The organism is Candidatus Cryosericum septentrionale, assembly GCF_003570995.1.
Taxonomy (GTDB): Bacteria; Caldisericota; Caldisericia; order Cryosericales; family Cryosericaceae; genus Cryosericum; species Cryosericum septentrionale.
The window spans coordinates 47,367-105,037 of the sequence record NZ_QXIY01000001.1; the positions used below are offsets into that span (position 1 = coordinate 47,367).

47 protein-coding genes and 1 pseudogene (1 of these 48 only partly in view) are annotated in these 57,671 nt (G+C 54.9%); 24 read left to right on the forward strand and 24 right to left on the reverse strand.

Going from position 1 to position 57,671, the window contains the following annotated elements; genetic code table 11:
* Both SMC1_RS10385 and SMC1_RS00260 read right to left on the reverse strand, forming a co-directional pair.
* Positions 1-223 (reverse strand): annotated as a pseudogene (locus SMC1_RS10385) (hypothetical protein); the annotation flags it as partial.
* On the reverse strand, positions 220-1,005 hold the full coding sequence (locus SMC1_RS00260; RefSeq protein ID WP_119084812.1) for a serine hydrolase: 786 nt from the start codon (positions 1,003-1,005) through the stop codon (positions 220-222). The gene SMC1_RS00260 and the pseudogene SMC1_RS10385, both read right to left, overlap by 4 nt.
* 239 nt (positions 1,006-1,244) lie before the next feature.
* Between SMC1_RS00260 and SMC1_RS00265 the strand changes: the two genes are divergently transcribed.
* The gene (locus SMC1_RS00265; protein WP_119084813.1) at positions 1,245-1,637 is read left to right on the forward strand and encodes a hypothetical protein; all 393 of its coding nucleotides are present in this window, start codon (positions 1,245-1,247) and stop codon (positions 1,635-1,637) included.
* 8 nt (positions 1,638-1,645) lie between these two features.
* Here SMC1_RS00265 and SMC1_RS00270 read toward each other — a convergent pair whose 3' ends face one another.
* Genes SMC1_RS00270 through pheS form a run of 4 tightly spaced genes read right to left on the reverse strand, consistent with a single transcriptional unit; the run spans position 1,646 to position 9,980 of the window.
* Positions 1,646-4,156, reverse strand: a complete 2,511-nt coding sequence (locus SMC1_RS00270; RefSeq protein WP_119084814.1) for an exonuclease domain-containing protein — start codon at positions 4,154-4,156, stop codon at positions 1,646-1,648.
* An 11-nt stretch (positions 4,157-4,167) separates the two neighbouring features.
* Positions 4,168-6,540 (reverse strand): endonuclease MutS2, encoded by a 2,373-nt coding sequence (locus SMC1_RS00275; protein ID WP_119084815.1) that lies wholly within the window; start codon positions 6,538-6,540, stop codon positions 4,168-4,170.
* Positions 6,537-8,966 carry a phenylalanine--tRNA ligase subunit beta gene (pheT, locus tag SMC1_RS00280; RefSeq protein ID WP_119084816.1) on the reverse strand — a complete coding sequence of 810 codons (2,430 nt, stop codon included), beginning with the start codon at positions 8,964-8,966 and terminating at the stop codon, positions 6,537-6,539. Before pheT ends, SMC1_RS00275 begins: the two co-directional genes overlap by 4 nt.
* Before the next feature lie 9 nt (positions 8,967-8,975).
* The gene (gene pheS, locus SMC1_RS00285) at positions 8,976-9,980 is read right to left on the reverse strand and encodes a phenylalanine--tRNA ligase subunit alpha (protein ID WP_119084817.1); all 1,005 of its coding nucleotides are present in this window, start codon (positions 9,978-9,980) and stop codon (positions 8,976-8,978) included.
* Positions 9,981-10,207: 227 nt separating this feature from the next.
* On the opposite strand from pheS, the gene SMC1_RS00290 reads away from it, so the two are divergent.
* Both SMC1_RS00290 and SMC1_RS00295 read left to right on the forward strand, forming a co-directional pair.
* On the forward strand, positions 10,208-11,428 hold the full coding sequence (locus SMC1_RS00290; protein ID WP_119084818.1) for an ROK family transcriptional regulator: 1,221 nt from the start codon (positions 10,208-10,210) through the stop codon (positions 11,426-11,428).
* Between the two features lie 93 nt (positions 11,429-11,521).
* Positions 11,522-12,502, forward strand: coding sequence for an ROK family protein (locus SMC1_RS00295; RefSeq protein WP_119084819.1), 981 nt, complete (start codon positions 11,522-11,524; stop codon positions 12,500-12,502).
* A 69-nt stretch (positions 12,503-12,571) separates the two neighbouring features.
* On the opposite strand, the gene SMC1_RS00300 is transcribed toward SMC1_RS00295, so the two are convergent.
* The 7 genes from SMC1_RS00300 to groES all read right to left on the reverse strand — a co-directional run bounded on the left by SMC1_RS00300 (position 12,572) and on the right by groES (position 21,466).
* Complete coding sequence (locus SMC1_RS00300; protein ID WP_165849088.1) at positions 12,572-13,921, reverse strand: glucose-6-phosphate isomerase; 1,350 nt, start codon at positions 13,919-13,921, stop codon at positions 12,572-12,574.
* A 168-nt stretch (positions 13,922-14,089) separates the two neighbouring features.
* The gene (locus SMC1_RS00305) at positions 14,090-15,199 is read right to left on the reverse strand and encodes an ABC transporter permease subunit (RefSeq protein WP_119084821.1); all 1,110 of its coding nucleotides are present in this window, start codon (positions 15,197-15,199) and stop codon (positions 14,090-14,092) included.
* A gap of 4 nt (positions 15,200-15,203) precedes the next feature.
* Positions 15,204-16,247 (reverse strand): ABC transporter permease subunit, encoded by a 1,044-nt coding sequence (locus tag SMC1_RS00310; RefSeq protein ID WP_119084822.1) that lies wholly within the window; start codon positions 16,245-16,247, stop codon positions 15,204-15,206.
* A complete protein-coding gene (locus tag SMC1_RS00315) occupies positions 16,240-17,856 on the reverse strand; it encodes a sugar ABC transporter ATP-binding protein (RefSeq protein ID WP_119084823.1) in 1,617 nt (538 codons plus the stop codon). The genes SMC1_RS00310 and SMC1_RS00315 overlap by 8 nt, the downstream gene beginning before the upstream one ends.
* A gap of 262 nt (positions 17,857-18,118) precedes the next feature.
* Positions 18,119-19,345 (reverse strand): DUF3798 domain-containing protein, encoded by a 1,227-nt coding sequence (locus SMC1_RS00320; RefSeq protein WP_119084824.1) that lies wholly within the window; start codon positions 19,343-19,345, stop codon positions 18,119-18,121.
* A gap of 201 nt (positions 19,346-19,546) precedes the next feature.
* The gene (gene groL, locus SMC1_RS00325; RefSeq protein ID WP_119084825.1) at positions 19,547-21,163 is read right to left on the reverse strand and encodes a chaperonin GroEL; all 1,617 of its coding nucleotides are present in this window, start codon (positions 21,161-21,163) and stop codon (positions 19,547-19,549) included.
* A gap of 12 nt (positions 21,164-21,175) precedes the next feature.
* Positions 21,176-21,466 (reverse strand): co-chaperone GroES, encoded by a 291-nt coding sequence (gene groES / locus SMC1_RS00330; protein WP_119084826.1) that lies wholly within the window; start codon positions 21,464-21,466, stop codon positions 21,176-21,178.
* Between the two features lie 204 nt (positions 21,467-21,670).
* Between groES and tsaE the strand changes: the two genes are divergently transcribed.
* From tsaE to SMC1_RS00385, 12 genes are all read left to right on the forward strand, one after another.
* Positions 21,671-22,195 carry a tRNA (adenosine(37)-N6)-threonylcarbamoyltransferase complex ATPase subunit type 1 TsaE gene (gene tsaE, locus SMC1_RS00335; RefSeq protein WP_119084827.1) on the forward strand — a complete coding sequence of 175 codons (525 nt, stop codon included), beginning with the start codon at positions 21,671-21,673 and terminating at the stop codon, positions 22,193-22,195.
* Entirely contained in the window at positions 22,167-22,868 is a 702-nt protein-coding gene (tsaB, locus tag SMC1_RS00340) for a tRNA (adenosine(37)-N6)-threonylcarbamoyltransferase complex dimerization subunit type 1 TsaB (protein WP_165849089.1), read from the forward strand. The genes tsaE and tsaB overlap by 29 nt, the downstream gene beginning before the upstream one ends.
* Entirely contained in the window at positions 22,865-23,341 is a 477-nt protein-coding gene (gene rimI, locus SMC1_RS00345; protein WP_165849090.1) for a ribosomal protein S18-alanine N-acetyltransferase, read from the forward strand. The genes tsaB and rimI overlap by 4 nt, the downstream gene beginning before the upstream one ends.
* Positions 23,322-24,359 (forward strand): tRNA (adenosine(37)-N6)-threonylcarbamoyltransferase complex transferase subunit TsaD, encoded by a 1,038-nt coding sequence (tsaD, locus tag SMC1_RS00350; RefSeq protein ID WP_119084830.1) that lies wholly within the window; start codon positions 23,322-23,324, stop codon positions 24,357-24,359. The genes rimI and tsaD overlap by 20 nt, the downstream gene beginning before the upstream one ends.
* A gap of 116 nt (positions 24,360-24,475) precedes the next feature.
* Complete coding sequence (locus tag SMC1_RS00355; RefSeq protein ID WP_165849091.1) at positions 24,476-25,222, forward strand: alpha/beta hydrolase; 747 nt, start codon at positions 24,476-24,478, stop codon at positions 25,220-25,222.
* Between the two features lie 403 nt (positions 25,223-25,625).
* The gene (locus SMC1_RS10280) at positions 25,626-25,805 is read left to right on the forward strand and encodes a hypothetical protein (RefSeq protein WP_126855119.1); all 180 of its coding nucleotides are present in this window, start codon (positions 25,626-25,628) and stop codon (positions 25,803-25,805) included.
* 583 nt (positions 25,806-26,388) lie between these two features.
* A complete protein-coding gene (locus SMC1_RS00360) occupies positions 26,389-28,380 on the forward strand; it encodes a hypothetical protein (protein WP_119084832.1) in 1,992 nt (663 codons plus the stop codon).
* 26 nt (positions 28,381-28,406) lie between these two features.
* Positions 28,407-28,994 carry a hypothetical protein gene (locus SMC1_RS00365; protein WP_119084833.1) on the forward strand — a complete coding sequence of 196 codons (588 nt, stop codon included), beginning with the start codon at positions 28,407-28,409 and terminating at the stop codon, positions 28,992-28,994.
* The gene (locus SMC1_RS00370; RefSeq protein WP_165849092.1) at positions 28,991-30,460 is read left to right on the forward strand and encodes an ATP-binding protein; all 1,470 of its coding nucleotides are present in this window, start codon (positions 28,991-28,993) and stop codon (positions 30,458-30,460) included. Before SMC1_RS00365 ends, SMC1_RS00370 begins: the two co-directional genes overlap by 4 nt.
* Before the next feature lie 105 nt (positions 30,461-30,565).
* Positions 30,566-31,813: a sigma-70 family RNA polymerase sigma factor gene (locus tag SMC1_RS00375; RefSeq protein WP_119084835.1), complete on the forward strand. Its 1,248-nt coding sequence runs from the start codon at positions 30,566-30,568 to the stop codon at positions 31,811-31,813.
* A gap of 293 nt (positions 31,814-32,106) precedes the next feature.
* On the forward strand, positions 32,107-32,493 hold the full coding sequence (locus tag SMC1_RS00380; protein WP_119084836.1) for a hypothetical protein: 387 nt from the start codon (positions 32,107-32,109) through the stop codon (positions 32,491-32,493).
* 246 nt (positions 32,494-32,739) lie between these two features.
* Positions 32,740-33,015: a hypothetical protein gene (locus SMC1_RS00385; RefSeq protein ID WP_119084837.1), complete on the forward strand. Its 276-nt coding sequence runs from the start codon at positions 32,740-32,742 to the stop codon at positions 33,013-33,015.
* Positions 33,016-33,053: 38 nt separating this feature from the next.
* Here the strand turns inward: SMC1_RS00385 and SMC1_RS00390 are convergent, their stop codons facing one another.
* From SMC1_RS00390 to SMC1_RS00410, 6 genes are all read right to left on the reverse strand, one after another.
* A complete protein-coding gene (locus SMC1_RS00390) occupies positions 33,054-35,081 on the reverse strand; it encodes an HD domain-containing protein (RefSeq protein ID WP_126855120.1) in 2,028 nt (675 codons plus the stop codon).
* Positions 35,082-35,241: 160 nt separating this feature from the next.
* A complete protein-coding gene (locus SMC1_RS10390) occupies positions 35,242-35,388 on the reverse strand; it encodes a hypothetical protein (RefSeq protein ID WP_165849093.1) in 147 nt (48 codons plus the stop codon).
* A 63-nt stretch (positions 35,389-35,451) separates the two neighbouring features.
* Entirely contained in the window at positions 35,452-36,132 is a 681-nt protein-coding gene (locus SMC1_RS00395; protein ID WP_119084839.1) for a zinc ribbon domain-containing protein, read from the reverse strand.
* The gene (locus SMC1_RS00400; protein ID WP_119084840.1) at positions 36,129-37,001 is read right to left on the reverse strand and encodes a DNA/RNA non-specific endonuclease; all 873 of its coding nucleotides are present in this window, start codon (positions 36,999-37,001) and stop codon (positions 36,129-36,131) included. The genes SMC1_RS00395 and SMC1_RS00400 overlap by 4 nt, the downstream gene beginning before the upstream one ends.
* Positions 37,002-37,133: 132 nt before the next feature.
* Positions 37,134-38,093 carry a hypothetical protein gene (locus SMC1_RS00405; protein WP_126855121.1) on the reverse strand — a complete coding sequence of 320 codons (960 nt, stop codon included), beginning with the start codon at positions 38,091-38,093 and terminating at the stop codon, positions 37,134-37,136.
* Positions 38,094-38,447: 354 nt separating this feature from the next.
* Positions 38,448-38,774 (reverse strand): hypothetical protein, encoded by a 327-nt coding sequence (locus SMC1_RS00410; RefSeq protein ID WP_119084842.1) that lies wholly within the window; start codon positions 38,772-38,774, stop codon positions 38,448-38,450.
* A 960-nt stretch (positions 38,775-39,734) separates the two neighbouring features.
* Here SMC1_RS00410 and SMC1_RS10285 point away from each other — a divergent pair.
* The 3 genes from SMC1_RS10285 to SMC1_RS00425 all read left to right on the forward strand — a co-directional run bounded on the left by SMC1_RS10285 (position 39,735) and on the right by SMC1_RS00425 (position 41,318).
* On the forward strand, positions 39,735-39,938 hold the full coding sequence (locus SMC1_RS10285) for a hypothetical protein (RefSeq protein WP_126855122.1): 204 nt from the start codon (positions 39,735-39,737) through the stop codon (positions 39,936-39,938).
* A 551-nt stretch (positions 39,939-40,489) separates the two neighbouring features.
* Positions 40,490-40,942, forward strand: a complete 453-nt coding sequence (locus tag SMC1_RS00420) for a Panacea domain-containing protein (RefSeq protein ID WP_119084844.1) — start codon at positions 40,490-40,492, stop codon at positions 40,940-40,942.
* Positions 40,943-41,048: 106 nt separating this feature from the next.
* A complete protein-coding gene (locus tag SMC1_RS00425) occupies positions 41,049-41,318 on the forward strand; it encodes a hypothetical protein (protein WP_126855123.1) in 270 nt (89 codons plus the stop codon).
* Between the two features lie 167 nt (positions 41,319-41,485).
* Here the strand turns inward: SMC1_RS00425 and SMC1_RS00430 are convergent, their stop codons facing one another.
* Positions 41,486-42,142 carry a DUF4145 domain-containing protein gene (locus SMC1_RS00430; protein WP_119084846.1) on the reverse strand — a complete coding sequence of 219 codons (657 nt, stop codon included), beginning with the start codon at positions 42,140-42,142 and terminating at the stop codon, positions 41,486-41,488.
* Between the two features lie 789 nt (positions 42,143-42,931).
* Here SMC1_RS00430 and SMC1_RS00435 point away from each other — a divergent pair.
* A complete protein-coding gene (locus SMC1_RS00435) occupies positions 42,932-45,334 on the forward strand; it encodes an NACHT domain-containing protein (RefSeq protein WP_119084847.1) in 2,403 nt (800 codons plus the stop codon).
* A 256-nt stretch (positions 45,335-45,590) separates the two neighbouring features.
* Here the strand turns inward: SMC1_RS00435 and SMC1_RS11160 are convergent, their stop codons facing one another.
* Together SMC1_RS11160 and SMC1_RS00445 are read right to left on the reverse strand one after the other, a co-directional pair.
* Positions 45,591-45,755 (reverse strand): DUF72 domain-containing protein, encoded by a 165-nt coding sequence (locus SMC1_RS11160; protein WP_119084848.1) that lies wholly within the window; start codon positions 45,753-45,755, stop codon positions 45,591-45,593.
* A gap of 568 nt (positions 45,756-46,323) precedes the next feature.
* On the reverse strand, positions 46,324-47,604 hold the full coding sequence (locus tag SMC1_RS00445) for a hypothetical protein (RefSeq protein ID WP_119084849.1): 1,281 nt from the start codon (positions 47,602-47,604) through the stop codon (positions 46,324-46,326).
* Positions 47,605-48,177: 573 nt separating this feature from the next.
* Here SMC1_RS00445 and SMC1_RS11070 point away from each other — a divergent pair.
* From SMC1_RS11070 to SMC1_RS00460, 4 genes are all read left to right on the forward strand, one after another.
* Entirely contained in the window at positions 48,178-48,309 is a 132-nt protein-coding gene (locus SMC1_RS11070) for a hypothetical protein (protein ID WP_279386552.1), read from the forward strand.
* Positions 48,306-49,658, forward strand: a complete 1,353-nt coding sequence (locus SMC1_RS00450; RefSeq protein WP_119084850.1) for a hypothetical protein — start codon at positions 48,306-48,308, stop codon at positions 49,656-49,658. The genes SMC1_RS11070 and SMC1_RS00450 overlap by 4 nt, the downstream gene beginning before the upstream one ends.
* Entirely contained in the window at positions 49,636-50,643 is a 1,008-nt protein-coding gene (locus SMC1_RS00455) for a hypothetical protein (RefSeq protein ID WP_126855124.1), read from the forward strand. The genes SMC1_RS00450 and SMC1_RS00455 overlap by 23 nt, the downstream gene beginning before the upstream one ends.
* A 305-nt stretch (positions 50,644-50,948) precedes the next feature.
* Positions 50,949-51,497 carry a hypothetical protein gene (locus SMC1_RS00460; protein WP_119084852.1) on the forward strand — a complete coding sequence of 183 codons (549 nt, stop codon included), beginning with the start codon at positions 50,949-50,951 and terminating at the stop codon, positions 51,495-51,497.
* A 399-nt stretch (positions 51,498-51,896) separates the two neighbouring features.
* Here SMC1_RS00460 and SMC1_RS00465 read toward each other — a convergent pair whose 3' ends face one another.
* Both SMC1_RS00465 and SMC1_RS00470 read right to left on the reverse strand, forming a co-directional pair.
* The gene (locus tag SMC1_RS00465) at positions 51,897-54,497 is read right to left on the reverse strand and encodes a DEAD/DEAH box helicase family protein (RefSeq protein WP_119084853.1); all 2,601 of its coding nucleotides are present in this window, start codon (positions 54,495-54,497) and stop codon (positions 51,897-51,899) included.
* Positions 54,475-56,430 (reverse strand): DNA methyltransferase, encoded by a 1,956-nt coding sequence (locus SMC1_RS00470; protein WP_119084854.1) that lies wholly within the window; start codon positions 56,428-56,430, stop codon positions 54,475-54,477. Before SMC1_RS00470 ends, SMC1_RS00465 begins: the two co-directional genes overlap by 23 nt.
* Positions 56,431-57,476: 1,046 nt before the next feature.
* Between SMC1_RS00470 and SMC1_RS00475 the strand changes: the two genes are divergently transcribed.
* Positions 57,477-57,671 carry the 5' portion of a hypothetical protein gene (locus tag SMC1_RS00475; protein ID WP_119084855.1) on the forward strand. It continues 72 nt past the right edge of the window, so 195 of the gene's 267 nt are visible here — the first part of the coding sequence; its start codon is at positions 57,477-57,479; its stop codon lies off the right edge, out of view.

Genomic DNA, 57,671 nt, shown 5'->3' on the forward strand with positions numbered 1-57,671 from the left:
CTCGGACGAGGGGAGCCATAGCCCGGAAAGCTTGAGCCGTGCTCTCCATTGTCTCATGGCAGACTTCGAAATTGGGAGCTGCTTCTCCCAGCCCGGTAAGACCGATATCGGTAACAAGTTGCAACAGAATTCCGTTGTAAACTGTTCGCGTCGCATAGGCGACCTTGAGTTCTTTGAGCCGGGGAATGCTCACTGAAAGACATTTTATGGCAACGATTTTCATATAGCGCGTTCCTCCTTTCCAGTTGTATAGGTAATTGCAGCGACTTTCCCAAGAATAACTGCTCCTTCACCGTTATTGGCCAGTTGTGTCGCCATAAGGCACAGGATGAGGGGATCCCTGGCACCATAGACAAGTCCGACATCGAGGACCGATCCGGGAAGCCCGCCAGTTTTGTGTTCAGCACGTATTCCTTCTGGCAAAAATAACATCATGATATCCGCAAATTGCTGGTGGCCGAGAATTGTCTTCATTGTAGCGGACGCCCTGGAACTGACCAATTCATTGCAGGCAAGTAATTTGAAGAAACGTCCCATATCTGCTGGAGACGTTGTATTATCAATGTCTTGCTGAACCGATTCGGTATCCATCATAAAACGGCGTAACCTTGTATTGGTCATACCAATGTCCACTGCCAACTGATTGACGGCATCCATTCCTGTGAGACGGATGAGCACATTTGTAGCCTTATTGTCACTTGAGCAGATCATGAAGTGAAGAAGATCCATAAGGTCAGGGCGATAATCGGAACTCAGGAACTCGAGGATGCCGCATCCACCTGTTGGAGCTGTCGGGAGGACAGGATGTTCGGTAAGGGCGTGAGTTCCTGCTTCAACCTGTCGAAGAAGCTCGGCCATGATGAGCACCTTGATGGTGCTTGCCGACGGAAATACGCTCGAAGTCTGATACTCGAATAAAGGAACTGTCAGTGTTGCGGCATAGACACCAAATTTTCCCTGAGCACCGCCGAGCAGTGCACGTACTTGTTCCTGCCAGTCTTGCATACTTTCTCCTTACATAACAATCTACCATATGCTACAACATCATTTCATCTCTCTTCTTGCCTATGCTATAGCGGGCTGGATTTTTTTGCAAGAGCTCTGTGCTTAGCTTCGGAAAACGAACTCTACTTCGATATGCTTTTGAGTAGTGCGCATTTACCTGTGTAGGTATCAATTGGTTTGCAGCATGCAGAAGTGCTGCTCATACTGACTGCCATATAAATAAAACGGAAGTTGGGCATATGAGTTTGAAGCCGGCAACTCTCCAGTTCTACGACGACATGGATGAGAAAGGTCGATATCGTGTCGAAGTTTGTCTTGGCACTCATTATGGTGTAGTTGATGAATTGGGTACGGCTCCAGTAGAAGAACGTGCAGTGATCTGGATTTTGATAGCAGTACTTTTCATGATGATACAGATTGTCGGTAAGTTAGGCGTAACGAATGCATCTACATCAAGTACGTTCATCGCTGCATTACACGAACACATACAGACGGGACTCACTGTCTGTACGTGGGTGTTCCTCTGGGAGGTTGTATCAGTACTTGCGTTTCGAATTCCTGAGATGCAGGTCACGCTAGCGAAGCTGAGGAAGCTGCCGGACGCCGAGGTGCGGTTCTTCTACGAGGTCTGATGAATGCTTCAGAGAGTCTGGTTGCGTATCCACCGGTCGAGATGCTGCAAGAGGCTCTCCTGGTTTTCCATAGGCAGAAACAGCGATGGCGTCGGCAGGACAGTCCGGATACGATCTGCGTAGGCTGAACTGAAACTCCGGTTGTCCAGCATGAAGACACTTCGCAGGGTGTGCGGATCCATCTGGTGCAATGTGTATTGCAGCAGGGCAAGTGCATAGGGCAGGTCGAACTGCCGGAAGGCATCACCCCGCTTCTCTTTGAGCGCTTGTTTGAGGCGCGTCACCGTTGGAAGGAACGAGTTGGGAAACTGCAGCTTGGTGACAAACAGGAACTTCGCCGATATGATGTCGCCGAAGCTCAGGTAGTCGAACGGGATGAGCAGGATGGCTTTGTTCTGGCCGGCAAACTGTTCCAGGAGCTGCGTACGTGTGTGCCCATTCTTGGGAAGCAGCAGGCTGTATTCGGCCAGTCCAGGCTCGCGTGCAAGAAATGACTGCATGCGGTGCAATGTCTCGAGAGAGTTCGAGGCGACCATCGCTTTTCCGGGGAAGCGTCTCATCGTTTCGGCAATGAGACGGGCGCCGTTCTTTTCGAATCCGGACTCGTTTGGCTTGGGCAGGTGCAGTGTCACAAACGTGGGGATGCGAGGGCCGTCCGGCTCACGGTCGACGACAACGGCGGGGGCCTCGGAACCTGTGAGGCCGAATGTCTCGGGCAGAAATCGCTCGTCGCCGGCAGGACATACGCTCGTCCCGGCGAGGAGGAACTGGACGTGGGCGTTGCACGCTCGGATGCGTGAGGCAAGGACCGTCCTGGTACTCGCCAGCATGATCTCCTGACCCTGACGTTCCATCCATACGGCGTAGGCAGGGTTGTCTGCATTGTTCAGAACAGAAGCAAGGTCACGACACTGCGTCAGGTATGCCATTCGCATCGTAGCGGGCAGTGTCTCCCCTGCGTTCGCGAAGGCCTCCACCATTGCGTCTGCCGTGGATCTGAGCGCTGCGAACTCGCTGGCAGACCAGAGCGTTTCGCCGATTGTAATGCGCCCTCGGACCCCGGCGTTTTCCTGGTGGGTCACATGCACGTAGAGCTCCTCAAGAAGAGTCCCGGCGCGTGTAGCAAGATCGGCCACAATAGCGAGACCTGGAACTTCGCCTCGCTCGCCTGCAACACCGGCGATAATGCGCAACATGATCGAGGTGACCTGTACCTCAGGCACGTCGAGCACGTCACTCATGAGTTTCTCAGTTTCAGGCGAAGAGACCAGAACTGGTGTCGACTCGCCAAGTTCATGGAATACGTGTGGTGCCTCGGCGAGGTCGGTTACATGGAGGTGGGCGACACGCGCATGGGCCAGCGATTCCCGGACGGGACACACATCATGAAACGGACAGCTCGACTCGAGCTGGCAGTGAGCTGCGGATATGTGATTGACAAGGCGGGACTTCTTCAGGAACAACGGCATGCCTGGGATGAAGACTGAGCGTGTCTCCCATTCATAGACGATGAGAGCCGAGAGCTCAAAGCCGAATTCGCGACGCATGGTAGCACTGCGGGTCGCTCCATCGAGCAGCATGAGGCAGACGAGGTTGTTGGGGCTCTCCTGCGATATCCAGAGCGGTCGCGCGTCTCCAGGTCGTGCGTCCTCCAGGAGCGGTTCAATGGCTGCAGGCGCGCGCAGCAGCACGGCGCCGGGGCGTGCGGATGCCTGGATATCCCCAAGGTATCGGGCTCGAAGTGACTGAGGTTCACATTGCAGGAGGACATCGCGGCCGGAAGTCAGCAACGCCATCTCTGGAGAGACTGTGTCGCTGGCAACGCCTGGCTTCAGAGCTTTCAGGTGTGGCAGACGGGAAAGATCGAGGTCCGTCAGAACAGTTTCCAGGCTTGCCATCTCAGACGGCTGAACCGCCGCTCTGGTATCGCCAGTGTCCAGCAGCCCCAGGTCTGCCACGACCGGATAGAGAAGCTGGATTCGCTGCACGATGGCATCGGGGAGTGCGGATTGCGCGATCTTGTCCTTCAGTTTTCGGTAGAAGCGAAACAAGGAGAGACTGTCTCCGAGAGCCCTGTGAGCTTCCTCCTTCTTGATTTCGAGCGAGTCGACCAACGCGACAAGACTATGACTTTGCAGGTCTGGGAAGAAGATGCGTGCGAGTTCCAGGGTGTCAAACACAGGATTCGCGAGCTGACCGTGCAGCGCTCTGCGCAGGAAACCTTCATCAAAGCTGGAGTTGTGCGCCAGCAATGGACTGCCACCCGCAAACTGCAGGAACTGGTCGACAACCTGATCCACGGGTTCTGCTGGTTCGAGGTCAAGAGGGGTTATCCCTGTGAGGGCAGAGATGAATTCGGGCAGACGCGCCCCTTCCTTCAGGCGGCAGAACTGCTCAAATCGTCCGACCTCCTTGCCTCCACGTACCTTCACGGCACCAATCTCGATGATTTGATCGGAAGCCTGATCGAGGCCTGTTGTTTCGAGGTCGAAGAAGACAAGTTCCTGTTCGTTTTTCAAATGGTTCCTTTCTACTTGAAGTAGGCAATTGTCACCCCATCGCCACCCTCTTCGGGGTTCGAAAAGCTGAAGTGATCAATACTTGGCAGGGTCTTGAGGAATTGATGGATCTGCTTTCGCAGGATGCCCGAACCCTTGCCGTGGCAGATGTAGACGAATGAAAGGCCTGACAGGTAAGCGACGTCGATGTACTTGTCGAGTTTCTCGAGCGCCTCGTCGACACGGTTCCCATGCAGGTCGATCTTCATGGGGACGAACGGCAGTGTCGGTTCACGCGCTCCACTGTACTGCATGGCGCGGTTCTGATAGGAGTTGAGCTCGGGTTCGGTCAGCTTGCGCACTTGTGCTTCAGGCACCGTCGTACGCATGGAACCCGACTGGAGAACAAGCTTGCGCTTGTCCTTCATGACATCGATGACGATGGCCTGTTTGTTGACCGAGGTAATGATGACCAGATCACCCGGCACGATTTCTTCGACGGGTGTGAATGGGGGCTTCTCTTCATACGGCTCCGCTTTCTGGACAAGCTCCTCGCGTGTCGCTTCGACCTCCCGCTTGGCATCGCGGGCGGCCTGCGGCTGGTTCTTGAGGCTGTCCTGAAATTGCCTCATCAGATCGTCCATGCGCCTGCTGACATCGTCGACGATGCGTTGAGCCTCCCTATGGGCTGCTTTGAGCTCCTGTTTCTCGTTTGCTTCAAGCAGAGCCAGTTTTCCCTCGTAATCGTCCCGCAGCTTCGCGAGTTCCTGCTGGTTCACGTTCAGGCTTTCCTTGGTGTGGCTGATCTCCTGGGAATCAGTCACGATGCGGCTCATCAACTCGGTGGTTGCCTTGTGCTCTTTGCTCAGCTCATCGTGGGCGAGCGCAAGCACGGCTTCGGGGAGTCCCAGTCTCTCACAGATGATGAACGCATGACTTTCGCCCGGGGAGCCAAGGATGAGCTCGTAGGTCGGCTGAAGCGTTTCGACGTTGAATCCGACGGAAGCGTTTCGTACCTGGTCATACCGGTACGCGAGGAGCTTCAGGCTGCTGTAGTGCGTCGTGATGACCGTCGTGACTCGCTTCTGGTACAGGAAGTCGACGATGCCGGTTGCGATGGCGGAGCCCTCCTCGGGATCGGTGCCAACGCCGAGTTCATCCAGCAGGACAAGTGAGTACCGGGTCGCCTGCCCGAGGATACGGACGATGTTCGATGTATGCGCCGAGAACGTCGACAGACTCTGTTCGATACTCTGTTCGTCGCCGATGTCGACAAAAACCTCGTCATAGAGGCCAACCGTGCATCCGTCCGAAGCAGGGATGAATAGACCCGCTTTGCTGATGAGGACCGTAAGGCCAAGGGTCTTCAGGGCAACGGTCTTGCCTCCCGTGTTCGGGCCGGTGATGACCACCATGAAGTAGTCCTTGCCAATGGAGAAAGAGACCGGGACGCAGTCTGCGACGAATGGGTTGCGGACGTTGCGCAGGTTGGTTTCCAGGTTGGGGCTTACCGACGGCTTGATGCCATTCCACGATCGAGCCAGACGTCCCTTGGCCAGACTGAAGTCGAGGTGACCCGCCACGTTCAGCGATTTCTCGACATCTGGGGCGGCCTTTGCGATGAGGTCTGTCAGGTAGAGGAGGATGCGCGATATCTCCTTCTTCTCATCGGACTGCAGGATCTGCAGCCGGTTGTTGAGGTCGATCACCCGTGTGGGCTCGACAAACAGGGTCATGCCACTGTCGGACTGGTCGTGGACAACCGACTGAATTGCATCCTTGAACTCTCGTTTCACCGGGATCACGTACCTGTCGTTCCGCATCGTTACGATGCGGTCTTGAACGGCACGGCCATAGGTTTCGCTCCCGAGGATATCCTGGAGCACCTTATTGATGGTCTTCTGCAGCTCGATTTTCTCACGACGAATGGCTGCGATGTTGATCGATGCGTCGTCGAGGATGTCTCCATCCTGATTGACGCATCGTTCTATCTCTTGTGCGAGAGACGAAAACGGCTTGACGTCCTGGGAGATGCTGAACAGTGAGGGATAGAGGTCCTTGATCGTCACGAACGCCTTTCGCACACGTGACAGCTCGTTCAGGACGACGCAAACCTTCCACACTTCCTGCCCAGCGAGCTGTAGACGGATCTTGGCTTTGTCCAGCTCGGCCCTCACGTCAAGGAGGTTACTGAGGGTCAGATCACCGAACCGCTCCAGATATGAAGACGCTTCATCGGTCTCGGTCTGAGCTGCCCTGATGGCATCAATGCTGTCGAGCGGAGCGAGTGCACGTGACTCTTCAGCACCCAGCGCCGACTCGGCCTGGGATGCCAAGGCCTCCTGGATACGGTCGAAACCGACCTTGCCGTACGTGTATGCGCGAATCGCTTGCTGAGCCTCTATACCCGGGTTCTTCGTAGTATGCCCCCTACACGAGTTGCGAGGGTGGCCTCGACAGAGCTAACAAGGATATCGACCTCATCGCCCAATAGTGTTCGGTCGGGTGAGGCAAACTCCATCGAGAAGCCCACGCTCTTCTTGCCTGTCGGTAGACTGTCCCCCTGGAAACTGTCAAACACGACAATTGTCTTGAGCAGAGGGCCGCCATTTTCAGTGATGATCGCCTGCAATTGGCCGGCTGTCATGCTACTGTCCACCAGGACAGCGATGTCACGCCGGATCGACGGGAACCTGGAAAACTCCTTGAAACCGATAGCTGGGATACTCTTCAACAGGGCATCGACGGAAAACTCGGCGTAGAACGTGTCTCGTTCCAGACCGAGGAGAGCACCGACGTCGTGCCTGAGAATGCCGAGTGTGCCCAGTGCCGTGGTTTCCGAGGAAACCAGGACGCTTGCACCAGTCTCCAGGATTGCACTATCCGATGACACGACGTTACAGGGCACATGCAGATCGCGAAGAACTGACTCGATGATGCCCTTCAGGACAAAGATGCTGGTGCTGGCGGCGGGCGTCGTCCAGTTCGCATCTTGCCACTTGCCTGCAAGAAGAATGCCAAGCCTCGTCTCCTCGTCGAACGACTGGCCACGAACGCTGAACGTTTTGCCAATCTCGAACGAGGCGAAGCCCTCGCGGCCCCGCGACAGGTTCCGCACCGCGGCTCCTGCAAGGCCAACAGCCATTGTGGGGCGCAGAGCATCCCAGTCTACCGTGAGCGGGTTGAGCAGGAGCGGTGCCGGAGGCAGGCCCATCGCGGTTACCGTGCTCTCCCGCACAAAACTGACAGTGCGTGATTCGACGAGCCCAATGCCGACGAGAATCTGGCGCAGTCGCTTACAGAGCGCCTTGAGGGGAGACTCTGAACCGGGGCGCAGGGCAAGGTTCGGCACGTGTGAGGGAAACTCGTCATAGCCCTCCATTCTGACAATTTCTTCGACATATTCTGGCCAGGATGTCAGGTCGCCACGGAACGATGGCGGTGTCACCGATAAGGTTGTTCCCGTGACCGACGACGCGATTCCTTCATAGCCGAAGAGTCGTTGCATGTCTGTAGCGTCGAGGTTGGAACCCAGGTAGCCATTCACCTGATCCAGACCGAGATTCAGCGGTAGCTTCGCAGGAACAGGAATTCCAGCAGAAGCTACACGCGAGACATAGGAACCGAGACACTGCTCGCGGACGAGTGCCGATAGAACCGAAGGGACGGCGCTGACAGTGAGCCCTGGATCGGTGCCACGCTCGTAGAGATAAGCTGCATCTGACTTGATGCCGAGGTGCCTGCTCGCGTGTGCGACTGCTCTCGGATCGAAGTGTGCAATCTCGAAGACGATGCGGGTCGTCGCAGCCGTGACGCTGGATGCCAGTCCGCCCATGACGCCGGCGACGGCCACTGGAACGGCAGCATCTGCGATGACGAGCGTGCCTGGTTCGAGGGAGCGCAACACGCCGTCCAGTGTGACAATGGTCTCGCCGGGCAGAGACGTCCGCACGATGATACGATGCTCCTGAAGGCGATCGTAGTCAAACGCATGAGTCGGCTGTCCGTATTGTTTCAGACAGAGATTGGTCATATCGACAATCCTGCTGACAGGACGGACGCACAACTGGTAAAGCTGAGTCCGGAAAGCGTGACTCGATGGGCCAGAGGCAACATCCTGTACCAGGACAGCGATGTAGGAACTGCACAGGGACTGGTTGTTGATTGTCACAGCCAGGTCTCCGTCGTTCCGGGCGTGTGGAAGGGCTGAGGGCAGCGGTAGCTTGATGTCGCCCATATCGAACGGCTGATCCGCATCTCTTGCCTTGAGCACTTCGATCCACCGGGCCAATCCGAGAACCGACAGGGCGTCGCCCCGATCAGGTGTGACGCTCACCTCGAAGGCGGTGTCTCCTACGGGCCAGGCTTCCTCGAAGGGGCTCCCGACAATCGCTCCCGACCCCAGATGTAGGATACCTTCCTTCTCTTCGGAGGACAGGAGGTCACTGTCGAGTCCCAGTTCCTTCCAGGAGCAGAGCATACCGAACGATTCTACGGTACCGAACATGCGCGTCGCGATGTCCATGCCGTCGGCAGTCCTGCCACCTGGAATCACCACTGGGATGATGTCACCCTCACGCACGTTGGTGGCGGCCGTGTATACACTGGTCGTTCCGCGCGGACCGAGGTCGAGGTCTATGAGCTGAAGCCTGTGGTGTGTCGGGTGGGGGGCAGTACGCATGACCCGCGCAACGAAGACGTCCCTGAACAGAACATCGGTCCTTTCCGTCGATTCGATTTCAATACCGACGTCGCCCAGTTTTGTGACCAGTTCCTCGGGAGTGTAGTCAAAATCGATCGCGGCATGCAGCGCAGACAGCTTGACTCTCATCCAGTCACCTCAGAACTGACCCAGGAAATCCAGGTCGTTGTCGTAGAACATGCGAATGTCACGAATGCCGTATTTGATCATGGCTATCCGCTCGATGCCCCACCCAAACGCAAATCCCTGGTAGATGCTGGTATCGTATCCGACCTCCCGCAGTACGTTCTGGTGGACCATGCCTGAGCCGCCCATCTCGATCCATCCGGAGTTCTTGCAGGTTGGACAGCCCTTGCCTCCACAGATGGGACAGGAGATTGCGGTCTCAGCACCCGGTTCGACAAATGGGAAGAATGAAGGAAGGAGCTTGACGTTGGTGGATGAGCCGAATACTCCTCTCACGAATTCCTGGAGTACTCCCTTCAGATCTGCGAACGTGATGCTCTTGTCGATGACGAGACCTTCGACCTGCGTGAACACGGGAGTATGGCTTGCATCCACCGCGTCGCGGCGATAGCATCTGCCGGTGGCAATCATCCGTATGGGCGGATTCTCACGTTTCATCGTCCGGACCTGAATAGGCGACGTGTGTGTACGCAGAAGCATGCCGGGCGCCAGGTAGAACGTGTTTTGCATGTCGCGCGCGGGGTGGTCCGCGGGGATGTTGAGCGCCTCGAAATTGTAGTATTCCTGCTCGATTTCTGGACCCTCTTCTATGTCGAATCCCATGGAAAGGAAGACGGACTCGACCTCCTCCTCGACTTGCGTGAGGATATGTTTCTTGCCGGCAGGCATGAGCTGCCCCGGCAGAGAAAAGTCGATGTCATACCTGCGCGCCGTGGAAGACAGATTGGACAGTCTCTGCTCGATCGCTTGCGCTGCCCATTGCTTGAGTGCATTGACTTGCTCGCCGAACTGTCTGCGCTGGTCCTCGGCCACACCCGAAATCTGTTTGAGCAACGCTGTGACTGTGCCCTTCTTTCCCAGGTACTCGATCTGTGCATTTCGAACGTCCTGAGCATTGCGAGCGGCAGTCAACCGCGTCTCCAGGTCTGTACGGATTTCGTCTATCGTGCTTGGCATGTACTGCTCCTCGTTCAGTGTCAATCAAGCAATTATCATACAAATTGTACGTTGATTCGCCCTGTTTACAAGCGTGTGTGCAGTTCACACGAGTCGCTTGGAGACAAGCGCGGGGGCGTTGCGTCAGTCGAAGAAGGGTTGGCTGGCGCCGCTGCGACTCTTATGCGATTGCTGCTATACTTGCTCCTGCTAGAGGTCTGCGCATATTGCTGCAACGAGGAGATGTCATGGCTACAAAGCCCAGGGCAAGCGAACACATTGGCAAGAACCAGACCAGTATCAAGGCCGAGAATACCTCCAGTATCCTCCGGACCGTTCATGGGACAAACGACATTTCGCGGGCGGATCTGGTCCGACTTACAGGGCTGACTGCTCCGACGGTCTCACGCATCGTCTCTTTTCTTGTCGAACAGGGTGTCGTCACCGAATCGCCGGGAGCGAGTGTGGGAGTAGGCCGCAAACCCGTCGTGCTGCACTTCAACGGGAGGTCGCGCTACATTGTGGCCATCGATTTCTCATGGGCGCATGTCCGAACTGCGCTCATGGACTTGGGTGGTGGTATTCTTGACCATACGGAGCGGACCATCGATCCCAGGGGCTCTATTAAGACGGAATTCGAGAGAGTGCTGGAGACCGTGCAGGAACTGCTGAACCGTCACCGGGGTGTGAAGATTATCGGGGTGGGCTTCTCCGCGCCCGGCCTCATCAACTCTGAAGCGGGCGTCGTCATCAGTGTTCCGAACTTTCCATCGATCCGCAACCTCCAGGTCCGGCAGCTGCTGCAGACGCGCTTCGGTTTTCCAACATTCGTCATCAATGATGCGAACGCTGAAGCCGTTGCCGAGAAGTTCTTTGGTCAAGGTCGTGATACCTCTGATTTTGTGCTAGTGCATCTTGGCTACGGTATCGGCGCCGGCATCATTGCCGGGGGGCGCTTGTACACGGGCAACTTCGGAGTCTCGGGCGAAATCGGCCACACATCGGTCGACCGCCGCCACGGAAAATGGTGTGACTGTGGAAATCGGGGGTGTGTCGAATTATATGCCGGACTGCGCGGCATTCTCGAAGACGCTTCCGCTCAGGTGGGTCGGCAGCTGTCGTTTGCGGAGCTTCAGCAACTGGCTGCCGAGGGAGACGCCAAGGTGCTGGGGGTTCTGAAAGAGAAGGGAGAGCTCATTGGATATACCATGGTCAATCTGGTGAACCTCCTTGCTCCTCAGCGTATCATCGTGACGGGCCAGGTGGCGGCTCTGGGTGCCCCGATTCTGGAGCCCATGAAACGCATCATCGCCGAACGTTGCTTCTACCACGTCGCCGATCAGGTCTCTATAACGCTGTCCTCCTTGTCCGAAAACAGCACTCTTCTTGGGGCGATGACGGTCGTGCTGGACGATTTCCTCGAGAATCCATACGATTTCTTGACCGTTCGAGAGGAACGCCGTCACTGAGGGGCTTGCTCGACGGCTTGACAGGTCATGCTGTCATCCTACAATAACTTGAATAGTAACGTCGCGTACGAAATTGATTGAGAGGTTGGCGGCATGGACACATCAAGGGCGACGGTGCGCACTGTAGCAGGTGTGGACATAGGCGGGACCAAGGTTACGTTCATCCTCTGGTCGGGTGATGCCATTGCATACAGGGTGGTATTGCCATATGCTGCCCGGTCCAGTCGGGAGTTCTCAGAACTCATTCTGCAAGGGATGGGTGACCTCCGTCGGCGGGCGGCAGATGTAGGGGTTGCCATCATGGGTACGGGTATCGGGTGTGCCGGCATGGTCGACCAGAAGCACGGCGTGTTCCTGTTTCCTCCCAATATGCCCGGCGTGCGAGATGTGGCGCTTGCTGATATCGTCGGTGGGTTCACCGGTGCCCCGGCGTATCTGGAAAACGATGCTAACTGCGCGCTCTTCGCCGAGTGGGTCAGCGGGGTCGCCGTCGGTCGCCGCAATGTCGTGATGTTCGCTGTCGGGACTGGTGTTGGCGGAGCGTTCATTGTCGACGGGCACCTGTATGTTGGTCGCCACGGCTTTGCAGGCGAGATAGGGCACCTTCCCATGGTCGACCGTGGCCTGCTGTGCGGCTGCGGCCGTCATGGCTGTCTCGAGACCACCGCTTCCGGAACCGGTATCGAGCGATATGTCGAGAGCGCACTGGCTAAGGGGTCGAAGAGTCTCATGACGATGAAAGACGCAGCGTCGGCCCGGACAATCTCCGAGTTTGCTCATCATGGAGATCTACTGGCACAACAAGCCTTCAAGCGGGCGGCCCGCTACCTTGGCCGGGCGGCTGCGGCACTCATCAACACGCTCGACCCGGATATGGTCGTGCTGGGTGGCGGAGTTGCCGAGTCAGGGCTGCTCATGGACGAAATGAAGCGCGTTGCTCAGCGGCGTTCTCTGCCGCTCCTGTTTGAGGGCATCGAATTCTCGATGGCACACTACAGGAACGATGCCGCCGCCGTTGGTGCGGCTTTTCTCGCGGATCAGCTTCTCAAAGGGCAGACTGTCTACTCGACGTAAGCTCGTCTGACGCCTTGGGAGGTGTCTCTCCACGACCGTTTCTGCGGGTGGAACCTTGCTTGATGCTGGTCAGTTGCCCCTGGCAAGACGTGAACGAATGTCCGCGGCTTCCACCTCTGTGCCCGGTTTGGCCAGGAGAGCGAACATGTTGTGCTTGTACGCTTCTACGCCAGGCTGGTCGAAGGGGTTGATGCCAAGCATATAGCCTCCTACCGCACAGGCGACCTCGAAGAAGTACACAGCGGCACCGAAGCTACCTTCTGAGACATCGGGCACCGTCAGTTGAAGCACGGGGACGCCGCCATCGTGGTGAGCAAGAAGTGTGGCGATCCTGGCATCGTGGTTCATGGCAGACAGGCTTCGGCCGTTGAGATAGGCAAGCCCGTCTGGCGAGTCCGCATCACAGAGGAACGCGACGTCGGCGGGGGCGGGCACATCGACAACCGTCTCGAAGAGTGAATGAGTTCCTTCCTGGACATATTGCCCAAGTGAGTGAAGATCAGTTGTGAATTCGGCCGACGCAGGGAAGATCCCCTTGCCGTTCTTGCCCTCACTCTCGCCGAACAGTTGCTTCCACCATTCGCCGACGAAGTGCAGACAGGGCTCGAAACTTGTAAGCAGTTCGATGTTCTTTCCACTCGTGTTCAGAAGGCGTCGGGCAACGGCGTAGTGAAGAGCGTCGTTGGTCGCTGCAGGCGAACCAAGGCTGGCAGTGCGCTGTTCTGCGGCGCCTTGCAGCATCGCACGGATATTCAAGCCTGCGATCGCGAACGGAAGGAGACCGACCGGAGTGAGTACTGAATAGCGTCCCCCAACGTCGCGAGGCAGATCGAATGTGACCAAGCCCTGGTCCCTGGCAAGATCGTGCAGGGTTCCATGCTCCGAGTCCGTTATGGCCACGATGCGGGTGCGTGCCTTTCCTGCGCCGAACCGTCGAACCAGCTCTGTTCTCAGGATGTGGAAGGCAACCGCAGTCTCAAGCGTCGTGCCGGATTTCGAAATGACCACGACGGAGAAGCGGTGGCCCGCAAGCCTGTCCAGCAGCTTTTGGAGTTGCCATGAACTGAGGCTGTTGCCGGCGAAGAGGATGTCGGGCAAACTGTCGGTTGCCGAGCGGGACGGCACGCCGGCAAGGAATTCCAGGCCCGCTCGAGCCCCCAGATAGGAGCCCCCAATACCACAGACGACGACAGTATCCGATTGTTCGCGGAGGTCGGCGGCGGCGTGCTCGAGTCTGGCCACGACACTGTCAGGCGCGTCGATGGGCAGGTTGAGCCATCCGGTGTATTCAGAGCCGGCGCCCTTCCTGTCGACGAGGAGCTGGAGCTGCAGTGCTGCCTCTCTCATCCCTCCGTCGATCTCCTCGGCATCGATGTGATCAAGAGCCCATGTGTCATCCAGCCGTATTAGTCCACTCATTCCGACACCTCCACGTATCTCAAGCATTGTAGGAGTCTGGGAAAGCGCTGCAACAGCACGGGGCTCATGATGTCTGTGCCGTTCGTCTACGTGTCCAGCGCTCTGTAGCAAGATGGCTGTCGACAGATGCCGGCAGCCATCTTCAAGAGCCTGATTGGAGGGGGCGTGCTACGACTCCTTTGTCCCGCGCAGAGAGCGTCTCGCTCGCTCTCGTTCCTTCAGTCGTTTCCAGGCATACAGGGCAAGGGCGAGCGCTATGACGCCATATGACACGAAGACACGAAAGTACTCCCCGATCATTGCTGATCCCATGAGGTTCTTTCCTGCCATCGGAGATACGAGGAACATCAGATGAAAGAGAACAACTCCGATGAACACATTGGGGATGGAGGCTTTTACGACACTTGCTCCACCGATCAGCAGTGCTGCGGCTGCGAACGTAGCTGTTTGGTCAGCACCATTGTATGTATTCAGCGTGCCAATGTTCTGAAGATAGATGATTTGTCCATAACAGGCAAGAACGGTAGAGAGAATGATAGCAAGAATACGAGTGCGTTCTACCTTGATACCCGAATCTTCGGAGACACCCATGTCTTGGCCGACTGCTCGCATGTCGTGCCCTAGCTTTGTCTTGCCGAACCACCAGATGAATAGACAAAGCAAACCGATAATCACATATGTCGCAACTGGGATCGAGATGCCGGCGATCTTCAACGGGATGAGGTTATCGAGGCTCATTCGCATTGTCAGCAGGCTAAGAGCGTTGCGAATGCCGTACCCTCGTGACAGGACGAGGACAGGATTATGAATTGGGATGAGTTTGCCCATGAAGTAGAGCACGATGAGCTGGTAAATGCCACTAATGAAGAATCCGAGCATCATCGACGTTACCATCTCGCGTCCTTTGGCCTTGTTAAGAATGAGGCCGGAGAACCACCCGAGGAGTACGGCCATCGGCGTTGCAACTGCCATGGCCAGGAATAGCCCGCCTACTCCCTGGACTCCCCAGTTGAGAACGAGGATGATTGCGATCTGTCCCGACATAGCGCCCAGGACCATGCCGAAGTTGATTCCCATACCTGCCATGATTGGCAAGACCAGGGAAAGAACAAGGAAGGAATCACGACTGACCCTTATGACCAGCTGCTGAGTAAGGTAGGGGCCGGAGAAGCCTGAGATGGGGATGGCAAATGCTATGAAGACGATGAAGATAATAGGGACGGCATTGTTGATGAAGAAGTGGGAAATGACATCTTTGAGTCCATATCTTCTTGTCATGGTGTCACCTGGACTTCCTGGTCGCTCGGGTGAGTGCGTAGACGATCATTCCATTGGAAACGATGAGTCGTACAACTTCTGCCGCATCACTGTGAATAGCGGCGTTGATAACAGAGGGGGCCATGGTCAGGATGCCTTGAAACAAGATTGTTCCTATGACCACGTTGGTAATGTTGGCCTTGTTGACGCTGGCGCCGCCGATGAGAACGGCGGCGACTGCGGGGAGTGCCATGAAGAAGGGGCCGTTGTAGAGCGAAATGAACCCATAGCTCTGTTCATACAGGAGAATGCCGATGGCTCCATAGACAGTCGACAGGATAACAGAAGTGGTTCTCATCCGGTCGACGCTGATTCCACTGGCGCGGGCGTAGTCTGGATTCGAACCGACAGCAGTCATCGCTGTTCCGGTCTTGGTGTGAAAGAACGCCCACATGAGCCATGCCATGAGTGCGAAAAACAAGATCGTGCCAGTTGGAAACATAAAGTTTGGACCGATGTGGATGGCAAGCAAGTTGTCCAGTATCTTGGCCCAGAACCCGTCGACAGAAACGGTAGTCCTGAGACCTTGGCCACTGTAGCCCCAGATCATCGTCGGATTGTGATAGGGCAAGACCATCCACATGATGCTCATGAAGGAGACAGAGGAGAAACCAACGTATGTGGCGATCATCATCTCGTCGCCCTTGACGTGGTTCAGTAGAACGCCATATCCCCAGCCAAACAGACATGCGAGCGGAATGGCTATCCCGATAGCGCCGGCGAATCCCGCAACCCCAACAAGCCCCAGTTCAATGCTCAGGGTGGCTCCCAGCAGTCCGGCAATAATACCGAGTGGCAGACCAAAGTTGAGTCCGCAGCCTGCTTGTACCATGGGAATCATGGCGAGTACCATCACCCCGTTCATCCCAAAACGAATGATCGTGTCCATCAGTGATGCGTCGATTCGAACACCCCAATGTGGAGCAACCAGGAACAGTGAGAGTAGCACTAGTCCTATGATGATCCGAGGCCAACCTGCCCGGTCGATGAATTGCCGCAACCTATGCATGACTCACCACCTTATCATCTGTGTTCTTGAGTTTGCCGATCATGAGCATGCCAAATTCTTTTGCTGTGGCGGCAGGGGACAGAATGCCTGCCACGCGACCTTCGTCAATAATAGCGATCCGATCGCAGATGGAACGCAACTCCTCAAGCTCAGACGATACCATGACAATGGTCGTCCCATTTTCGCTGTTGTACCGCCGCAACGCTTTCAGGACCAGCGCTTTTGCGCCGACGTCGATACCACGTGTCGGTTCCGAGACGAATAGCAGATTTGGTTCTACACCAAAAGCCTTGGCAAGACAGACTTTCTGTTGATTGCCGCCAGAGAGTTCTTGAGCAGGCTGTTCAACTCCCGTGCACTTGATCTCCAGGGCCTCGATATATTCCCGGGTGACCTTCCGGATGGCCCGGTCATCTCTCCATTTGATGAGTCCGCCCAGGAGCGGTCGGAGAAACTTGTTCTGCACTTGCATCGCAGTGAACGCGATATTCCAGTCCAGAGGCTCTTCCATAAGCAGACCGACACCGCGCCTGTCTTCCGAGACGAATGCCATGCTGGCTGCCAGGGCGGCTGCCGGATCCTCCAGGTGGATTGGCTTCCCGTGCAGGATGACTGTTCCTCCCGCGGGGCAAAGTCCCATAATGCCGTTCGGAATACCAAGTTTTCCTTGCCCAGCGAGTCCTCCGATGCCAAAGATCTCTCCCTTATGAACCTCAAAACTGACGTCTCGAACTGTCTCTCCAGGCATGTCGACCCACAGATGCTCGACGGCCAGGACCGTTTCTTGTTGTGTGTCATACGTTGCAGTGGCAATTGCTTTTGTATCCACACTGCGACCCACCATGAGTTCCGCGACCTGACCGATGTCGGTGTCGTGGGTGGCTATCTCTTTCACGACTTGTCCGTCCCGCAGAATAACGATCCTGTCGCAAATGTCGAGGATCTCCTGAAGGCGGTGCGTGATGAAGATAATGGCAATTCCAGTGGCGGCCAGTCTGCGGAGTGAAGTCAGAAGAACCTCCGCCTCGGACTCCGTCAGGACTGCCGTCGGCTCATCGAGCACGAGCACTTTCATCTCGGGGCGATGGATCTCGCGTGCGAGTTCGGTGAACTGCCTATGACCGACCGGCATCTCGGCGACCAGCGTGTCTGGGCTGATTTCGACGCCCAGCAGCTCAATGGACTTCTCCGCGATGGCGCGCATTTCGGGAAGGTCCAGTGTCTTCAAGCGGGGCCCAAAAAGTTTCGTCACGATGTTGTCATGCAGAATTTCACCGTTGAGAAGGATGTTCTCAGTGGCGGTGAACCCTGGGATCAGCGAGAACTCCTGGTGAACCATGCCAATACCTGCCTTGAGGGCATCGAACGGGTTCTGAAAACTGACTTCTTTGCCATCGATGAAAACCTTACCGGCATAGCCTCCGGTCTGGACAATGACGCTCATCCCGAAGAGGATATTCATCAGGGTCGACTTGCCGGCACCGTTCTCTCCAACAAGGCCGAGGACCTCGCCGCGGTTCAAGTCGAGGGAGACATCGGTCAGAACCCGGTTCCCAAAGTATTCTTTGGTGATGCCCTGCATTTTCAGCAAAGGTTGTTGTTGAGTCATGTGGCCACCTCCCAGAAATTGAACACTTTCACCTATGGCTCTTCAAGAATACTGGTTAGCACACTGACAGAGAATTGTTGGAGGCCTTGGAAGCGACGTACCAAACACGCAGGAGCTGATTGCTTAACGGTGTTTGCCTCTTCTTCTCTATGGCATAACATAACACGATCGTGATCCTGATTGCCTTCCGACATCACGACAACAGTGTGCACGTTGAAGGAAAAGCGCTGGGGCAGACGCCCCAGCGCTTGAATGCCAGATTCTACTGAGGCTTGAAGGTGAGGTATTTCTCGGGGACTACCTGTTTGGCAGAGCCGAGGTATCCTTTGCCGAACACGTATGTGTCCTCGTAGATCAGGAAGTGATTGGTGTCCGTTTTCTTGGTGTTAAGATCTGTGTAGTTGGAGGCGTTCCATGCTGCGCCAGGAGTGTACTTCTGAAAGGCAGAGAGCATATCCTGCATGTTCGCAACCTTGGCCGTACCCTCGATGCAACGCTTGGCATATTCGCCGAGACCTGCTGTGGTTGTATAGCCGAGAGAGAATGCCCATGTGCCAAAACGGCCAGATCCGCCGTCGGCGACAATTGTAGACTCAACCTTCTTGAGGATGGCCGGCCAATCACCCTGCTCAGCCTTGAGATCGATACCGAAGGCTCCTGGATAGCCCATGGTGGGCGAGGGAAGGTCAGCTTCGACAAACATGCCACCGTATTTCATGACCTGTTTGAGCAACGGTTCGGTTTCCCCGTCGTTGGTGCAGAAGAATGCCGTGTCCTTGCCGTAATGCTGAACCCAGGCTGGAACGTGCTCGAGGATGAACTGCTGGGCGCCCGCCATACCGACGTCGCTGACGGGATCGGGGGCGGTCTCAAAAAAGGTCTTGACCCCGAGATCCTTGCCTGCCTGCTGCATGATGGCCCAGCGGCGGCTCAGAAGCTCAATGCTCATGTGACGGGCGAATGAAATATGCACAAAGTTCTTGGCGCCCATCTGTTTGGCTGACCAGATGATAAGGTAGCCGCGAGCCACGTTGTCGGCATCAGTGACGACGTCGGCCGCTGCGTCGATGACGTTAGGGTCTTCCTGCGGTTGACCGCAGAAGAGCAGAATGTCGGACCTCTTCGCGCGTATTTCCTTGAATGCTTCGGCTGTGCCGGGAACGCCCTGGTTGACGACAATGGCCTTCATGAGTGGGTCGTCGGCAAGGCCAACAATGTCAGCGATTACCGTTTCCTGCTCGGATGAGAAGTTGTCCGGGTAGGTTATTGCCTGGATCATGCCACCGTCAGCCACAGTACCGTATTCTTTCGCAAGAGCATCGCCACCACGAAGGTCGTCCTCACCCTGAGAGACGGTGCCTGTGACGATACCAATATGAAACTTGGCTCCAGTAGTACCAGTGTCCGTTGGCGTAGTGGTCTTCTTGCAGCCCGTGAATACAACTGCGACAAGCATGAATGACAGCAATACTGTTAGCAGCTTTTTCATCCTCTCTTCCTCCCGAAAAAGAATTAGCTATAGTTCAGCCGAATTCTATTTATAGCACAGTTGCAGTACTATTCAAGGTATCTTCACATGTTCCGGGAGCGATGATCAGCACTTGCCTTGAGGAGCATGCGTCCTGAGCCAAGCAAAAACCCCGGCCGTAAGGCCGGGGTTTTGTCGACAGACGACGAGTGAAGCAGAGTTCTAGTAGTCAGGGTAGGCCGGAGCAGCAGGCGCTGAACTCTCCGCCTTCGGAACGGTTGTGACCATGGCCGCCGTCGAGAGGAGCAGACTTGCAATGCTCTCTGCGTTCAGCAGCGCGAGGCGTGTGACCTTCAGGGGGTCAACAATGCCGCTCTTGAAGAGGTCCTCGAACTTGTTGCCCAGGGAGTTGAACCCGAGATTGTCGTCGCCCTCGAGAACCTTCTGAACCGCGATGACGCCCTCATAGCCAGAGTTGTCCGCGATGATCTTGAGCGGCTCACGAAGTGACTTGCGGACGATCTCGGCGCCGGTCTTCTCATCACCGGTGAGCTTGAGTCCGTCGATTCCCCTTCCTGCCTTCACCAGAGCTGCACCACCGCCGATGATGATGCCTTCTGCCACGGCTGCCTTAGTAGCATTGACAGCATCCTCGACTCTGTGCTTGAGTTCCTTCATAGCTGTCTCGGTGGATGCGCCGACCTTGATGATAGCAACGCCACCGGCAAGCTTTGCCAGGCGCTCCTGAAGCTTTTCCTTGTCGTAGTCCGACTTGGTCTCTTCGACCTGCTTGCGGATCTGGCCGATGCGGGACTTGATCTCTTCCTTGGTTCCCTTACCACCAACGATGGTCGTGTTGTCCTTGTCGACCTTGACTTCGTCAGCAGAGCCAAACATGTCTTCGGTGACCTTCTCGAAGGTGAGGCCAAGATCTTCGCTGAGAACCTTGCCACCCGTGAGGATTGCAATGTCTTCGAGCATAGCCTTCCGGCGATCTCCAAAGCCGGGCGCCTTGACTGCCGCGCATGAGAACGTGCCACGGACCTTGTTGAGCACGATTGTCGCCATCGCCTCACCGGTGATGTCATCTGCGACGAGCAGGAATGGACGTCCCTTCACAGACAGCTTCTCAAGGACGGGCAGGAACTCCTGGATGGACGTGATTTTCTTGTCAGTGATGAAGATGAGAGGGTTCTTGAGCACGACTTCCATGCGGTCGGGGTCGGTCACGAGGTATGCAGAGATGTAGCCACGGTCAAATTGCATGCCCTCGACGGTCTCAACCTTCATCTCGAGGCCCTGAGATTCTTCCACGCTGATGACGCCGTCTTTGCCGACCTTCTCCATGGCGTCCGCAATTGCTTCGCCGACGGCGGGCATCTTGGATGAGACAGTGGCAACCTGTGCCTTCTCTTCACGGGTCTTGACCGGGCGAGACAGCTTTTTGAGCTCTTCGACAACAGCTGTCGTCGCTTTGTCCATGCCAGCCTTGAGTGCGACGGAGTCTGCGCCGGCAGTGACGTTCTTGATACCTTCCTGAATCATGATTTGGGCAAGAACAGTGGCTGTGGTTGTACCGTCACCGGCCTGGTCCTCAGTCTTCTGGGCAATCTCTCTGAGGAGCTGCGCGCCGATGTTCTCGTTCGGATCCTGGAGTTCGATTTCCTTGGCGATGTTGACGCCGTCGTCGGACAGGACCGGAGAACCAAACTTCTTCTCGAGTGCAACGTGACGGCCCTTGGGCCCTAGCGTGACTCTGACTGTATTGGCGAGCTTATCGACACCGGTGCGAATCCTTTCGTATGCTTCCTCATTAAAGATGATCTGTTTTGCATCCATGGTCATTCCTCCTTACTTGACGATTGCGAGGATGTCGTGCTGAGAAAGCACAACGTACTCTTCGTCGTCGAGTTTGATTTCGTTGCCGCTATACTTGGAATAGAAAACCTTGTCGCCTTTCTTGACCTCAAGGGGAATCTTGGTGCCGTTGTCCAGCATGACGCCGGAGCCAACTGCCATGACGGTGCCCTGCTGAGGTTTTTCCTTGGCGCTGTCAGGCAGGACAATGCCACTCTTCATGGTTTCTTTGGCTTTCTCAACTTTGATGACGACGTGATCACCGATTGGTACCAGCTTTGTCATATTGTCGTACCTCCTGTACTAGAAAATCTTGATGGATTAGCACTCTCTTTGCATGAGTGCTAAGCCATTATAGGAGGGCATGGTGAGCTGTCAAGTATCGGAGAGGTCTGGCGCCGTACCTCCGAGGCCCCGGATGGGGAGCAAACGGAATATCACATCAGTGTTGTACAAGGGTCAGGTTCCTGCTAAGATGACTACCCGAACATGACCTACGAAACTTGCATAGAGGTACCATTCCAGAGCCGTTGCCACCAGTCTACTGAGGGCATTGGCATCCTGCTTGGGAGCTGTCTACTGGAGACGCTTTCACAGGGGAACCGTGACTCATTGGTTGTTGGACTGATCGGTCCTCTGGGCGCCGGCAAGACGGTTCTCACGCGTGCTCTCTCGGTAGCGCTCGGCGTCGATCGGGCAAGCGTCGCCAGCCCCACCTTTGTCCTGGAGCGGAACTATCTGGGCAAAGAACCGGTGAGGCATTTTGATCTCTATCGTATCGAGGATCCTCGACAACTGGTCGAAATGGGCTTCGAGGAAGAACTGGACAAGCGCGGTGTGACGGTAATCGAGTGGGCTGAACGGTCCGGAAGACTCCTCGAGATGTATGAACGTATTGAGGTCCATTTCGAAGTCCTGGGCGAAGAGATCAGACGCATTGTTCTGCGCGATTTCTACCAGCCTTCCATCATTGCGAGGTGTTTCGGTGTCGAGACAGTCCCTGCTTCTCATTAACACCGCCACCGTTTCCGGAGTCGTTGGCCTTGCGCGGGGAGATGAAGTACTGGCCCAGGCTTCACTGCAGTTGGCGACTGCGTCCAACACTGTCGTGGCTGCGATCGATCACGTGCTCGTGAAGGCAGGATGCACGCTCGATGACGTGGCGGGCATTGTGTTGGTCAAGGGCCCTGGAACCTTTACGGGGTCGCGGGTCGGCGCAAGCATCGCCAAGGCAATTGCCTACGCGTCTCCTTGCTCGCTCCTCTCCGTCACCACGCTGGAAGCGGTAGCCTGGAGCGGCTTCCTGACGAGTACAACACAAGTGACTGATGGTCCTGTGTGGGCGCTTCTGGATGCTCGTCGCCACGAGTTTTATGTGCAGGAGTTTACCGTCCGTGATGGAGCAATCGTGTCTCAAGCGGACGCAGTGTGTTTGGGACCGGGAGCCTTCGATACTGTCCGTGACGTGGGTGGACTTGCCGCCTGTGCCTTCTCGCCTGCGGCAGTTCCAGAGAACCAGCGCGGACGCGAACGAGAGAACGTGGCGTGGTCATTCGACGTGTATCCGAGCTGCGTCGGCATCCTTGCGGCTTCGGTGGGTGCCCGGAGTGAAGACCCGTTCACGCTCGAGCCGCTGTACCTCCGAAGCACGGAGGAATTGTTCGATCACCCGAAGGTGGCGTTGTGACGTCCGCGCCGTCAATCATCGTCCGGACAGCGAGTGTTCGGGATCTCAAAGCTATCTGGGCGATCGAGGAAGCGTCCTATGCGACTCCTTGGCCCAAAGAGACCTTTTTCGTGGACATTACCTTCAATGCAGATGCAAAGTATTTCGTCGCTACAGTCGATAAACGCATCGTCGGATTCATCGGCGGCTGGTTCAAGGAAGGACAGTTGCACATCGTCAATGTCGCTACGTACCCTTCCTCTCGCGGATCTGGTGTGGCAAAGCAGCTCGTTCTGTTTCTCCTCGATCTGGCCCGGGATCTCAAGATGGGGAGCGCTTTTCTTGAAGTCCGGAGGTCCAATGTTGCAGCTCAGAAGCTCTATGAGGGGCTGGGCTTTGGAGTGACGGATCTCCGACCGATGTACTATCCTGACAACATGGAAGACGGGCTGGTCATGACAAAGGAGCTACGCAGTGCGCATACTGGGGATTGAGACATCCTGCGACGACACGGCTGCAGCTGTTGTAGACGATACGGGGCTGGTTTTGTCGTCGGTTATTTCGAGTCAGGATTCGTTCCATCAGAAGTATAACGGCATTGTTCCTGAAATTGCTTCTCGCCGGCATACCGCGACGATTATCGCCTCTGTAGATGAAGCTTTGTTTCAGGCAGGCATGCGGATCAAAGACGTAGACGGGATTGCCGTCACCTACGGGCCCGGGTTGATCGGTTCTCTTCTTGTGGGCGTAGAAACGGCAAAGGGTCTTGCATATGCCAGTGGAAAACCTCTGATCCCCGTGAATCATCTGGAGGGCCATGTGATGGCGTCATTCCTCCGTGATCCGGGAAGCGACCTGCAGCCGCTGACGGGCGACGATTTTCCGGTGCTGGCGCTGATTGTGTCCGGAGGGCACACGGAGTTGGTTTATGTTGACCGATGGCTCCATTATCGAGTTCTGGGTGCAACGCGCGACGATGCGGCAGGGGAGACGCTGGACAAGTTCGCGAAGTATCTGGGACTTGGTTATCCGGGAGGGCCGGTGGTCCAGAAGATTGGCGCAACCGGGGATCCCTCGTACCACTCTTTTCCGAGAGTGACGTTCAGCCGGGGAGGGTATGAGTTCAGTTTCAGTGGCCTCAAGACTGCCGGCATCAACTATGTGAAGTCGTTGACATCGGAGGAACTCAAAGCTCATCTCCCTGACATCGTGGCAAGTTTTGAGTCTGCGGTCGTCGGTGAGCTCGCAGGCAAATCATTGCGGGCGGCCCGCGACCTCTCTCCCCGCACCCTCACCGTCGTAGGCGGTGTTGCCGCAAACAAGCGGTTGAGAGATAGCTTCGCGAGGACTGGGGATGTCCGGGTCTACTTCCCACCGATGAAGTACTGCACCGACAATGGCGCGATGATCGCCTACGCCGGGACACGGCGGGCCATGCTGGGTGTACGGGCGGCCATCGATCTTGATGCATGCTCCTCACTGGGAATAGAGGACAGTTCGCTGAACACCTGACGGAAGGTGGCGGCATCCGGGCCGGGATGCCGCAAAGTCCACGCAATTGCACCAAGGTCTGGGTTGCTGATAATGGAATTGGTGTGCATGCCACACGGTCAAAACGGAGGCGGGAAATGGACATTCGCGAAGAAGGGAGACCGTTCAGCGCGAAAGGCACGAGCGGCGTTGGTTGTCTCGTCATGCAGGGATTCACGGGGACAGTGGGGAGTATTCGCTACTATGCAGAGCAACTCGCGGCGAAAGGACTCTTCGTTGAGGCTCCACGCCTGACAGGCCACGGGACGAGATGGCAGGACGTCAACCGGGCTCGCTACACAGACTGGATTCGTGACGCGGAACAGGCATATCAGTTGCTGGCCAGCCAGTGCGACAAGGTATTTGTCACTGGGCTCTCGATGGGTGGAACGCTTATCCTGTATCTTGCAGAGCATCATCCAGAGATTGCCGGCGTCATCCCCGTCAACGCACCTGTCTTCATGACCGACAAGCGCGCGCCTTTTCTGCCCATCCTCAAGCATCTGATTGCATCGACGTCGGCGATCGCGTCTGACATCATGGAACCCGGTATCATCGAACCCGCGTACGACAGGACGCCGACCGCCGGTACTCACGAGATGGTGAAGCTGCTCGGAGTCACGCGCAGGGACCTGAGTCTTATTGCCCAGCCCTTACTCGTCATGCGTTCAACGCACGATCATGTCGTTCCCCAAGAGTGTGGTCCGTTTATCATGGAGCATACCGCTTCCATAGACAAGGAGATGGTTGTTTTCGAGAAATCGGCCCATGTCGTGACAATGGACTATGACAAGGATGGCGTGGTTGACAGTGCGTGGAAGTTCATCCAGCGGCTCTCGCACTGAACACGAACGCGGGAAGAGACAGCCGTAGAAGAAAAAAAGCGGATGGCTACCAAGCCATCTGCTGTGTCATTTTGTCATCTGCATACATGGTAGACCAAGCAGATCCTAGTTGGAACCTTCTGCTCGTAGAATTGTCGAGACTCAGCAAGATTGCTGAACAATCCGCGAACGACAACAACTGTGAGTCCTCAGGCACGGCAGCACCAGAACTTGGGGAGAGATAGCACCGTCCACAATCTTGGGAGTATCTTCGCAGTGTTCACTACCAAGGTCTCTAGAACCAATACTCTATTATTCTATTACTGTAGTTCTCTCACTCTCGTATACAATCTATGCTTCTCGGAGAAGAGTCCTCAGGATCCTCGCCCGCCCAATCAGCTCGTGTCTTCATCACCATGAGAGCATGAGCAGAAAGGTGAGACTATCGACTGTGCTGGTTGGGACTCGTCCGGACCTCGCCGCGCCAAGAAAGGGAAAGATGGGCGGCATTGACCTCTTCTCGGAAAAGAAGTGCACCGTTGGCCGACTGGTGGCGAATCCGCGGCAAGTCAGCAACATGATGGTGGCCGGGTGGTGGAGATAGGGGCGAACAGGCAGTCCTGCGATCCATCGCTGATCGCAGTCCTGAAGCTGTTGTTCGATGCCCTGTGGCTGGTTGGAACGGGAAGTGGACGCAAGTGACACGGCGTAGGTTGACTTCCCGTACTTGCCCGCCAGTATGGGAACTCGCACCGCCCTTTTGTACGCGGAGGGCACTCGCAACGCCCGGCGTGCCTGTGAGCGCTTGTCTCAGCCGTCGTTAATGTCAAACCGCCTCCACGCGTCTTGTCCGACTTGACCCAGCCACTGTTGTCTTCTATGCTGAGAAGGCAGCACGTCGACTGCTTTGGTTGGCTCTGACGGCGTTCTTGCAGCTTGAGAGGATCTAACGACGGTAGTTTGCACCCCTGAGCGGGGTTGTGGTGAAGTCTGGATTGGGTCTTGACATGATGGTCGGAGTTCTGCCCGACAGCTGGTCAGTCTGAACCCTACTGGAACCAGCTTTCACGTTGACAACCAGCGTAGTGCAAGACCGTGGACGCATCATGAAGGACGACACGAACGACGCGAATCGAGAGGGTTGACGGGAAGAAGACAGAAAGCTGTCTGAGGGGCATTCAGAGGCGATGCAGAAGCGGAAGCGAGCCAGGAGATCACTGGGGTCAAGGTCCATCTTCCCAAGGGGCGCTGATTGGAGCGTCAAAGAGGTCGGTCTTGTCGTCTCAGACTACTTCGAGATGCTTCAGGCAGAGACTCGCGGAAAGCAGTATGTCAAAGTCGATCACCTTCGAGCCCTGAAGCCTTTGTTGAACCATCGAAGCAAGGGATCGATCGAGTTCAAGTACGCAAATATCAGTGCCGTGTTCAGGGATCTTGGGCAGTCGTATCTCGCCGGCTACAAGCCCAGAGCGAATTACCAGAAGCTTCTGACTGATGTAGTCAAGCTACGTCTGAACGTCCCCCCGCAGCATTCGCTGCTGCTTTCAGACCGGGCCGATGCGCCAACTGCAGATTCTGTCGAAGTGGAACCCGGTCCACTCGGACCTGGCTGTCCAGCCAGTACTGTGCTGACTGGAATATCCCAGCGGAGCGAACTGAGTTGCCTCGTCGAGGAGTGTGGGGACATTACTTCTTCTCGGCTCAGCACGCTGGATGAGATGTCGACAAGGGCGGTAGTCAGCGCGGCATTTCCGTGCGCCGTCTTCCCTGGAGCAGACGGTGAGATAGACATTGAAGACGCTTCGGCGATCGTCGAACAAGCTGCCGTAGGTCTTTATCTCAGGCTCAGGCGCAACGTAACATTTCGGGGGCTACTCCAATCGATGACCCGGGAGTCCGACCTGAGCGTTGCCAAGATTGAAGCCAAAACTCTTGAGGGACTGAGTGATTCTGACCCCGGACGTCAATACGTGGGAAGCTTCGCCGCTGTAGTTGCCCTTGTGGTGCGAGTGCTCGGAGTCAAGGTCACAAACGATACACCATTGCTGCCTGAAGCACGTGTGCTTCCTGAAACACAGAAGGTTGTGAATCCGTTAGGTACGGACGCAGGACCGCATGAAACACTGACTCGAGCCGAACTCATCGCACGCGAAAAGCGGTCCCGTCTCGAGCAGTCAGTGCGTCAGTTGCCACTGGACGTGCTGCTAGCGGAGTACTGCGATTTCTCAGCTTCAAAGGCGCCCTCGGTCTCTCCGGCTGACCTTCGTTGCCTGCACGCTCGGTACGGGGGACAGAGTAGCCTGAATTCGATAGGCATGGCGGAAGGTGTTACGCGCGAGCGCATACGGCAACGGTTGTGGAGAGGCAGTAGACTCCTGATGGAGGACCTCCTAATGCACGTGAGTTTTCAAGACTACTGGCGCGGAATACATGAATACTCTATTCTAAGCCCTGAGATTCTTGAATACTCGGTACTTGGGAATATAGGAGACATGGAACGACTCGTGGATGCCAAGGCTATTGGTCGGCTGTTCATGGATGCGCTGGGCCGTGAGCGTGGTCTGGCCCGCGTAAGGTTGGGTACCACATCATTTCAGTGTTGTCCCCAAGCTGAGGAGAAGCTGGAAGAGCTTCTCACGTGGGTGCAGCACGAGGCTCTGAGCGACGAGCCACATACATCCGGACTGGAGGAGAGGCTCGGCCAGTATCTTGCCTCGAATGCGGTTCTTCCGCAAGGATCAACCTCGGCGGTTACCACTGAGCTGGTGACGGCCCTCCCCCGCGAATCACTGGGCGACCAGATCGAGACAGCTCTGAAGCAGTTGCAGGCTCCAGCTCACTTTGCAGACCTTGCGCGGTACCTTGAGGCAAAAGGGATTGCCCAAGTAGATCCACGAAGGGTAGAGAGCACGCTGGGGAGAGACAGCCGTTTTTCCTGGGCAGGGCTTGGCACATGGGCTCTCCGTTCATGGGGCTACCCGCCTGCGAGTGAGAGCCTCGATGTCGTCCTGTACCTCATCCGGAAGAAGGGTGGAGGTGTCACGTTCGACGAAATATGCGAGTTCATGTTCATGAGTCATGCGTACGCGGTCAAGCGAAGTTCGGTGCTCATCAGAATGAAGATCGTGGAGGGGGGAATACTGAAGAGGGTCGGCGCCAGCATCTGGGACGAGATGTGATGCAGAGACATGTGAGGGAGCACACTATGGGAAAGTTGAGACAAGCGCTAGAGAAGCGTACCGTACCGCCGACAACTGTGGGGGAACTCGCAACGTACCTGAACGTGCAGTACAAGACGGCGTGGGGGTGGATTGCCGGAAGGAATCTCCCGAAGGATACTCGAACGCGGCAGGTGCTGTTCAGCGTCCTCGGGTTGGATGAAGCGACAGTTGAGGCTGGGACCAAGCGTCACGATGCAACCCGCGCTGCGCATACAGAGGTCGCAGTGACTGCTACGCCAGACCGAGAGAGATTGATCTCGCTGTCAGACGAGATTCGCTCTCTCAGCGAGGATCTCAGCGCAAAGCTTGCGCAGTTCTCGAACTCTTCCGGAGTTGGGCCTGACGAATCAGACCAGTTCGTCAAGAAGTTTAGACGGCAGCTGAAGAGCCTGTCGGCAACTCTTGCTCTGGCACTTTCGGATTCGAAAGTACTGCAGGAGCTTCGTAGCAGGGTAAACGTGTATGAGCTCGCGTACGTCACGACGCTTCTCGGCGCCGTCTTGGACAACCAGAAGCTCGAACTATGGAAAGCCTTTCGGGACTTGCCTGGGAAAGGGGGCAAGGGAACATGAGCCAGATTCCGTTTGAGTTCCCGAACAAGACAAAAGTGATGTCTTTGCTCGCCTCCGTCTATGAAGACCCACGTGTCGCGCTGGCTGAGTTCATCGTCAACAGTATGGATGCCGGTGCGAGCGTTGTTGCGTTGGAGGCGGCAAGCGGCAAGATCAATAGCATCTCCGTACGAGACGATGGCTGTGGAATGTCAGAAGGGGAGATGGAGAGGGTCGTCCGAAACTTGGGCAATTCTATCAAGACGAACGAAGACGAGCTACGAAAGCGTCGTATCGATCCGTCAAAGGTCATTGGCAAGATGGGCATCGGGATTCTTGGATACCAGTCATTTGCTCGCAAAGCGGTCTTCATCTCCAAGATTGATGACGGAGGTGCCGTTTGGCGTCTTTCCATGGAGGCAGGGAAGCCCAACGCGGAGATACTGCCTGCATTGCTTCGTGACAAAGAACGGCTAGCGGACGTCCCCCATGGTACCGTGGTGGAACTCGTGGACATTTCGCGGGACATCATGCGCCTCTTCTCGCGAAGGACGCTCCAGCAATACCTGGAGAAGAACTTCGCTGATCTGTTGCGCCGAGACGGTGCGGCGGCCGTGATGATTGGCGGTGACCGCGTAGTACCTCCGCCTCTCGCCGGAACGCCCTTCTCCCTTATGGCGGTGCCAATTGGCGAGTACGGCCGTGTGGACCTTTCGTTGTCGATCGTAGCCAGCGGCGTTAGTGCTGGCGACGGTGTGGCGGTCTCCAGCAAGGGGCGAGTTGTCGTGAAAGAGATTATCAGAATTCCTGAATTCCAGCATTCGCCTTGGACCGATGGTGTCTTGCATGGATCGGTGGAGGCCCCGTTTCTGACAGTAGCGCCAACTCGTGGCATGTACATACGGAACGACGGCTTCGAAGCCTTCGTCCGTGGGATTCTCTCGATTGAGTCAAGGCTGAGCCAGGAGGTTGAGCAGGCACGCGCAAGGCGAGCCGAGGAACAGCAGTCAAACGTGCTGCGACGGCTGAGGGAGGCTGTGGGGCTTGCTCTAAGGGATCTTGAGCTCGAGGCGGCAAGGTCCGAAGCGCACAGGCCCGGGGGACCTGGCACGACGGAGCGCAGCGGCAGTACGCCGGGTGAACACAAGGGGGCACACGAAGGCGGTTCGAACCATCGACCACCAAGTGAGGGCGCCGAACGAAGGCAGAACCGCAGTCAACTCTATTTGGAGTGGCAACATCTTGGAACACCTGTGCACAGCAAGCTCGGCGAAGGGGGCAGAATCATTCTCAACTACGACTGTCCCGAGTATGCCGAAGAGTGTGCTATTCCGTCGGGACAGCGCGCGTACCGCTACATCACCAAACTGGTCGCGAAGGAGTTGGCCAAACGGAACTACGGAGATGCCGACACAGACGAGGTCATGGAGCAAGCGGTGGAAATTGAGCTGCGAATCCTGAAGTATCTCGGATTCGCAAGGGACTGATCGGTGTGGGCTGGTCATCGCTCGTATCCGCTCGCAGTTGTTGGCGCATATGGATGAACATGAGGGACTGGATCTTCGCCGAATCCGACTGTTGGGGAGGAGCACTTGAAGATAGCTGAGCACACGTACGTGTACGGAAAGGACGGTCATTACTATGTCTCGCGTTCCGACACCGGAGGTAGCAGAACACTCGGCCGATTTGCCGTCTTGCAGGATGCGTTGAAGGCGCATGCGAACGCATGGTTGCAGGTGCCGATTCACGGCAGGGGGCACGACGCCTGGTTGTCTTTCTGCTCGGATGGTCGCCCCCTCGGGGAAGGCACTCTCAAGACATGGCGAACACGTCGTCTAGAGGAGTTCGTGAACCGCCTTCCTGAACCACAGCAGCGGGTCATGATCTTGTTGGAGGGTATCCATGGTGAGAGCAGGCACAACCCCGATCAAATCGCCAGGGCTCTTGGTATAAGCATTGAGCGCGTTCAGGAGATTGAGAGGCTGGCGACGAGAACGATGAACGGGCTTCTGAACAAGGAGGAAATGATGGACAATGAAGCAAGCATGGACGATGAGGCAAGAACTGTCAGCACGACAGGTCAGCCTTTGGATGACGTACCGGATGACGAACTGTTGGACCTTCTTAGGGTTCTCATTCGAAATGACCCAACCCTTGCCGAGAAGATGAGTGAACTCAGGCTGTCGCGTGTGAACGTACGGCATGTCGAGATGATCGGCTCCCTGATGCTTCAAGTCCCCGAGCTCCGAGGGCTTGCGAGCAAGTGGCCTGAGTATAATACCCCCACGAACAAGAACCTCGAAAAGAGGGTTTCCGCCATTGAGGAAACGAACCTCTTCACTTCGCTTCTCGATTGGCTGGCCGGGCGACTCTGGGACTTGCCCGCCGAGGACATAGAATGCTCAGCTACCGATGGAGCAATCCATGCAGACAAGGGAGACGCGCGTGGACCTCTCGCGCAGAATCCTGCCCTCTCTGACTCAGTGGCCGGGCTTCCGGGAAGCGATTCCACCGGCGCAGGCGTGATCGAGCCAGAAACACCGGTTGGCCAGAAGCGTTTCTGCGACGCGGCCTCTGACCTTCTCGATGCAGCGGACTTCGCGATGAGCCCTTGGCATGAAATCTGGAAGCGTCTGACAGGCGAGCGTTCGAACAGTGGTCGTGTCACGCTGGCGTTGGAGCGCATTGAAGTCGCTCAAGCAGACACACGGGAGGCAACTGAGGAGGAGTTTCGTCGGAAGGGTTGGGCCCTTGACCCACTGACACGGGACACTCTGGAGGCCGTAGACGAGGTACTGGAAGGCGACGTGAACATCCCTGAAGACCTCTCCTCGACTTGAGAGCAGTAGGTGCCCATCTGGGGCTGAGAAGGCATTGCGAACGATTCGAGGGATGCCAAGGAAGTCACGTTTCCTCTGAAGTTGGAAGACTTGGGCGTTCGGGTGTATCACGGGTGCGTGTATCCTCCGTACAACAGCATCTATAGTTGGGCCAACCACTTGGGAGGCTACTGGCGAGAACCAACCGCGGATGACATTCCCCTTGCGAACATTGAGGAGTTGGCCCTGAAGGCCGAGAGGTTAGGCAAACCCGTCGATATTCTAACGGGAGAAGCGATTGAGGGAGGTTGGCGATGACCAAGCGACCGAGTACCCATGTGGATAAGAACGGGATTCTTCACTGGACAGGGATTCTTCACTGGACGGGGGCCCTTATTGTGGACGACAGCCCCGAGAGTGCTGACTGGATCAAGGTTGCCGGATGGGATCGGACCTTCAGCGACGAGGAGCGTCGGTTGCTTGAGACATTCAAAGGGTGCAGCAGCAGTCTGTGTCAGAGAGCATGGCTGGCGCAGTGCCAGTACCGCCTGAGCCATGGGAAGTTGGGGACCGAGATCGTAACGGATCCCGACCTGCACAAGGCGCTCCTCCTGATGCGTGCGGCAGGAATCCCCTGCGACCGGATGCATCCCGACGATGAGTGGGAGTTCCCAGAGCACATGAAGGAACCGGTCCCTTGAGAGGATACCAAGCTCTGCACTCACGGGCAACCTTGCGCGGAGTGCTGGGGCTATCCATAATCAGGACGCTGCAACTCCCGAATCATCAAGGCTCCACAAGCAAGTGCTACTGCTTCTCATACTCCAGCGCTGATTCCTAGATCCCAGAAGTGTCCGGTGGCTGCGGACAAAGTGTAGATCGCTGCTTAGTGGAGAATGCAGCCAAACGTGCTATAATTACAGTGCAAGAACAAGGAGGAACACCTGATGACAAAGAAGGCAGTTGAAATGGGCTCCCGTCCGCTCTCGGCTTCGGGTGTGGCGGTTATGCTTCATGGTACTGGCATCGCGGTTCGTCCGTGCGCCGAAAAGGATCAGCGTGACAGCGAAGTCAAGCGGATTGCTGAAGTTCTTCAGAGCGAGCTTGGCCCGAACGCTCCTGCGCGAATGGTTCAAGAGTCTGCCAAATCCTATTACAGGGTCTTCTGTGCCGTTTCACAGTCTCAGAATCGGCCGCTTAAGGCGAAGGCGTGTAAGGACTGAGAAGCGCCTGAAGCTGCACCTGGAGAGCGTCGGCGTTCTTAGGTTGGCGCCAGGATCTGCTCGATTGCCTCAGTGACCAGGTCCAATCTCGCTGGGATTGGGCCTATTCTATGTACGTCTGCAGCGTGCGGATCGTGCCCCGGTGAAGGGGATGGACACGCGGTCGTATCGTTTCTTTGACTCAGCAGCCATGCCGCATATTCCGTCCTAGCCTGACGGCAGAGAGCCTTGCGGGGGATCTTCCCTCTATGTCCTGAAGTGTCAACAGCTATATCATCGGTTAGCACCTGTACGAAGGACATGCCATGCTCGTACTTGGCAATGCCAGATGCAATTTCATCATCAGAGTCATCCAGGGCCTCAGAAAGGCTTATTGGTTTGCGTGCACGTTTGCTGGGCATGATGCAGACAGAGGGCCTTCCCCGGGCTGTCTCGCGGCCAAAGAGCCGTTTCTTGCGGTTGGTGAGCTCCTGTAATGTCATCTGATTGGCAGGAGTCCATCCCCAGTCGATAAGAGTGATGCCCCTGAATGCACGCGACTCTCCATCCTCGTGCTGACTCATTTGATCTGAATGGTCAATTATGTACACGAAATCCACCAGTTGGCGGCTTTCGTGTATATCCCGTGTGTTCTGTCCTCCGGTAACAGCCTTGCGAACACTTCGTGTGAACCTGTTGTTTGCTGTGCCGGTTAGCGGCAAAGACCGTTCGAACAAAGACCGGGAGCGAAGCTTGCTTACAATGTAACTGACGACTCCACAACAGTCCTGACGGTAGTAGTCCTCGGATTTGACCCTTCCCATTGTGTCAAGGAAGACCCAAACGTCTTGGTCTTCCATGAATGGTAGATAGCCCAGGAGCCTGCCAGCAATGTCCCGGATGGGATTCTCCGGATCCAGGTTCAGACAGGCATCCTGAAGGGCACGGTAACTCTCAAAGAAGGCGGTGGCAAGCATCGCGTTGGCGTTCTGTGCGACAGGGTGATTCGCGGTGTTGGCATAGAAGTATTCCCGGCTCATCAGGTTGAAAACAATGTCGTTCACGGCCTTAAACGGCCACGCGAGACTACTCTGGCCTCCCATGCTTGCAGGGAGCGTTACGAGCTGCACGTTGTCAATGATGTACTCCACATCGCCGCCAGCCTGCCCAGCACCCGTGAAGTAGGCGTCGCGCCGGTAGTAGTCAAACTTGTCTGCGTCTAGGTCACCATTGATGACGTCCACCAGAGTGCCTCCGTTGCCTCGGTCTCCGACGATCATTCGTGAGACAGTAAGCGGGTCGATCCCCAGAAGATTCAGCAGACTCCTTATTCCGAGTGAGGGGTTGCGTTCAAACACAGTCTGCTGGTCGCCAGTTCCAATCCGTGCTAAGCCTCTTCGGATAAGGGCCAGTGCGATGGGATGGTCGTAGATCAGCCGCACCCCATTGACTTCATGTGGTTTCGATCTATCGATCGCTATGCTGTCCTCTGGGAACTGATGATACGCAGGTATCCCCCCAGCCCCACCCTCTGACCATCCCCAGACGCCACCACGATTGTCAGAGAGACTCTCCTCCCACATCTCCGTGCAGTGCGAGAACGGTCCATGGCCGATGTCGTGTAGAATAGCTGCGGCCAACAGGGCCTTCTTTCCCGATGACGAGACTGACTTCCCGAGACTTGTACAGATCTGCTGGGTATTCCAGGCGACGCCAAGCGTGTGGTCGAACCTGGAGTGCCTCGCCTCCGGATATACGAAGTGCACGAGTCCCATCTGACCAATCTGCCGAAGCCTCTGTACATATGGCATGTCGACCACTAGCATCAAGTCGGGGTACTGGAGATCGATATCCCCGTAGATCGCACTCCTGATTTTTTTCCTCCTCCCTCGCCCGCCACGTAGGTGACCATCTTGAGTGTGCGCGTTGAGAAGAGACTGCATCTCCTGCCAGTATCCAGCCCACCGGTTCTCCAGAGCATCCAGAAGATTCTCGACCTGCTGCAGGGACTCCATTTCCACGTCGTTCGCAGTTCTCCTTGGTTGCAGTGACGGACTCTGGTTTGAAGCTTCACGTGTCGGTGTCACTGAGTTGCCTCCCTTTGTGCTGGGGCGTCAAGCCAGACGACTCTCATGAACAACGCAACAATCGAGTACCAATTCATCAGTCAAGCCTCCCCTTCACTAAGCACGAGAGAGCCTTGGAACAGAACGTCGTGATGTACCACAGATCGGCTTCCACCCTCGTTTAGTAGTACTGCGCAATATAGCCGTAGGCCTTGTCGAAGAGGTCTTGGTCCTTCATCTCGTACTTCACGTAGAGGACGTGACACAGGGCCTTCTGGACTTCGCGCTCGCCAGCGCTGCCCAGACCCAGGACAGAAGACGGGACCATCAGGGACTCCCCCTTCCACAATTTGGACAGAACATCCGGTGCCTCCTTCTCAGACAGTACGACTCACGACTTTTTTGCAGGGTCGTCAGGGACAGTCAGAGCAGTGCCGCACTTGAGACAGAACTTGCTCCCTTTTGGATTCCCATACCCACAGGAGGGGCAGAACAGCAAAGAAGACGAATCGACGGTAGGTGATAGCGATGGGCGAGGAGGGGCGTCTGTGGTCAGAAGTGCTGCGTCTTTCGCATCCTGCTCTCTCAGTACAGCAAAGCACAGAAAGGTACAGCCCAGCGAGAGCAACAATGTCAGATAGAAGGCCGGTTGGAACTCAAAGTGGATGAAGCCGGACATTGCGGCTATCTCCGAGGAACTCGTGGATCCTTGAGAAATCTCGTTGTAAAAGGCAATGGGTGCTCCGATGTAAAGGCCGACGAGGATCAAGGATTGAAAGGAGGATGAAAACGCAAGAGTCATGTCTCCATCTTCATCGGGCGCAAATCCTACGAAAAAGCCAATGACCGATAGGAAAAGGACAATGAAGAGGATGGTCCGAAGAATGATCTGAAAATTTTGTGACGCTGCGAATCCGTTTGTTTTCATAACAGTTGCATATTGCCCCGTTTCGATTTGGAATCCCGTGGCACTCATGATTTTCTCCCCTCCGCATGAGACCAGTACCCAGGGAAACAGGAACATGACGATCATTACCAGAAACAACAGCTTTACTAACGATTTCTTGTTCATGAATGACCGTCTACTCTTGCTTCAATAACCTTCTGTATCCCCACCGGGACATTCGACAGGAGATCATCCCCTGTGGCTTTCTCGATCGCGTCGACACTGGTAAGGTAGGTCTGCCACTTTGAATTGACGCTGTTGATGTTTGGCGTGTTGATGGCAATGACACGGGTCTTCGTGGTGATGTGGCTGAGATCTTTGGTTCCATTGGGCAACACGACTGCAACTTTCCAGATGTGGGCAGGTACCGTGACGTGTCCGCCGTCGATCGTTGTTGCAGTACCCTTTGAACCAGTACCACCACTGCCGTAGGAACCCATGACGATGTACAGTTTATCCCCGCTTTTTACCAACCCACGCAGGTAATTCTCGAAGTACATCCAGGTACCCTCATTGTTTCTCGGTGCCTGCGGGATCATGTTCGTCATCAGGAAGGTCGATGAATTGGCGGCAACAGAAGAAGTCCTGTCTGCTGAAGGACAGTTGTGGCCACGGTCGAACCCGCTGCGGGAGTAGCCGTTCGCCTGCACCTGATACCAACCGGCAGGAAGGGTGTTGTCCGCGCGGAAATTGTTCAACCTGTCTGTTGAGCCGAGCGAGGAAGGACCGAGATACCAGCTCACCCAGTTTGGTTCACCACGGCCCCGGTTGTAGGAAAGCGTGTAATTGCTTGTCGTCATCAGGTAATTGTTGGGTGACGTGGTGCTGTGGACAGCCTTGGACGGATTGCCCAGAAGCAAATTGCTTCCATCGACTGGCACTGCGACTGTTGGCTTCACCGTCGTCGACGACAAAACCGTGGCTGCCGACGGGACAAGGAGTCCCGCGACCAGGAGAATGGTTGCCAGGAGTTTCAGCAGACGCGATCTTCTCATGAGTTCCTCCTTCATTAGGAACAGCAACGTCATAGTGTGTGCCAAGTTCCCGTCCAGGTCAACAATCGCATCGACTCATCCAAAATGTGCGTTGAACCCTTGTCCTCATGTCCACCGCGGCTGCGATAGGAGTCAGTTTGAGAAGGTGTACTCGTTGAGGTGCCCATACAAAAACAGCAAATCTCGCCATGCTTGAACGTCGCTGGAGTTGAGACTATACTCGGCGTAATACTGACCACCGTTAACGCGTACCTTGAGTGGCGCCGTACCAGAATAGTTGGCAATCGCCTGGAATAGCGCTTCGCTTCCTGCGTCTGATTGCCGGAAGGTAACGCACTCGTATACGCCGCCGTAGAGAACGTCCGTCTTGACATCATCGCTGAAGGACTCCTTGACCACGGTGGAGTAAGTGGTGTCTCCTATCTTGACCATCACTTGCTTGGCGAAGAGCCAGTCTTCGCGATAGAGCGTGAGACTCAGGAACCACCAACTGCTCGACGAGTCCTTCCCCAGGTAAGGGTAGAAGCGAAACGCCTTCGATCCATCGTCCCTGCTGGAATACACGAATGTCAGGTTGCGAAACTCGTCATTCTCCACTCGGCACAGCCGCACGATGCGAGTCACTTCGCTCTTGATCAGCTGCCCATAGAGCGTTTCTTGTTGGCTGGACCATACTTGGCTGGTACGCACGGACTCAAGTCGTGCCATGGCGTCGCGGAATCGACCTTTCTGTTGCAGGGCTTTCGCGTCCTTCACTGCTTGCTGGAGCAGGGCTGTCTGTTCTTTGCGTCGGGCTGCCTCTTCCTTGAGCCGAGCTGCCTCAAGCCTCTGGGTCCTGTGCTCGTTCGACTCCATCTTCGTGAGAGCCCCTTGGAGCGTTGCCATGTTGGCACTTGTAGCGCCAATAGTAGTCGTGACCAATGGCGAGCTTCCGTCAGACATTGTGACTGCGACGTGAGCGGTCACCGGTCGTTCTGTCGTACCCTTCGTGACGGAGAAATCCTGAAAAGAGAGGTAGGCCTCTTTGCCGGGCTGCACCTTGTCAAGGAGAATCATTTCCTTGTTGTTCGCGTCTGAGATGACAATGTTCACAGCGGTCGTCGTCCAGTACTGCGCGTCGCTTAGCGCACGGAAAAAATCGAGTTGATCTTGTGGTATCGGCTCCGGAGAACAGCCCGGTAGAACAAGCAAAAGCGAGAGTATTAGTATGATTGCTGTGAGAACTCTTCGGTCATGCATCTACATACCCCCCATCCTTGACTGGCAAGTGAACTTCAGCAGATGCTGTGACGGAGATGGCTCGTCATCGTCTCAGTCTCCATTACCAGTGTTTCGCCGTTCCCGCCGTTATCAGAGACCATGAACCGCTTTCACTGTAGTACTGCAGCCACGACTGTCCATTGTGCATGCCTCGGAGCTAGTTGCTCCGATGTCTTGCTGTGAGTCTCATTGGAGTAGAAACAAGAAGGCGCCCGGTTTTGTCTGCCATATCAAAGTTTTACCATCGCTGGTCACAGTAATTGGAACGTCGTATGCTCGTGACTTATATAACAGGTTGGCAATGCCATCGTAGTTGTTCCCACCAGACGACACGAGCGTTACCGAGTGCACCGTCAGTCCGTAACCGTTGTACGCAGGGTCTGTGTTCATCTTCTCTTGGAACGAACTCGTCACTTGCTGCTCCAACTGCTTTTTGCTTGTTCCACAGCCCGTCAGCAATAGGACCAGAAGCACCATACCTACCAAGACGGTCAGCGAATGTGTTCTTCTCATGAGTTCCTCCTTCACCATCAACAACGCGCCGTTTCCGTACGGGGTCGCAGCGCAGATCATACCCTTGTTTATTAGTATGATGCGGTGGTGATGTTTTTGCTAATCGGTGGGAGAGAAGGGGCAAAATGGCAGAACTCTTGAATTATGTCAACTAGCTGAATCAGGCTAGACGGCACCGGCAAACTGGAGTCAGTACGGGTTTAGCAGGTTTCTATGATCGATTGAAACTCTATGAACTCCTGAATCTCATCAGAGTGCCACTTCTTCTTCAGCAAGTTCCCCCTGAGGAGTTGAAACCAATAAGCCCATACTTGTCGTAGGCGAGCAGGATGCTATTCAGGAGTGGAACAAGACATCATAGTCTGAGCCCGGGCGGTAATTTGCCTTGCTTGGACCCAGTATTGTAATTCTGTGCTGTCAGTTAGAATAGGAAAGAGGACGGGGTTAGCTTAGCTCCGTTGCCAAGCGCCGAATAGGGGGTGAAGCAGGTGAACAAAGATAAGGGAAAGACAACCAGGCATTCAGTAAATGCCCAGCCAACGAAGCCAGGCAGTAGTCAGGGCAGGGGGATCTCCAACCAAGTCAATCCGGACCGAAAACCGCCTGTCAAGCCGGTTCAGAGTTCAACATCCGACAAGCATGGCAAGTAACTGTCGGGGGGACCAGCAACTCGGTGAAGACTTTGACGACACTGCCGAAGGCGTAGCCCAACAGCACAAGTACGAGTCTCTGACTGAGTCACATCGGCATGATGCGAACGAATGCTGTTGGGAATCATCGCGGCAACTCCTCCTGGCCGCATCTGTACTGTTGGCGGTCACAGGCACGTTCTTCACGCAATCCGGCAGGCTGGACGGTTTCGCTGTGTGGGTTCACGTGGAAGTCCTCTGCTCTTGGATCCTGCACCTGGCATCTATGATTTTGGGGTCTTTGTTTTTTCTGTCGGAGGAACGTTTCTTCATGAACTGGACCGATTTCTACAACGACATTGCAAAGAAGTACTCCAATAGCACTATCCCTGTCGCCCAGACATCTGAGGAGGCACGGGCAGGGGGGCAGGAACTGCAAAGAAAGAGTCCTCGAGTTCTTCAGATGGTTCAGGTTGGGTTTTTCCTAGTGGGGTGCTTTCTGGACGTGGTCGTGTTCGCCACGCTAATCCTTTAGAACGGACTACAGCACAGATATCAGCGAGCCGCTCAGCCCAACCGTGGGCGTGCACGCCAACATCTGTATGGCATAGCTCTCTAGCCTTCCCTGAAGAACAACTTTGGGCTTCTTATTCCGTGATGTGCCTTTCTCTATGCTTAATCGCACGCGAGGAAGGGTACCGAGGTCCACCCCTCATATGAATTGCTTCTGTCTCGCACGTTCAAATATGGTGTCTCACTCCAAGGAATAGGGGGCCTTTCCCCCTTGGACATTCACAAGGCGGTCAAAAGAAGTGGCCTATTTCCGCAATTTGACCCTACTGGTATGTGTCTCGGCATCTTTCATGCTCGCTACGGGGCTAGAATGAGATGCCTCTCAGCCAGGGCTTCTTGCCAAGGGGTCGGTCGCCGCAACCTTTCTCCGTTCACGTTGGTTTCTTAATGATGTGGCCAAGGGAGTTCGGGATGAATTGAGATGATGCAACGCGCCCCTCGACTTTTCGGATAATGATTCCATACTAGTCACAGTATTTTCGGTTTGTGTAAGAACAGGGGAGGCGAAAGATTATGAGCAATCTGACTGCCTTAAGTGTGGCTGGCTACTTCATAGAACTTGCAGCGGAATCGGATGAGAACGATCTCACTAATCTGAAGCTGCAGAAACTGCTGTACTTCGCTCAAGGTAAACATTTGTCACAATTTGACACACCGCTGTTTCACGACGATATCGAGGCTTGGAAGCTTGGCCCCGTTGTTCGAGCAGTCTACTCGGAGTACAAGAAGTGCGGGGCATTTCCTATAACCGTGTTTGATGGTTCCCCCACGTCTGCATCTCGCAATCTGCCGGAACCCATCAAGGCATTTCTCAAGAAGAGAGTGTGGGACAAGTACGGCAAGTATTCTGCCAGTTACCTAGTCAGCCTTTCGCACAAACAGGGAGGACCGTGGAGGAAATTCTACAAAGCAGAGACCAATGCCACAATTCCCTTGGATGCATTGAAGGCGGCTGGTGAAGAGTAGTTGTTCAAATAAGTCTAGAGTAGGATATCTCCCGTGCTTCTCGATGTACAATTACGCCCATTTTCCCTGTGAGAAGCTGTATTGCAACGTTTCCGCAGTTAACAAAGTGAAACAGCTGATGTCTGCTTTCGTTGACAACTGCGATCCCCGGCAACTACACCTTGACGCGGGAATTGGAAAGGGAGGAATAGAGCCCATTAGACCTGACACCAAGGAAGGAAAGAAATGGATAGGGCTATTCTCGGTTCCTTTCCAGATCTATCGTATTGACTACGGAGACACGAAGTTCAAGGTCCTATTTGGATTTAGCACCTCGGACGGCAAGCGGATGGCCTATGTTCTTGCTTTTGACATGAAACACGAGACGTTTGGGTAGTCCTTTGAGCTCGGCTTCTCACGGTTGTCGTCCGACCAGCCTTGTCCAAACCGCGGCGTCATCGGAATTGCAGAGTGGGGGCTCAACAGTGTCCGCACCGCGTATCGGTCGTGGGCTAAGTGTCAAGCTACAGTCCTCTGTTGCTCGCAGGGGAGATCTCAGTACCGCTAGATCGTTCGCTTCCCCGCAGCCTTCAGTTTCTCGTTCAGCTGGTCCGTCGTGCGCATGATGGCTGCTGGCTTCACATAGTAGAAGTCGAAGAGCTCGTCTAACACATCCAGGTTCCACTCGGCTTCGCCGGGCTCCACGTCTATGATTGCCGCGGTCGTTGCGTCCTTGTCGGGATGAGCAGCGAAGTTTCCGATGGTCCGAACCTGATCCAACATCTTGACCAAGTATCCTGGTAGTTGAGACCCCACCTCATCAATCTGCTGAGACAGCTTCTTCTCGGGTGTCGCCCGTCCTGCGCTGACAAGTACCGTTTCCAGACATCTTCGCGAAATGGCTGCACTGCCCTTTGAACTCAGTGGAAGGATTAGGGCTGCCTCGTCGTAGTCTGCCTTGATCGCGGGTGGAACTTCCGGAGAAACAGGAGCTCTCTTCGAGTTCAGAGGGTATATGAGCGTCTCTCGCGAAGACTCTCCTTTCGGATGGTGAATGAGGGTAATAACAATACCATGACAGTGCGGACAGTCAACCCAGCGAAGTGAATAGTCAGTCCAATACGGTCCCACCTGGAGATCTTCTGTGCCCCCCTTTGTAAATTGAACGGAGATTCCGCAGTGAGGACAGCGAGCGCTACCTTCAACAGAATAGTCATCCATGTAGTTGCTCTCCTTTCTCAAAACGAGGAATCGAGATCATTGCTCTGTCTGATCATCCCAGAGACGAGCAATAGCAGCGCCTAGAACCAATGCTCTATTACTATAGTCATCTCACTCCAGTATTCAATCTATGCTTCTCGAAGAAGAGTTCCTGGAATACTCGCCCGCGCAGAGACTCCGGGACGACCGTCGGAATTCGCGAGCTTGACGAGTCGGTCAACACTCTCGGTCTGGTTTGGAATGTCTTGGTCCAATCCTTGGCGTTGCAGTCGCCTGTTCATCCCCTGAAAACGTCCACGTATTCGCGAGGCCTCTTATTGTTTCGTTTTTGCCGACGACTTTTCTGGGTCGCACACTTAATGTCGTCGTTGGCCATCGGATGCCCAGAATCCTCGGTTACCGGGTCACGGACTCTGCCACGGCAAAACGACGTTGTTCATAGCGAATCAAGGCGGCGTAAGCTTCCACCCGCCAGCTCGGCGCCGCATTCGAATTCTAGTCGGGGAAAAAGGGCGAACAATCGGCGCAGAATCAGTCATTCTGACTGGATGGAGATGAACCCGCCAAGGATGGTCTTTGGCAATCGCAGTCGTTTTTCGAGCTGCAATGCCCTCCGTTTGCGTCCGGATCGCAACTTGCTGCTTGTTGGCATTGACTGACATTGCCTATCTGTGCCTGATGACTATACTCGATTCATAATGCAGGCTTGTTGACACTACAGAGCGGAGAGCGCTAAGGACGCTCACCGAAGTTCCATCTTATGAGAGGCAAAACCCGGAGGAGGATACAGTGGACCAGACGATAGACCTTGCAGGCCAAGCGCGTAGCCTTGTCCGGTCAGAACGAGAGAAGATTCTCTGCGAAATCCCGGAAACCGAGCTCCATGGGCATCTGAAATCTCTGTTTGAAAAAATGCAGCCAGACTACACAGTCGAGGTCACGCACGGAGTCGCGGAGTACGGAAAGGATCTCGTCATTGTGAAGCGGGACAAGTTCGCTGCCCAGGTCGTCGGCATCGTCGTCAAGCGCGGAGACATCAAAGGGAAGACTGTTGGTCACGTCGAGGATATTCTGTCCTCTGTTGAGCGAGCTTTCAAGACAGGAACACCTCGGGAGCTTGCGGAAATTGAGAGTCAGATGCGTCAAGCTGCCGAGCTTGGCGCGGAGTTGAAGGCTACGTTTGCCGAGTTGAGGGTGACCGACGTCTATGTCGTGATCGCAGGCACGATAAGTGTTTCTGCCCGGAAACGCCTCAAAGGTCAACTCCACGTTCCCATACAAGTGTTTGACCTAACGTGGCTCGTAGACAATTTCACAGATTTCTACCCGCAGGTTTTTTTTGATGGGCGGGCGCAAAACTACATTCAGTCCGAAATCGAGAGACTTCAGCGTACTCCGTGGATGAGCCAAAAGGGTAGAAACCTGACGGACTACTATGTTGACCCGACTTTCATGTCCTGTGACATTCCTATTGACCTGAATCTGGACCACCTTGCCGCGCTTGCGGAGCTTCGACGTTTTCCATTTCAGAAGCTGCCAGACATAATCACCCAAAAAGGGCACGTGCTAATCCTTGGGGATCCTGGAAGCGGGAAGTCGGCAGCACTGGCGAAGATGGCGCTGGACAAGCTTCGGGTGGCATCGACGCAGTTGCGTGCGGGCCAGCGCAATGCCCCTGAGCTCAGAATCCCCGTGTTTCTGACGGCACGCGAGCTGTTGTCGATTCGAAGTGCGGAGGAGTTGCTTACACTTCGGCTCAAGGATCCAAGAGTAGTGCCCGAGGGAGCACGTATTGACTGTCTCCTTGTCGACGGACTCGATGAAATACCGAGAAAAGACAGGCTGACGGCTCTCCAGAGGGCTACAGAGCTCGCCGATTCACAGAAGTGCTCGGTCGTCGTGGCAAGCAGAAGAGTAAGCGATGTTCAGGCAGTCAGTAACGGCAACTATGCACGGTATGAGATTCTGCCGTTCGGAACAGGGCAGGCCATCGAGCTGTTCAAGCACCTGGCGTCCTCTAGCATCATGTTGGAGGCACTTACCGAAGGGCTACAGCGCATTCAACTGCAAATACCACTTTTCCCCCTGTCGCTTCTGCTCCTCATCAGGCTTGTCGAACAAGAGAAGGAAATACCTGCATCTATTACTGAACTCTACACCGATTTCCTTGACATTGCGCTTGGCAAATTCGATCCAGACAAAGGGATCCAGGTGCTCTTTGAGTACCACATGAAGGAGGACTTTCTTGCACATCTCGCCTACGGCGAGTTCTTCGAGAAAGACCGTCTGGCGATACCGCGTGAGGATTTTGACTCCTTCTTGGACACGTATGTCGTTGATTTGGACATCAACAGAGAGAAACTCCAGGATTTCTTGACAGACTTGGAGAGAGCCGGCATCCTAGATTTGAAGGACGAGGTCGAGTTCAAGCATCGATCCTTTCTAGATTACTTCACTGCGTCCTACATCTATGGACACCGCGAAGAAATCGAACATCTCCACGACCGCATTGTCCAGATCTACTACGAAGGATTCTGGGAGGAAGTCGCGTTCTTCTACGTAGGGCTGAAAATGGAGTTGAATGACGACCTAATGAGCAAGCTGCTGCAGCATGAACACGTGACGCTCTCCGACCTGGTGCTAAGGCTGCTGATTGGGCGCCTGCTGCAGGCGGGGTGGAAATCGACGTCAAGCGTGAAGCGTCGTGGTATCGACGGTGCAATTGATGTGGCAGAGCCAATCTACACGTCATTCCTCGAAGTGTGCAGGAAACGCGATGCAGTCTTTCCTTCGATATACTCCGATTTTCTTATGTTGAGTCTTGTAGAGGCGTCTTTCAGCAGCAATTTCCTGAAGACGCAACTGGCGGATCTATTCGCACAGTGCATTTCTCGGAACGACGATAGGGCGCTCTCGCGATCAATCTTGTTTCTCTGGGCAGAGCAGCGCCTGATGACACCAGGTGAACTCCGAGGAGCTGTAGAACAGTGCTCAAAACTCCTGAGCGGCGTTCGCGCTTTCTTGCCTGCCGAAAGAGCGAGGTACCTCTGGCTGCTGAAGTTGATTGGTAGAAAGGATCGGGAGCTTGAGCAACTTATCACTAAGAAGTTGAAGAGGCTGACGAAGGTTCATCCCGATGTCATGAAAGGATTGCTGCCGTACCGACAGCCTCTGCGAAGCCTTAAACGCTGAGTCTTCGGAGTCCTTGTCCACCTTTCGCCGGACGCAGGCGCCTCGTCGAATAGTTCTGTCAGGGCGCTCGTCGTTCAGAATGCATTGTGGCATGAATCCTTCATCAGTATGTCGAGGGTACTGATACATTCTGTGGCGTTCACAAAACGGAAGAATGCGGCGATGGGAACGTGCGTCACACAGATGCTTTTCCCGGCCGACGACGCCTCGCAAGATGCAGGAAACAGCAGCATCGTCCTTGGGTTCTTCGCGTTCTTCACCAGCCGCGGTAGCAGTTGTTGGCCATGACAAACATGAGGCGCGCGTGTTGGACCATCTGGTCGATCGCCAGCCGCATTTGTTCCAGCTCCCGTGGCAAGTAGAGGTAGTCATAGCGCTGCTCCCTGCTGGCGCCGAACCAGTTGGGGTTGCGGCCGTGCAGGCGGAAATACCTATATCACTCGTGACCGCACGGATCAGGGGGATGAGTTCTGGCAGATGCGGTTCCTCCACGGCAACGTACCCGAGCCGCTCCCATTCCAAGAAGGTTAGCGCGTCACCCTCGTGCCATAAAACATATGGTGGACCCGGGCGATTCCAACTGGAACCTGTTGTTGGCAGAACTATCAAGACTTAGCAAGATTGTTGAACGACCCACGAACGACAGGGACCATGGGTCCTCAAGCACAGCAGCACCAGAGCTGAGGGAGAGATAGCAGCACCCACGATCAGGGGGATATCCTCCCGATGTTCACTACCCAAGTCTGTAGAACCAATACTCTATTACTATAGTCATCTCACAACAGTATTCAATCTATGCTTCTGGAAAAAGAGTCCTTGGGATCCTCGCCCGCATCGAAGAAGTCGTCACCGGATGTGATCGCTACGGTGTCGCAGGCGATGAGATCCACAGTGTGACTTTCCCTCGATGCGCGGGAGACCGTGGGTCTGGAGGTTGACGAAGTGCCAAGCTTTCCTGGAATGCCCCAGTTGGGACATGTCACTTCCGGTCACTTCCCGCGCAGCTGCTCCACGACCTGCCGCGCCTCGTCTTCTCGATGCGCCTTGGCTGCAGTTGCCAGAAAATCGGAAAACATACCGTTCAAGGTGGTCTGTAGAAGATCACCAAGCTGCCGACTGGCTTCCGTCGTCGTGTGCAGAACGACCTTAAACCCTGGCAGCACTGCCCTGGCAGAGACGTCTCCCGCCGTGTCAAGAAAGTCCTGCATAGTGCCGCAGATCTTGCCGACTTCATCTTGAGCTGGCCGCACAGCGGTTGTCAGGATCCCCGTTAGGAGACCCATGAACTTGAAGTTACTGTCCAACTGACTTGAAAAGTCGGCACTCGCCGGGTCGAGCATCGCAGTGTAGACATAGCCCTTCGTTGCTGCTTCTACTGCACTGAGGCAATGAGCGGATGCATCGTTTGCAGAACGGCTCATGTGCTCGAGAGCGGCCGTCAGGTCTTGGCCCAGGTAACCGCGGACAAGGCCATCTCTGATCGTCTTTGCCGACATGTCTTCCAGCAGGACAGCTGTCTCGAACTCCTCGAGCCACGAATCGCGTAGGGAATCCGCGAGAACCAGAGTCAGGATGACAAGACCCAGGAGGACCCCGATGAATGCAAATCCCGCAGTCAGGAGATTGACGCCACCTGTCTCAAGAGCAAGCACATTGCTCGATCGGTAGGCGAGCACCCAGGCTATCGTAGTTGCCACCATGATCACACAGCATAGCCATTTCCATAACCCCCCCTCAAGGAAGCCCCACAGGTTGATGCTCTGCTCTCCCAGAGTGGCACGCCGGTATGAGCGAATGGTCCATGTGACACAGTAGTAGAGGGCGGCCCAGAACGCCCAGTAGAAAACAGAAGGGGTCCATTGGGGCTCAGTATTCATGCCCGTGACAAACCAGAGACACACGCAAATGAGAAGCACCATGGACAGTCCCCACCCACGAACGTGGTCCTGCGCAGCGCTGAGTGGGGCGACTGAGTGGATGTGTTTCGATTCGTGGAGAGCACGGTAGGCAGCGGAGACTGGCCCTGTCAACAGCGAAAAAAGCACGATCACGCCCGCGTACAGTTCCAACGATGTCACTACGAGAAGGTCGGAGCGAAATTGCAGGTCTACCACCAAACGTGGGACGAGCTGAAGCACGCGAGAGAAGCAGAGCGCCGTGAACGCCAGAACCGTCCATGCCTGAAATCCGGAAGAAGTGCGTCTGTTCAGACGTCGGTCGTTCAGATTCCGTACGTACTGAATCCAATCTGCCTTCTCAGTATCCGGCAATGTATGCCTCCGACTCACGGACAGTCCGTAGGGATGGTTCGAGAAGTGCCGTCCCCTCCCTCAAACGTGTTCTGCCAACTGCAGTTCCCGTGCTTTCCAAGCGCTCCGACACACTGGATCTGTGCGCGAGGCCCTCCTCCTCCTCATATTTTACCTTCAATTCCAATTGGTTTCAACGCCCGAGGACCATTGGGCGCAGGCGGCACCGATGGGCATAGGAGAAGCGTGAAGAAGCCGAAGCATTACGCAACCGGTGAGGGGCGGGGTCGTCTTCGGGTTGTTCCCGTCGTCTATCACACCCTCGCCCGTTGCCAAAGAGATGACTCTCTGGTCTCCAGCTGACGGGACAACAAGCGGCACCGACTTCCCCCACTCATCCAAAAAGAGAGGAAGAGAATTGGCGGTCTCAGGAGTACCACTGCAGAGAATTGCCGCCACACACTCCCGATTGTCGAAGCTCGCTCCGAAACGGATGCAAAGGCTCGCACAATAGCCACCTAGTTTGCTTGACAAAGCACGAGGGCATCGTACCATGGTTGTTGAAGGCGTGACAATGCTTGAAGGAGGGTCTTGATGGACTTCAAGGACGAGATTCACAGGTTTGGGGCAGGGGCGGTCCAGCTACGTACGCGACCGCGTACTGCCGGACAACTTGAGGCTGCGGTGCAGACGTACGAGGCGAAAACCACAGAACAGCGGCCATGACTGGGAATACTGACAGCAAGGAGGGCCTTCCGGACGGAATCGGCGATTTTGGTTTCGTTGGTTCTGCAGACCTGAGGACAAGCCTGCAGAGCGACTACGCGGAACTCGAGAAGGCCCTTCAAGGGGAGCTGTGGAAATCGGCTTGTGTGCTTGCTGGCAGCATTGCGGAGGCAGCCCTACTTGATTACATAGACATTCTTGGTCACTGCTCAGCAACGCAAGAGGATCTCGCGCGCGAGATGTTGCCAGGCCTTATCAATGCGGCTGTTGGTATCGATGTGCTCACAGCATCGCAACCTCAAGCAGTCGCTTGGAGTCTCACGGATTTGACTCAGGCAGGCAGAGACGCACTCAGGTCCGACAGTGATTATGCTCTCAGAACGGTCTACTTGATGTCCTCAGCCGTCAAGGATTTTCGTAATCTCATCCATCCTGGACGAGAGCTTCGCCTGAGAGAGAAAGCCGACAGGAACATTGCGATGGCGGCCCGAGCCTTTGTCGATCGACTGATACTGGAATTGGGAAGGGAGTCCAGGAGACGCTTTCCATACTCGGCAGAAGACGTAATCAATAAGGTCCAGTGCGATGAAGGCGCACGGACTGTTCTGTTGGACATTGTACGTAAGACGCGCCCGTCTGAGATCAGCCGTCTGCTGGTGGACTTGGCGCCCAAGGCCTATCTGGATTCTCTGAGTCTTCTACTGAACGCTCCTGGACCGGTCCAGGACCAAGACGACCTTGACTTCTTCAACAAGACACCGGATGACGTCAATGTCGCGGATGCCAAGAGTCTGTGCAAGTGGGTAACGCAAGCCTATTGTCTGGCTTTCGATTCTGCCAGTACGGACCAGAAGAGGGCCGCGCTTCACGCTATTGCCTCGCTGCTCGTGAAGAGGTCATCGTCGGAGGTAACCAACATAGAGCTTCACCTTCTTCGCATGCCCACTCTGCAATATGCTTCGACCGAAGACCAACTGCTCATTGTTGGTGATGTCCTAGACCGTATCCAGGTCTATCCTTCCGGCAAACGGTTCATCGAATCCGGTGGGGGAATTGGGGCATTCCTGACTCCGGAGCAGTCAGCGGGACTCGCGGAGACTCTGCTGGGCAAAGGATGGCCGCTTTGGGGACCGCAAAGCACTGGGAAAGAGGCGAAAGACTTCCTGAGGCGGGAGTACTCCATCATGCCTGCCGACAGCGCAAGATCTGTCTCTGCCGTCGCAGACCGCCTTCGCCGAAAACTCGGCACTGTCAAGGGGTCCGAGGATAGAGCCAAGAGCATTCAGGAACTGCTAGATTACTGGGACCGGGGGTCTCCGCCCCCTGATGGAGTTTCGCACTCATCCTAGCGTTCCATACATCGATGTACATTGGAGGGGGAGAGACTTGACTAAGATGGTTCACGTCACATACGAGGACATCAGGAAGATTCTGAAGGCCCATGACAAAGAAATCTCCATCGGCCCCCCCGACAGCGAGCTCGAGTACAATGAGCTGAAGACGGCTCTGGAAGCCGTGGTTAAGCCTAACGATCAGACCCCAGTGGCCGTACTTGGCATCGATGTGTACAGGTACAGTCAACAAGCCGACTCCCTCCGGCAGTCACTAGTGCCGTTTGTGCTACGAATGCTGTACCAGACGACATGGGCAAAGTGCTGCAAAGAATCGCAGTATCTGTTTCAGAAATACACTGCCAGCGACTATAACGAACACTTCATCGATACCGGGGACGGCGGTTACCTGCTCTTTGACACCCCAATACATGCTTTGATCTTTGCAATCAACTTCGAGATCATGCTCAGGCTCTTCAACTCATTCTGGTGGTACCCGGGCCTGCGGACTGTCCTGGGGGAGGAAATCAGTCTGCGATATGCCGTGACCTATGGCGGTGTGTTCTCCTTTGGGACCAATTTTTACGGACCGAGCATCATAACCAATGCGAGGATGCTCGGGAAGGACCATCTCAACAGGTTCCTGATTGACCAGTACACGTTCGGTTGGTTCGTCAAGTCTATCAGAGGTATTGAGAATATACCGTGTGTTGGACTGCAGGATCTGAAGAATCTTCCGGAATTTGGCGAGTACGACCCATCCCTGATGGACAAGGAGAGCTCCGCGTTCTTCCAGAAAGAAGGCACGGCGGAAGCTAAGTCGCATTGGAAAGACATCGATGTCCTGAAGCTCGGAGACATCACGGTCAAGGCCCAGACTATGTGTGTCTATGGTTTGCACATTCACTACGTGTCCACACTAGTCGCTCACAATGACAGGAAGAAAAGGAAGATACCGGTCACCATCACACTTGGGAACCTGAATACCTCAGGGATTGAATAGTGGGTGGCACTGATGCCGACGTGAAAGGCGACTCGCTCGACGAGCTCTACGAAGTTGAATCCTAGCCAACGTGGACTGTGGATAACAGGCGTTGCTGGTGTGGCTCATGTTATTGGCGGAATCACGCGTGTGGGCAGGGGCTGAGCACAAGGGACCGATAGGATGTCTGCCCACGTCAGCGTCACAAACAGGAGCGCACCGGCGCGAGAATTGGAGAGGCCGAGGAAAAACGACTTCGGCGTGATGGACACACGAGCGTGCTGGCCGATTGCAGCTGAGACAACCGATAGGAGGAGGCCCAGGACATGAAGCTAGATTCACTTGCAGCATTGTTGAGGGAGTATCAGGGCATCCTGGGAGCGCTCTTGGGAGTCCTGCTTACCCTGATTGCGACGTCACTACTGCGATTCGCAGGGAAGACGTCATGCCACACGACGAAATGGAGTCTGCACATGTCCCAGCCCGGCGGAGATGCGAAGACCATAGAACAGGCGGATATGCTAGGATATGCACTGGAGGTCGATTTGTTCAACCCATCCGATGTTCCGCGCGGACTGCGCAGTTTCGCGGTCACTATCGAGGCAAGTAGAGGAGACGCCGTGGCTACCGAGCAGCCCTATGATAGCGAGACGCGGCACGAAATCGCTGAAGGCTGGTCATTCACGGAATGTGACCCAGTCCGAATTGTTAATCTGAGTCCTCACTCATTCCGACCACTCAGTCTTGAGGGCTCAGTCTTACGAAAAAAACACCCCTCGCTCTTCAAACCCGGTAGCTACGTGGTCACCCTGACAGCTGCTGGCCCACGGGGGCGCAAAGCCAAATGGGTTGTGGCCCGAGTAACCTTCGACTAGTCGCGGAACACCCGCGAGTAATCGGGTGGGGTTCTCCAACCGCTCTGTGAGCCATCATAGGCCCATACCCGGAACTCACTTCCCCCAAATGGGCCTCTATTCTGATATCATACGGTGCTATGTACGGTTATGCATCCTAGATTGCAGCAGAAGGGCTCTGTTGAGGTCACGCGGGGTCGCTAAAGCTGGCAGAGATTCAGAGCAGATCCCTCCCATGCTTGACGGAGAGAGATACCACCAGGACAGTGTCGCTTGCAGTCATGGACAGCGAAGTGCAGCCAAAGGGCCTTCTCGTCACAGTGCAAGCAGTATTCGTGGCTCTGCTTCTGCGTAAGCTCGATCAAAGTCGCATGCGATGCTCGAACCAGCCTTAGCCACTCCGATATCTTGCGCAGAGCGTCACCCTGCTGGTTCTGTCTGGTCCAAAGCGGACTCAAGGCTTGCCTTGAATCGGTTCTCATCCTGACTGTTGTAGAATGGGAGGCCAATCAGACGATAGTACTTGTCTCCCAAGATGAGTCTTTCGCCTTTGAACCTCTTGGCGATCTCCTCCAGGAAGGTCTCCTTCCAGCTGTCGTGTTCGATGAGATGTGCTCCTTTGGGTTCGATGAACAGTTGGTACCCCAGCAAATCACCATCTTTCTTGCGCAGGAAGAGAACGAAGTCGGGTTGGAAAGCTTGCCCATCAGAGAAGTTGTAGATGGAGAAGTGCCCTTCGTTACGCACAAGGTAGATTTCATCGTATCGTGTTCCCAGTTTCTGCATTTCTCCATCGAGAACGTGCACGAGGCTCTTCTCTTCGCTTGTTCCGAAAATGGTGTTGAAGGCGAACCAGTCTTTGGAAGACACGAAGTGATCAAAGTCTTGGTCTTCAGCAGCACGTAGATTGCTAGGAGTGAACTTAAGAGTCTTGTTCTTGAAGACTTCTTTGACCCCTGCGGGGTGAAACTCCTCCGTTCCTTGGTAATCCGTGACCTGTTGGCGGATTTTGGCTTCGAGTTGCATTAGCAGACCTTGCACGGCCGACAATTTCTCGATGCGATTCTCCTCGAGCCCATCGAGGTTTCCGCTGAAGGTGATCTGTAGTCCGCCGAGGTAGTCCTCAGACGCCACAAAATCCTGCATCGAAGCGAGATTCGGGAAAAGACGCTTGAGAGAAACGAAAGTAAAGAATGGGTTGCGCGCTAGAGCGGATTGCACAATGTTGCACTCGATTTCCTTGACTCGAATATCGCGGCGCGCTTCTTCACTGGACACTGTTCCGTTTCTGTCGTTGTCCAGCGCAACGGTTGAGCCTCCATGGCCCGTGGCAATATGGTGGACGTAGTTGCGGCGCTTCACGCCCAGGTCAGAAAGCGATTGTACGTCGTGGAAGTCACTAGGGCGGCGGAGGTTGAACCAAACGACGCCATGTTGGTAGAAATCGGTTCTCTTGAATAGCTCTTTGAGTCTGAGCTCACGAGTGACCTCTTGTTGATCCATCATGCCCTGGTCAACAAGTGCGGACTGGATTTCAGCAACGTAGCGCGAGTCATTGATACTGTGATAGTCCAATTCTTCTAGCACGCGCAGTTCATGGTTCAAATCGCGGTCGAATTTGCGGCGGAAGAGATCATCGTTCCCGGGGAGGGCGAACGGAAAGTAGCGTGCCCCACGCCCGATGAGTTGTGCCTCGGACATCGTTGTTGCGCCGATCCTGTTATGTCCTGAATCGCGCACTTCGTAGCACCGGACGATATCGAACAAGTTCAGGACATCCCAGCCTTCGTTCAGTTTCTGCACGGCGAAGATGGCACGGGTGCGGTTGGTCTTGTCTTCGAGGGTGTTGAGCCGAATTTGGTCTCTCTGTGTTTCAATGTCATTGTTGACTGACAGGCAGTAATCAGGCTGAAACTCCCGCTTCAGTCGTTTGGCAAGTTGTGCAGCCGTAATATCTTGAGCGTCGAAGAAAGCAAACGCGCGGCGAATCAGTGGGATGTCCGACGCACGGCGCAGGGCGGTGATGTCCTTGGCTGAAAGGTTCTCGATGATTCGGTGAAAGTTGGCTTTGTTCTGGCGCGATTGTTCAACGGTATGCTGGGCCTTGAACAGAATGACGGGTTTGAGGTTGATGCGGTATTTGGCCGCTACCTCCTGTTTGTACTGGCTGAGGATCAAGGCCTGCAGAATGCGCCCGTCCTGCTGTAGATCAGAGTGAATAATAACAACGTCTTTCGAGTAGCGCTCGTTGCGGAACTGGCGCAGGTCGTAACGGATGATGACCTTGTTGCGATATTTGTCCACCATCGCGCGCGTTTCGTAATCATGTGTAGCAGTGAATTCCAGCAGCAGATTATCTTCATTTTGAGTGAATATGTCCTCGACGGTGTTTTCCCAACTCTCGAACATCTCCATCTCGGATTTGGTCTTGACGTTAATGTGATGCGCTTCGTCCGCAATCAACACGACTTTGTGTTTGCGGAAGTCCTCGTAAGTAATGGCATTCTCTCTCTCAGTGGTCAGATCGGAGTGGAGCTTCTGGATCGTCGTGAAGCAAATGTTGATATCCCCAGGATTGACACCTTCGAAGTTTCCGACGGGCGAAACGCTCACGCGGCGATTGTCGACATGGATTTCCCGATTGAACAGGTACTTGATTGAGGCAGGGTTGAGGAAGTTATCTTTGGTCTTTTCGATGATGTTGGTGGAGTTGACGAAAAACAGGAAATCGCGGTAGCCCTGCTCATAGAGGTACAAAATCAGCCCTGCCATGATGAGCGTCTTGCCGCTCCCCGTAGCCATGTTGAACAGCAAGTGGAGGGGATATTTCTTGTTAGGGAAGTCGTTCTTGTAGGAGTAAAAAAAGCGTGCAAAGGCTTCTACTTGATATGGGCGTAGTTCGTATTTTGGGTTCAGGTTCTGCCCGACGCAATCAGGGACTTCCTTCTTGAGAAAGCCCATACTTGAGACGGAGTCGAGTTGTTCATAGAGAAATTGCTTAGGCGTCGTATGCGTTTCCATAGAATGCCTTGTTCAGTGCTTTGTCTTCCTTGCTCACCTTGAATTGTGCGTCGTCAATCTCCGAGAGGTTGACGTAGAGCTGGTTCTTGTCGAGAAGTTCTGCCAGCAGGTGCTTCTGCTTCTCAAGTCCTTTCGGCTCTTTGCCAATTGCCTCAAAATCCCTGAGGGCATCTTCAGGCATTGCCGAATTGACATACCAGTTCAAGAATGAACCTTCCGCCATATCTTGCCAGATTTCCAGCAGTTCTTTGCTGGTCTTGGCGGTCTGAATACGTTCCATGAAAGCCTCGTTGTACTTCATCAATTCACAGTAGATGAAGTCGCAGTCTTGTCCTACAGCCGCCTTTCCTACTCTATTAACGGTGACATCACTTACATAGTCCATTTGCTCGCACAGAATGAACTGCCTGTTGCCCCCGTCTTCTCTGTTCAATTCTACTACTGCGTGAGCGGTCGTTCCTGATCCAGCAAAGAAATCCAGAACAGTATCATTCCCCCCGCGTTCAGTGAGAATGTCGATCGTATCTTTCACGGCATAGAGCGATTTAGGGTAACTGAAGACCTTCTCGCCGTTGAACATCCCCTTTAGCAGCATTGTGCCATTTGCTGACGCATCGTATTTTGAGTCAGTCCAAATCGTTTTGGGTTTTCTGCCCTCTTTTACCCTGTCTTTCATATACACAACCCACTTGCCAGTGGATTTCCTGCACACCATGTCCCCCCTTTCCACTGCTTTCAAGAACGAGGGTCTGGTCTGTCTCCAGACTCGCCTTTTTCCAAGCTTGTCGATAGGCAGAATCTCGACAGATCCTTCATTCTTCTCCAACGAGAAGGCTTGCTTCTTCTCGTTGTAGTAAACAGGATAGTAAGAGTTCGGTCTTTCTTCGGGAGTCGAGGTGCCTCCGCTTCTTCTAAACGGCAATAGGCGATAGTCGCCCGACTCATCCTTCTTGTCAAACTCCAGTTCTTGTTCCTTTGTCAGCTTTATGTAATTCACCGAGACGCTGTCGATATCTTTCGCATAGAACAGCGCATATTCGTGACATGTGGCGAAGTGCGTATTTGTTGTTCGTCCTCGCGGATTGCTTTGAATGACGATGGTCCCCAAGTAGTTCTCTCTATCGAATACTTCATCACACAGCAATTTCAGGTGGGCGTATTCATTGTCATCTATCGTAGCAACCAGAACTCCATCCTCCCTCAGCAAATCCTTCGCGACTTCTAGACGGTTCTTCATGAATGTAAGCCATGTCGAGTGGTTGAAGTTGTTGTTATACCCAAAGGTGTTGCTGTCTCCTGGGGTGTTATAGGGCGGGTCCGCATAGATCAACTTGACCTGTCCACGAAACTGCTGTGTCAGCGTGTGCACAGCCAGCAGGTTGTTCCCCTTGATTATCAAGTTGTCGCGAATCACGCCACCTTTATCGCGCTTGAAGTCAGTCACGGGTTCTGTGCCGTTCGCGGCGTGGCGCGCAAAGTTGGTCAGTACTTTGGGAGCGAGCAGGCGGTTGATTTCGTCCTGGGCCAGCACTTCGTTGAAGAAGATCTCTTTGCGCGTCTCTTCCTCCTTCGTCTGTCCACCCTCCAAGACCGTGTCTTTGTAGGGCCACACTAGCGCAACCTCGCCGCGCTCGCTCAGGAATCTGCCGCCAACTGTCAAACCAATGCGGTTCTTAAAACGCGTGTACGAGTTGTCCAGGAAGTCCTTCTGGGAGATGTAGTCAATGAAGGTATTGAGGTTGAAAACCCGGTGCCCGTCAATGTCATCAAAGAACGTGGCTTCCAGGTCAGCGTTCGCCAGCAACAGCCGCATTAGGTCATGGTCCATCTTCCAGGCGGAGTCCTGCACGGCGGCAAGGACGAGTTCGCCGTCATCATCCACAAAGCGCGGGTCGGTCTTGAGCAAATCGATTAGTGTCGGGTACAGTTTCATGGCAATCTCCTAGTGGCAATTTGTCGCTGAGTCGGCCACGACTCGGCAAAGATGCTGCCGTGAGAAGCACTCAGTCCACAATTAGCAATGAAGTTGTTGTTTCCAGCGTCCTAACCTCCGAGAGACGCGCTCTCATGTGCAGAAAGGTCTCCCAGAAGACTATACCACAGTGGAGCCTCCAGTACTAGCCGGGCGCGTTGGCAGGGCCAAACGGTCAGGATGCTTTCAGTGGAACAAAGAAAGCAGAGAGGAACGCAGTGCTTTCCAAGCGTTCTTCCGCTGTGGCGCCGGCAGTTCCAGGCGCTATAGGACCTCCACGTGACGGCTTACACGGTCAAACATCGTTCTCGAGGCGGGATCTGACCCAATTCGGTCCTCCCAGAGGAATCCGAGGCACCGTCCAACCGCTTCACTGGCTAGTGTTGGCCACTTCTCTGATCTTGTTCCACGGAAAAAAGGGTCTGTTCTGACGCCACATGAGTCAACATACCTGTGTGGAGTCCAAATCGCAGCAGACGGCCTCTATTGAGGTCACGCGATAGTCCCAGAAGCGAAAGAGACCCAGAACACCTTCCTGCTTCGTACGTCGAGACATTCCCGCAGATACCATCTGCCTCTCGCTGCACGAGTGTCGGTATCAGGAGTAGAAGTACGTTGATGCGACACACCAGAGTGCGATGTGTCGCCGTGCTTTCCGTGCGAGGAGCAGGAGAGTCCCCGCCTTGACTTAAGAGAAGTCATCTCTAAATGCCGTCAACCGCACGGCGAAATGCCTATGATGAGTAGTCTTACCACAGAGAGCACGTTGGTTTAACGAGTTCAGTACTGGATGAGGTGATATTCCGGATTCTTTGACATTGCTAGTGAGGGTACCCTTCCTGTTGTCTTTATATTCTTCGGACTGTATATGGGGGCTAAGGCACGTACAAGTGCAAGTGCCGTCGCCCCCAAAGCAACTACAAGGGCGGGGCGACGTTCCTGGTTCCTTTGTTCTTATACCCTCGTATGGTTTCCATACGACGGATTCCAATCCCTGGAGGTTTCCCATGTATAGAATCATAGCTGACGCTGGTGTTGAGTACCTCATGTCCGACGCTAAGCGCATCTCGTTTGTCCATACGCAGGCTAACCAGTCTCTCTCCGGCCTCAACAGATTACTCGCCCGCGCCAAGGGCACCCGCAAGGTCGACGGCAGGTACATGTTCATCCTTCCTGAACTCGACGCTCAGTTGACCTTTCAG

Coding starts and splice junctions, on each gene's coding strand:
- SMC1_RS00395 (WP_119084839.1), bottom strand. CDS start 36,132: ATGAACAAGAAATCGTTAGTAAAGCTGTTGTTTCTGGTAATGATCGTC.
- SMC1_RS00370 (WP_165849092.1), top strand. CDS start 28,991: ATGAGCCAGATTCCGTTTGAGTTCCCGAACAAGACAAAAGTGATGTCT.
- SMC1_RS00355 (WP_165849091.1), top strand. CDS start 24,476: ATGGACATTCGCGAAGAAGGGAGACCGTTCAGCGCGAAAGGCACGAGC.
- SMC1_RS00295 (WP_119084819.1), top strand. CDS start 11,522: ATGGACACATCAAGGGCGACGGTGCGCACTGTAGCAGGTGTGGACATA.
- groL (WP_119084825.1), bottom strand. CDS start 21,163: ATGGATGCAAAACAGATCATCTTTAATGAGGAAGCATACGAAAGGATT.
- SMC1_RS00465 (WP_119084853.1), bottom strand. CDS start 54,497: ATGGAAACGCATACGACGCCTAAGCAATTTCTCTATGAACAACTCGAC.
- SMC1_RS00265 (WP_119084813.1), top strand. CDS start 1,245: ATGAGTTTGAAGCCGGCAACTCTCCAGTTCTACGACGACATGGATGAG.
- SMC1_RS00380 (WP_119084836.1), top strand. CDS start 32,107: ATGACCAAGCGACCGAGTACCCATGTGGATAAGAACGGGATTCTTCAC.
- SMC1_RS10285 (WP_126855122.1), top strand. CDS start 39,735: ATGAACTGGACCGATTTCTACAACGACATTGCAAAGAAGTACTCCAAT.
- SMC1_RS00310 (WP_119084822.1), bottom strand. CDS start 16,247: ATGCATAGGTTGCGGCAATTCATCGACCGGGCAGGTTGGCCTCGGATC.
- SMC1_RS11070 (WP_279386552.1), top strand. CDS start 48,178: ATGGACTTCAAGGACGAGATTCACAGGTTTGGGGCAGGGGCGGTCCAG.
- SMC1_RS00365 (WP_119084833.1), top strand. CDS start 28,407: ATGGGAAAGTTGAGACAAGCGCTAGAGAAGCGTACCGTACCGCCGACA.
- SMC1_RS00450 (WP_119084850.1), top strand. CDS start 48,306: ATGACTGGGAATACTGACAGCAAGGAGGGCCTTCCGGACGGAATCGGC.
- SMC1_RS00455 (WP_126855124.1), top strand. CDS start 49,636: ATGGAGTTTCGCACTCATCCTAGCGTTCCATACATCGATGTACATTGG.
- SMC1_RS00400 (WP_119084840.1), bottom strand. CDS start 37,001: ATGAGAAGATCGCGTCTGCTGAAACTCCTGGCAACCATTCTCCTGGTC.
- SMC1_RS00290 (WP_119084818.1), top strand. CDS start 10,208: ATGGCTACAAAGCCCAGGGCAAGCGAACACATTGGCAAGAACCAGACC.
- SMC1_RS00470 (WP_119084854.1), bottom strand. CDS start 56,430: ATGAAACTGTACCCGACACTAATCGATTTGCTCAAGACCGACCCGCGC.
- SMC1_RS10390 (WP_165849093.1), bottom strand. CDS start 35,388: ATGGTCCCGTCTTCTGTCCTGGGTCTGGGCAGCGCTGGCGAGCGCGAA.
- SMC1_RS00385 (WP_119084837.1), top strand. CDS start 32,740: ATGACAAAGAAGGCAGTTGAAATGGGCTCCCGTCCGCTCTCGGCTTCG.
- pheS (WP_119084817.1), bottom strand. CDS start 9,980: ATGCCAAGCACGATAGACGAAATCCGTACAGACCTGGAGACGCGGTTG.
- tsaE (WP_119084827.1), top strand. CDS start 21,671: ATGACCTACGAAACTTGCATAGAGGTACCATTCCAGAGCCGTTGCCAC.
- SMC1_RS00360 (WP_119084832.1), top strand. CDS start 26,389: ATGCAGAAGCGGAAGCGAGCCAGGAGATCACTGGGGTCAAGGTCCATC.
- pheT (WP_119084816.1), bottom strand. CDS start 8,966: ATGAGAGTCAAGCTGTCTGCGCTGCATGCCGCGATCGATTTTGACTAC.
- SMC1_RS00410 (WP_119084842.1), bottom strand. CDS start 38,774: ATGAGAAGAACACATTCGCTGACCGTCTTGGTAGGTATGGTGCTTCTG.
- SMC1_RS00430 (WP_119084846.1), bottom strand. CDS start 42,142: ATGGATGACTATTCTGTTGAAGGTAGCGCTCGCTGTCCTCACTGCGGA.
- SMC1_RS00300 (WP_165849088.1), bottom strand. CDS start 13,921: ATGAGTGGACTAATACGGCTGGATGACACATGGGCTCTTGATCACATC.
- SMC1_RS10280 (WP_126855119.1), top strand. CDS start 25,626: ATGAGCAGAAAGGTGAGACTATCGACTGTGCTGGTTGGGACTCGTCCG.
- SMC1_RS00305 (WP_119084821.1), bottom strand. CDS start 15,199: ATGACAAGAAGATATGGACTCAAAGATGTCATTTCCCACTTCTTCATC.
- SMC1_RS00315 (WP_119084823.1), bottom strand. CDS start 17,856: ATGACTCAACAACAACCTTTGCTGAAAATGCAGGGCATCACCAAAGAA.
- SMC1_RS00260 (WP_119084812.1), bottom strand. CDS start 1,005: ATGCAAGACTGGCAGGAACAAGTACGTGCACTGCTCGGCGGTGCTCAG.
- SMC1_RS00460 (WP_119084852.1), top strand. CDS start 50,949: ATGAAGCTAGATTCACTTGCAGCATTGTTGAGGGAGTATCAGGGCATC.
- SMC1_RS00420 (WP_119084844.1), top strand. CDS start 40,490: ATGAGCAATCTGACTGCCTTAAGTGTGGCTGGCTACTTCATAGAACTT.
- SMC1_RS00320 (WP_119084824.1), bottom strand. CDS start 19,345: ATGAAAAAGCTGCTAACAGTATTGCTGTCATTCATGCTTGTCGCAGTT.
- groES (WP_119084826.1), bottom strand. CDS start 21,466: ATGACAAAGCTGGTACCAATCGGTGATCACGTCGTCATCAAAGTTGAG.